Genomic DNA, 57,671 nt, shown 5'->3' with positions numbered 1-57,671 from the left:
AAAGGCGCTAAAGCGTTCAAGAGTTTTTGTTTTTAATTGAGTTTCTTGAGATGTTTTTGTTAGCTTATGATTTCCTTGAGCATCAATTTTTATTTGATTAAGTTCTTCAATATGATGTTCCATATTAATATCATATTGAGTATCTCCATTAATTTGAATTTCTATTTGTTTTGTGTCACATGCTAAATGTGACACTTCAAGAATTAAAAGTCCTTTACAGAGATTATCAATACTATAGTTACCGTCAATATCAGTTGTTGTATATCTGTCGAGCGTTTTAATATATATAACAGCACCAGTTATTGCAGATCCATCATGGAAATCATGTACATTACCAGAAAGCTTGTAATTGCAGTTTTGACCATAAACTATGCTAAACAAACAGCATGCTAAAATCATTATATAGTGTTTCATTACTAAATTTTAGTTTAAAAAATAAATGTTTTTTTATTTAAACTAAGGTAGGTGGACCACGTAAAGAAAAAGATAAAGGTCGATGATTATTAAAAAAATTATATGTTAAATTATAAGTACGAGTATGGGATAAGGTTTGAAATAATTCAACAAACTTTTCTGATAATTGAAAGTGATGTGCTATACTAAATTTATGAAAATCACAATCTAAATCCACTTGATGAATATGCACTTTATCCCCTACGATACACACTTTGTGATGTTGGTGCGCAAATATATGAGCTATTTTTACACCGGCAGGTACAAATAGCATAAGCACTAACAGGACGGTTAGCGATTTAAAAAGGATATGTTTTTTTATATGATCCAATTAATCCAAAAAGCGTTTAAATCCTATTCTACGTAACATTTTCTTTTCGAAATCCCAGAAAAATTTATATTGTCCAAATAGCCATCCAATACACACTAGGAGTATTTGGTAAAAAATAAATCCAATTAAAATATATAGAATCCAATAGGCAAATAGAGGTAGATTATCTCTGTTAATACCCATAAGTTTTATTAATGGACGACTTACAAAAACAGATGAAGAGCCTGTAGTTGCAAATACTAAAAAAACACTTATTAATTCCCAACGGTAAGTTAGTTCCCATCTTTTTTCAACTTTTTCGAAGATTTTTAGGGTTAATTTGAGGAGTAAAAAGAATATGATAGCGGCTAAAATTAAGGCTATAGCTAAGTTTTTGGTGCTAACAAATAAACCAGCAAGTTTAAAAGCGCAGTAACCTAAAGCAATCATACCTATTAAAGGAATAACCAGTTGCCAGTTTTTAGTGATTTGCCAGTTTGATTTAAATTTTTGCACAGTATTGGTTTAGTGGAGCAAAAGTAAGTAAAGTGATTTAAATACGGGGGGTGTAAGGGCCTAATCTTTGTTTATATCTTTGCTGAAAGAAAATAAAGTAGTTGTATAATTTGTAGTTTACTTCGTAGCCATAATCTATATTGTTTTGATAATCAATTTGCAACTCATATAAATTAGGATTAAATCGTGAGGGTTGGTTAACCCGTTGATTCCATTCTATTACATATTGATAATTTCTATTTTCTAAGTATTGTTGCGAATAGTAGCCTTCTGGTTTCGCTTGGCTTACCAACCAAGAATTAAAACCAGGTTCGATAATAATGATTTCGTATTCTAAATCATCGTTAGCAATGGTAACCGTATCGTTTAGCTTTTGGTTAGCCATTTTTTCGTCGTCTATTTTTTTTGATGCTGTTGTTTTATTTGTATTACAACTGGCAATAAAACCAAAGATTAATAAAAAATATATAAAATGTTTCATGAGTATAATTTATTTAATTAAATATATGATATGCTTATCTTTTCAATCAGTAATGCGTAAACTTTAATTTTAATTAAGTGAAACGCCATATATATAGCTTAAAATTACAAAAACCATTCCTTAAAGTCACGAAACCATAGATTTTTTAACAAAAAAAAGAGCCAAGTATAAACTTGGCCCTCTTTAATATATAATTATGGAATTTATTTACCAAATAGCACGCCTAAAAGACCTCCAATACCGCCAGATTTGTTAGAACCACCGAGCACCATTCCAGCCACATCATCAACAACACTACCGTCGCCATCAGCATCTAAAATAGATTCTAAGAAATTTTGTTCTTTACCCGCAGAACTACCACCTAGCAGTCCGCCTAGTAAATCGCCAACACCGTTGGAGGCACTTACGTTTTGTTGTTTTGCTTGATTACCTAAAACACCCATTAAAATAGGGGCAGCCACTTTTAAAATACTAGCTACCGAACCAGCATCGAGACCCGATTTTTGACCAATAATTTGTTCTACACCACTTTGTTTAGCGCCTAAAACGTGACCCAATATTTTTTCACCGTCGGTTTTAACTGCATCATCAACACCACCATTAAACAAGTCTCCTAAATTATCTAAAATATTATTATCTTGTTTGCTTTGTATGGCTCCCATAAGTCCTGCGGCACCTTCGGGAGTTGCGGCATTCCGTTGCATTGCTTTCATTAAAACAGGTAAAGCCATGGTTAATGCACTTGCTGTTTTGTTGGTGTCATTTCCTGTAGAACCAGCTACACCACTAATAATTGATTTTCCTAAGTCACTACTTAATAAGTCTAAAATTCCTGACATCTTTGTTTTTTTTAGTTAATACCCCTTAGAAAAAAAGGTATATTGGGTTTATAAATTGAAATCAAGGTACAAAAAAAAGTCCTTACTTCTAAAAGTAAGACACTAAATTAATTACGGAGTCACATAAAATAAGTAACCCTCAAAACAAAAAGAGATGAGGGTTTTATAAAAACTATGTAATAAATAATTATCCTAAAATAGAAATAATTTGTGTTGCTAATTCTTCACCAATTCTATCTTGAGCTTGATTTGTTGCTGCTCCAATATGAGGTGTAAGTGATAAGGCTGAATTCATTAATAATTGCATTTCTGGTTTTGGTTCTTTTTCAAAAACGTCTAAGGCAGCACCTGCTACTTTTCCACTTTCGATAGCTTTAACCAAAGCCACTTCATTAAGTACGCCACCACGTGCGGCATTAGCGATAATTACACCTTCTTTCATGATCTTAAATTCAGCTTCATCAATAACATACTCCTTTTGAGCAGGAACGTGAAGCGTAAGAAAATCGGCTTGTTTTAAAACGTCTTCTTTAGAAACTGTTTTAATATCGAAGTTTACTTTTTGACCGTCAAAAAACTCTAATTCTAAGTTAGCTTGTTCTAAAAACGGATCGAAAGCAACTACTTTCATACCAGCACCTAATGCCACTTTAGCCGTCGCTTGACCAATTCGTCCAAAGCCTAAAACCCCTAAGGTTTTTCCTTTAAGCTCCGTTCCTTTAGCATAAGCTTTCTTTAAACCTTTAAAGTTGCTGTCACCTTCTAAAGGCATGTCTCGGTTCGAGTTATGTAAAAAACGAGCTAAGCCATAAAAGTGGCCAAATACTAATTCTGCTACCGAATGTGAAGATGCGGCAGGCGTATTAATAACGGAAAGCCCCTTTTCACGAGCATATTCTACATCAATATTATCCATACCAACGCCACCACGACCAATAATTTTAAGGCCAGGACAAGCATCAATTAAGTCTTGACGTACAGTAGTTGCACTACGCACCAATAAAACAGCAATATCTTTTTCGTTGATATAATTAATTAATTGTTCTTGAGCCACAGTAGTTGTAATAACTTCGTAACCGGCTTTTTCTAAGGCATCAATTCCACTTTGAGAAATGCCATCGTTTGCTAATACTTTCATTGAAATTCTCTTTTTTATATTCCCAGAAAAGCGGGAATCTATTTTATTTAATTTAGTTGGCTTTATGATATTTCCAATTTCATGGAAACGAAAATATTATTTTTATGCTTTAGTTTCTAATTCGCTCATGACTTCTACTAGAGCTTTTACACTATCTAGAGGTAGCGCGTTATACATTGAAGCACGGTAACCGCCAACGCTACGGTGTCCATTTACGGCACTAATTCCAGCTTCTTTTAACATGGTATCAAACGTTTCTTTTAAGTTTTCGTTTGTTAAGTTGAAGGTTGCATTCATCATAGATCGGTCTTCTTTTGCGGCAAAACCTTTAAATAAAGGGTTTAAATCAATTTCCGAATACATTAAAGTGGCTTTCTTTTCGTTTTCTTTTTCAATTCCAGCAATACCACCATGTTCTTTTAACCATTCTAAAGTTAACATAGACGTATAAACAGCAAAAACAGGAGGCGTATTAAACATACTTCCGGCTTTAATATGTAGTTTATAATCCATTATTGATGGAATATCTCTAGATACTTTTCCTAAAATATCTTCTTTAACAATCACTAAAGTGGTTCCTGCAGGTCCCATGTTTTTTTGAGCACCGGCATAAATAAGATCGAATTGAGAAAAATCTAAAGTACGAGAAAAAATATCACTACTCATATCACATATTGTAGGAACAGTTGTTTTTGGAAACTGTTTCATTTGTGTACCAACAATCGTGTTGTTGGAGGTGCAGTGAAAGTAATCATAATCTGAAGGAATATCGAAACCTTTAGGGATATAGTTGTAATTTGCATCGGCCGACGAAGCTACTTCATAGATATCGTCTAATTTTTTAGCTTCTTTAATGGCTTTAGCACTCCACGCTCCTGTGTTTAAATAGCCAGCTCTTTTTTCTAGTAGATTCATGGCTACCATTAAAAACTGTGTACTAGCGCCTCCTTGTAAAAATAATGCCTTGTATCCTTTTCCTTCTAATCCTAAAAGTTCTATAGCTAGATTTCTAGCATTCTCCATGATATCAACAAATTCTTTACTTCTGTGTGATATTTCTATTAAAGATAACCCCGTATTGTTGTAATCAACTATAGCCTCGGAAGCTTTTAATAATACACTTTGAGGTAAAATACTTGGTCCTGCACTAAAGTTATGTTTTTTCATTTTTATTTTTAAAGAAATTAAGACACAAAGTTGATAATTTATTGTTTAAATGATGTTAAAAATTCAATAATTTTTTCGTCAAATTGCTAACAAAAATTCAACAGAATCGACACTATCCGCATAATCCCAAAGTTCTGGTTTTTGTGTGTTGCCAAAAGGGATTTCATTTTCAGTTTTTCCCTTAGAAACTATACACTGAATTTTATAAGCATCGGTTTTTAGTTTTTTATTTAAGCTCTTAATAGAGTCATAATGCTCATAAAACAGAGTTGCAATGGGTGATGCGTAGCTTTTATCTTCTTTAATCATAAAAAAACCATTTTCTAGCATATCAAATTCACTCATTAAATAAACAGCTTTGTTATAATCGTAATTATTAGCGTATTTTGCTTTGTTCATAATAGGGTGCCAGTGGTAAATGGCTTCAAAAAAGGCATCAAATTTATAGTCTTTAGGCACAAATAGTTTCGATACATTGCGGCAACCTAAACCGTAATATCTAAAAATATCTTCCGATAAGTTTTTTAAATCCTCTTTTGTTTCATTTCCAGTTAGCACGGCTACCGAGTTTCTATTATTTCTTATAATTGAGGGTTTCCCTTTAAAATAGTATTCAAAATAACGGGCCGTATTATCGCTACCTGTGGCAATTACGGCATCGAAGGCAGTAAGTTTTTCTTCAGTAAAAATAATAGTCCCTTTAAATTTGGGCTCTACAAATTCTAAATATTTTGCCAAATAGGGTAGAAGGTGTTTATCGTTGCTCGATTGTTTTACAAGCACTTTATGACCAGTAATTAATACGGTAAGAAAATCATGAAAACCAACTAAAGGAATATTACCAGCCATAATTACGGCAACATTTTTAGGGGTTAAATCTTTAAATTCATATTGGTTAAGCCACTTAGTTAAGTTTTCTTGGGTTAAGCACTCTACCCAACCGTTAATAGCGAAAGCCATATTCTCTGCGGTAAACCAACCATTATGTTCTTCGGCAAGTTTTAATTGGTGTTTAAAGCCTTCAAAAAATAAATTGTTATGTTCAATATTATCTTTCTTTTGTATCGCTTCGTTAGAAAATTGACTTAAAAATTCTCCTAATTTTACAAAAGCGTTAATTCTTTCTTGTAAATTCATTCTTAATTTGGTTATGAATAGTTTTGGCTTTATTTTTGCGATTGCAAATTTAAGGAAACTGAGATAGAGTTCTTAAATTTATTAAAAATAAAAATTACTATGGCAATTATAATTACAGACGAGTGTATAAATTGTGGGGCTTGCGAACCAGAGTGCCCAAATACAGCAATATATGAAGGTGCCGATGATTGGCGCTATAAAGATGGAACCAGTTTAGATGGTAAAGTTGTTTTAACGAACGGACATGAGGTTGATGCAGATGAAGCGCAAGAACCTATTAGCGATGAGCTTTACTATATTGTACCGGATAAATGTACAGAATGTAAAGGATTTCACGATGAGCCACAATGTGCTGCAGTTTGCCCTGTAGATTGTTGTGTGCCAGATGAAGATGTGGTTGAAACAGAAGAAGAACTTTTGGCTAAACAACGTTTTATGCATCCAGAAGGCTAGAAGTAAATTATCTTATTAATAGATATAAATCCTGAGTTTGAAGCTTAGGATTTTTTTTTGTACTAAACTGAAACATAATTATTTATATACTATCGTTTTAGGTATTATTAAAATATACGGTTTCTTTTTGTGGTTAAATCTTAAGGAATTCGATTGAGGTAAAATTTACTTGAATTGTTACAAAAATTAATCTGTTAGAGACAAGCTTTGGCAAGGAATGCGCGTATTTTTGAAAAGAAGTATTTATTGAATGCGTAAAAAACCTTTTTTAATATGAAATTTAGTGTAAAAAGTTCGTTGTCTTATAATGTAAATGGTCCAACAACATTTATTTTTAATATTCACGCGTTGAATACCGCTAGTCAAACGGTTTTAGAAGAAAATTTATTGATTGATCCAGTGATTAATCACGAGATTTTTACCGCTCACGATGGCAGATCTAAATTTATGAGACTTAAAATACAAGAACCCTGTAATTTTTCTTTGTCATATTCTGCCGTTGTAGATATGACCTATAAAATTATAGATGAAAGCTATTCTGAAAATCTGGTGTCTGTCGTAGAACTCGATAGTTATATTGCGTCCTTTCTTTACCCAAGTCGTTACTGTCAGTCTGATAAATTAATGAAATTCTCTTTTAATAAATTTGGACATTACACATCGGTTTATGATAAAGTTATGGCCATAACAGAATGGATTTATAACAATATAGAATATACTAGCGGGAGTACAGATTCTCAAACTTCGGCCATAGATACTATTACAGAGCGTGTTGGTGTTTGTCGCGATTTTGCACACTTGGGCATTGCGCTTTGTAGAGCCTTGTCTATTCCTGCAAGATATTACACAGGTTATGCATATCAATTAAATCCACCAGATTTTCATGCCTGTTTTGAAGCTTATATAGATGGCGATTGGATTATATTCGACTCGACCAAATTAGTTGCTTTAAACGGTCTAGTAAAAATAGCAAATGGAAGAAATGCTGCCGATTCTGCCGTTGCAAGTATTTTTGGGAATGCCGTTGGAACTTCAGTAAATGTAGATTGCCAGGTGCTGGACGATTCTTTTGAACCTTTCAAATATAATGGTAACAAAAAAGGGATTTCTTTTCAATAAAGAAATTTATATTTGCCAAAAAATTAATAAAATGTTTGAAATTATATTTTGAGCATTTTTTTTATGAATAGGATTAAACCTTTATAAAGGAGTTAAGTCCAACACATTAAAATTATATTTTTATGACCAATAAATGGATGCGGCTTATACACCGCTACTTAGGATTTTTCTTAATAGGAATAATGATTGTTTACTCATTAAGTGGCATAGTTTTAATATTTAGAAATACCGATTTTTTAAAGAAAGAAACCAATGTTGAGAAAACTTTAAAACCTAATTTAAAAGGCCAGGAATTAGGAAGAGCTTTGCATCTTAAAAGGTTTCAAGTAGATAAAACAGAAGGCGATATCGTATTCTTTAAAAATGGAGAATACAATAAGGCTACAGGTTTTGCTAAGTATACCAACAAAGAGTTACCTTTTGTATTAACACGGATGACGCATTTACATAAGGCTACATCGGCAGAGCCATTGTTTTGGTTAAACGTATTTTTTGGTGTATCACTTTTCTTTTTCGCTATTTCATCGTTTTGGATGTTTATGCCTAAAACTAAAATATTTAAAAAAGGTATGTATTTTACCATTGGAGGAGTGGTGCTTACTATCATCATGCTATTTGTTTAAATTTAAATAGCATTTGGTTTTAAATTAAATAGTATGTTAAGTTTACTATTTTTGTTTTTATGAATAAAGAAAAAGTATGTTTGTTTTTAAATGGAGAGCAACCAAAAGAGCTTCCTAATTTAGCCGAATATAAGTTGGTTTGCGCTACAGATGGAGCTTACCAATATTTGAAGAGTCACGATATTGTACCCGATTTTATTAGCGGAGATTTTGATTCCCTTGAAGAAATACCACAGACTATAAATGTTATTCACACCCCAAATCAAGATTTTACAGATTTCGATAAAATACTTCAAATTCTATTTGATAAAAAGTTAAACATAATTCATGTTTTTGGGGCGAGCGGAAAAGAGCAAGATCACTTTTTAGGAAATTTGCACACTGCTATACAATGGCGGGAACAATTAAATTTAACCTTTTTCGATAATTTCGGCTATTATTTTTTAGCCGATAATATTACCAAAATTTCTAATTGTAACAAAAAAACAGTGTCTTTAGTGCCGTTTCCTGAAGCTATTGGAATTGTTACTAAAGGTTTGCAGTACTCTTTAAATAATGAAACGCTTTCCTTCGGAAAGCGCATTGGCACACGTAATAAAGCGATTCAAAATACTATAGAAATTTCTTTTAAAAGTGGCAACTTATTTGTTTTTATTAACGACTGAGATGCTTTTTTTATAAATTATGAATGAAGAGAAAGACTTGTCGGAATTAATTAAAAACATGACACCAAAACTTAATGATGGTGTTTACGTTTTTGTTACCCTTAAAGATAATAATTTGGTGGATAGAAAAGATACTATTGCAGAATTTAAAGAAGCTGAGGGTTTAACGGTTATTATTGAAAAGGTAAAAGCTGATGCCTTAAGTTTAAATTATCATTATGAAGCCAGTTGGATTACATTACAAGTGCATTCATCTCTAGAAGCTATTGGGTTAACAGCTACATTTTCTACTGAATTGGCTAAATATAAAATAAGTTGTAATGTGGTTTCGGGATATTATCACGATCATATTTTTGTAGATAAAAAAGAAGCAAAAAAAGCTATCGATGTTTTGGTTAATCTATCTAAAACATGTTAAACGTTAAATATAAGACATAGAAAAGCCGAGCTTTTATGCTCGGCTCTTTCATTCAAAACATTTAGAATACTTTATAATTTAAAGTTTAACCTAGCAAAAGCATAGGTACCGTCCGATCCCATTTGAACAGAATCTGCTAAACCACCTTGATCTGTCCACCCATCAAATTGTGGTGTAGGATAGGTGTTAAACAAGTTATTAGCCCCAACACTCAATTTTAAATTTTCTGATATTTGGTAGCCTAAACTTAAATCCACAATTAGTGCAGCTTTATACACATCGGTAGCAACAGGGTATAGTGCATCGGCTTCTGCTTGCGTTGTTGGTGGTGAATCTACCCATTGAAAATCTTGAATTGTAACGTCGCTAAATTGCGTTAGGGCTACAGAGGCATTAAATTTTTTGTTGGTATATCCAAGATTTAAACCAAATTTATAATCTGGAGCAGCCGCTTTTAAATAAGCTTGAGAGAATGGTCCGAAGAATGTAAATTCATTTAAATCTCCATTATGGATTTCTTTTATGGTTAAATCGTTCAGGTTACCAATTAAATCGACTTGAATTTTCGAATTATTACCTAAACTTGTTCCGTAACCTAAAACAATATCTAAACCATTGGTTTTGGTATCTACACCGTTGGCGAAAAACTGAGCAGCATCTACATTTAAAGGTCCTAAAACGGTTTGGTCTGTAAAATTATCTGTTAAAATAATCCGGTCGTCAACCGAAATAGAGTATGCATCAATAGTTGCTGTAAAACCACCTTTCTTATAAGTAAACCCAATACTTGCGTTAAAAGCTTTTTCTTCATTTAATTGCCCAATGCCAAAAGCTTTGGTTACTGTACTATTATTAGCTGAAAGTAAAGATGGTACTGAAGTTCCTGCAACAATGTTGGTGAATTTTAAGTTATAATATAATTGCGCTAAAGATGGTGCTCTAAAACCTGTAGAAATAGAACCTCTTAAAGTGAAGTTATCAGTTACTTTTAATCTACTCGCTAATTTTCCGTTGAATGTACTTCCGAAGTCACTGTATTGTTCAAAACGTAAAGCACCAGCAAACATAAGTTGTTCAGAAACATTAAGTTCTGTATCAAAATAAATACCATAATTAGTTCTACTTCGGTCTACTTCATTATCTGGGCTATAACCGGGAAAACCTTGTGAACTTCCAGGTAAAACATTATCGTTAGAATCTGTTGCAACGGTTTGTAAAGCAGGATTTGTAATTATTACACCATTTTCATCATAAAGCCCATGAGATGCTTCTTCACCTGCAAAAATCCCAAAATTTTCAGTTCTATATTCAAAACCAAAAGCTAAGCTTAATCCAGAAGCTATATCATCTAAATATTTATTAAAGTCCAAGCCTGTTGTGTTTTGAGATAAATAATGTCCACCCGCATCAAAATCTGTAGGCGATAAATCTTGCATAGAGGCATTGTTACTGTCCTTTATATAATAGTGAAAAAAGTTTCTTCCGTAGGTGTTATTAAAATCTACATTCCAACCATTTTCCATTTCATGTCTTACACCAACCGAAACAGAAACATCTGTTATATTAGAAGTAATTCTAGGTGTAAATCCGTTGGGGTATAGACTGGGTACAGCTCTATTATCGCCATTTTCAAAACTATCTCTAGAAAAAGCATAAGCATCGGTGTCTCTATAATTTCTACCACCAAAGGCATAAATTTCGGTGTTATCGTTAATTGGTAAAGCCGAGTTTATCATGAAATTAAAACCATCAACACCAGCACTTCCGTAGCCTTGTCTCCAAGAAAAACCAGGTCTCAATGTGTTTTGTCTAGATAAAAATTCTGTTGTAAAATTCATGAAACCACCGGCATCATTTAAAGACACACCATAATTAGCATCTATTTTTACAGTTTCTCCGTCCCAACTTTTACTTTTACCATCTAAACGATTTTCACCTTCAACATTACTTAAGGTTTCGCCAGTAGCATCTTCCCAACCATCACCAATGGCTGTGCTGTATGCACCGTAAGTGATTCCGCCGGTAAAACCATCGGTATTATCTTTTAATACAATATTGATCACACCAGCAATCGCATCCGATCCGTATTGTGCCGAAGCGCCATCTCTTAAAACTTCAATACGTTTAATGGCATTTGCAGGAATAGCGTTTAAATCTGTTCCAGAATTCCCACGTCCACGTGTTCCAAAAATATTTACTAAACTGGATTGGTGTCGGCGTTTTCCATTGATTAAAACTAAAGTTTGATCGGGACCCAAACCACGTAAAGATGCAGGAACAATATGATCTGCACCATCGGAACCCGATTGTTTGGTTGCATTGAAAGAGGGAGCGGCATATTGTAAAATTTCGTTTACTTCCACCTTTCCTGTGTTAGCAGCAATACCAGAAACATTAATGACGTCTACAGGAACGGCGGTATCTGTAGATGTCCGTTTTGGACTTCGAGATCCAACCAGCATAACTTCTTCTAGGCTTACACCATCTTCTAAAACGACCTTAATATTGGTTCGGTTGTTTACATTTAATTCTTTAGTATTGTAGCCCACATAGCTAAAAATCAATGTGGTATTGCCTTTAACAGAGATACTAAAGTTACCATCAAAATCGGAAATAGCACCATTTTTTGTGCCTTTTTCAACAACGTTTACTCCTGCTATTGGTGTTCCCGATGTATCGGAAATTTGACCGTTTACGACCTGTTGAGCATAAGATAACATAAAGCATCCTAAGCTCAATATTAATGTGTAAAGTTTTTTCATAGTTTAAAAAAAATTATTTCGCGTTTTAAAGAGCTAATATATGTTAAAAATTTATTAAATATTAACGATTTTAGGGTAAAAACATAATAATTGTTTTAAAATTATTCCATTTTGTTAAATTTAAATTAGTGTTTTATTAAAGAAATTAAATATAGAAAGACTCTAAATATACCCTATATTTGCACTCGGAAAATAGAGATTCTCCAAGGTGCGAGGATCATAAAATACATAGTTTAATGAAAGCAGGAATCGTAGGATTACCAAATGTAGGGAAATCGACTTTATTTAATTGTTTATCTAATGCAAAAGCACAAAGCGCAAACTTTCCGTTTTGTACCATTGAGCCAAATATAGGAGTGGTTAATGTACCAGATCCGCGTTTAGAAAAGTTAGAAGAATTAATAAATCCAATACGTGTTCAGCCAGCAACTGTAGAAATTGTAGATATTGCAGGCTTAGTAAAAGGAGCAAGTAAAGGGGAAGGTTTAGGAAATCAATTTTTAGCTAATATCCGTGAAACCGACGCTATTCTTCATGTATTGCGTTGTTTTGATAACGATAATATTGTGCATGTTGATGGTAGTGTAGATCCAATTCGTGATAAGGAAACTATTGATATGGAGCTGCAACTGAAAGATTTAGAAACTGTTGATAAAAAGCTTGATAAAGTTAAACGTGCCGCAAAAACAGGAAACAAAGAGGCTCAAAAAGAGGAAGCTGTTTTATTAAAAATTAAAGAAGCTTTGGAATCAGGTGTGTCGGTTCGTGCTTTAGAGTTTTCTGAAGAAGACGATATTGAATTTGTAAAACCGTCACAATTTATAACAGATAAACCTGTTATGTATGTTTGTAATGTCGATGAGGGTGCCGCTGTTTCTGGTAACGTTTATGTGGAGCAAGTACGTGAAGCTGTGAAAGATGAAAATGCCGAAGTTTTAGTATTGGCTGTTGGAACCGAAGCAGATATTAATGAATTGGACGATTATGAAGAACGCCAAATGTTTCTTCAAGATATAGGTTTAGAGGAAGCTGGCTCGGCAAAATTAATTCGTTCGGCTTATAAATTATTAAATCAACAAACTTACTTTACGGCAGGGGTAAAAGAAGTGCGGGCATGGACTATAGATATAGGAGCAACAGCACCACAGGCGGCAGGAGTTATTCATACCGATTTTGAAAAAGGATTTATTCGTGCAGAAGTTATTGCTTATGAGGATTTTGCAAGTTTTGGGAGTGAAGCTAAAGTAAAAGAAGCAGGGAAAATGCGTGTTGAAGGTAAAAACTACATTGTTAAAGATGGTGATGTCATGCATTTCTTGTTCAACGTATAAAATATAATATATTTCAGATTAAAAACTTCATTTCTATTTAATTAGGAATGAAGTTTTTTTGTACAGCAATTTTAAAGGTTTAAAAGGTTTTTCAAAAAGGAATGATTTTTAATTAAATAGAGATGATAATTTCGTATTAAAATTGAATTAAAAAGATGTGTTTTTGATTGTTTAGATTAAGAATATTATGAAAAATTAATTTTGAACATCGTAATTCTATGTTTTTTTAAATTATTATCAATTTAGGAATTCTAATTTAGCGGCATGGAAACAACTAAAAAATTTTGGTCGGGTATTGCAATAGGTGTGTTAGGAATTGTCTTGTTTTCCTCGAAAGCCGTTATGGTAAAGTTGGCTTATCAATATCAAGTAGATTCTATAAGTATTTTATTCTTACGTATGTTGTTTTCATTTCCATTTTATGTGGTTATCGCCTATGTTTATAGAAATAAAACAAGTGGCATAGAAATTAAAAACACCGATTATATTTGGGTAATCTGCTTTGGATTGGTAGGGTATTATTTGGCAAGTTATTTCGATTTTGTAGGGCTAAAATATATAAAAGCTAGCTTAGAACGTATTATCCTGTTTATATATCCAACCATAGTAATTCTATTAAATCGTGTGTTTTTAAAACAAACCATCTCTAAGATACAAGCTGTGGCAATTGGGTTAACATATATTGGTATTATCATCGCTTTTTCCGATGAAGTGAGTATCTCTGGACATGAAGCCTATTTAGGAGGTTTTTTTATTCTATTAAGCGCCATAACTTATGCTTCGTATTTGGTGGGTAGCGGTTGGTTAATCCCCAAATTTGGAGTCGTGAAATTTACCGCTTATGCCATGCTAGTCTCTTGTTTTTGTGTGTTTATTCATTATGGTGTTAATGGAGCAAACGATATATTTAGTTTATCTTGGCAAGTATACGGTTTAGGGTTTTTAATTGCTGTTTTTGCTACGGTAATCCCTTCTTTTTTAGTGTCTTTGTCAATAAAAATGATAAGCTCCTCAAATTTTGCAATCGTTGCCGGAATAGGACCTATTTCAACAATATTATTAGCTTCAATTTTTTTAAATGAAAGGTTAACCTTTTTACAAATATTTGGAGCTTTAATCGTTATTGCTGGAATTGTATTTATGTCTATTAGAAACCAACAAAAGACTTAAAAAGTAGTTTAAACAATAAAAAATCTTTATTGTTAATTACTTTGTTTGCATGCTATTCTATTTTTTATTTACTTGTGCTATATTAGCTTTTTATATACTTAAATTACGAAACCTTAATGGCAGAAGAAACTAACTATACCGAAGATAATATACGCTCACTCGATTGGAAGGAACATATACGTATGCGTCCGGGTATGTATATTGGAAAACTCGGAGATGGTAGTTCTCCAGACGATGGGGTTTATATTCTGTTAAAAGAAGTTTTAGATAACTCGATTGATGAGTTTGTTATGGGAGCGGGTAGAACCATAGAGATTTCTATTCAAGGTTTTAAAATTACAGTGCGCGATTACGGTCGTGGTATTCCTTTAGGAAAGGTGGTCGATGTAGTGTCTAAAATGAATACAGGTGGAAAATACGACTCTAAAGCTTTTAAAAAATCTGTAGGTTTAAATGGTGTTGGTACCAAAGCTGTTAATGCTTTGTCGTCCTTTTTTAGAGTAGAATCTACGCGTGATGGTAAAAGCGCTTCCGCGGAATTTTCACAAGGAAACCTTGAAAATCAGGAGTTTTTAGAAGAAACATCGCGCCGAAAAGGAACCAAAGTATCTTTTATTCCAGACGAAATTATCTTTAAGAAATATAAGTATAGAAACGAGTATATCGTTAAAATGCTTAAAAACTATGTGTACCTAAATCCAGGGTTAACCATTGTTTTTAATGGCGAAAAATATTTCAGTGAAAACGGTTTAAAAGATTTATTATCCGAAAAAATTAACGAATCCGATTTGTTATACCCAATCATTCATCTTCGTGGTGATGATATTGAAGTGGCATTAACACACAGTAAAACACAGTATAGCGAAGAATATAATAGTTTTGTAAACGGACAAAACACAACCCAGGGAGGGACGCATTTAAACGCTTTTCGAGAAGCTTTAGTAAAAACCATACGTGAGTTTTATGGTAAAACTTACGATGCTTCAGATATTAGGAAATCTGTAGTTTCAGCTATCGCTATAAAAGTTATGGAACCCGTTTTTGAAAGTCAAACTAAAACCAAATTAGGTTCTACAGATATGGGAGGCGATTTGCCAACCGTTCGTACTTATATAAACGATTTTTTAAAAAAATATTTAGATAATTATTTACATAAAAATCCCGATACTGCCGAAAAAATTCAGCGTAAAATTCTCCAAGCTGAACGTGAACGTAAAGAATTATCGGGTATCCGTAAATTAGCCAAAGATCGCGCTAAAAAAGCCAGTCTGCATAATAAAAAATTGCGCGATTGTCGCGTGCATTTTGGAGATGCAAAAAATCCTCGAAATTTAGAAACCACCCTATTTATTACAGAGGGAGATTCGGCTTCGGGAAGTATTACAAAATCTCGAGATGTAAATACGCAGGCAGTATTTAGCTTAAAGGGAAAACCTTTAAATTGTTACGGGTTAACAAAAAAAATTGTTTACGAAAACGAAGAGTTTAATCTGTTGCAAGCAGCATTGAATATAGAAGAATCTTTAGAGGATTTACGTTATAATAATGTGGTAATAGCAACCGATGCCGATGTTGATGGAATGCACATTCGCTTATTACTAATCACTTTTTTTCTGCAATTTTTTCCAGAAGTAATTAAAGAAGGCCACCTTTATATATTGCAAACGCCCTTATTTCGTGTTCGTAATAAAAAAGAAACCGTGTATTGTTATTCCGAAGAAGAACGACGTAATGCTATAGAAAAATTAAAACCTAAACCAGAAATTACAAGGTTTAAAGGGTTGGGTGAAATTTCGCCAGATGAGTTTAAACATTTTATTGGTGACGATATTCGTTTAGACCCGATAATGTTGGATGATAATATGTCTATAGAAGATTTGTTGTCTTTTTATATGGGAAAAAATACACCAACAAGGCAGGAGTTTATAATCGATAATTTAAAAGTTGAATTGGATTTAATAAAGGAAGAATAATTTTGTGTTATCATATTGATAATTTTAGTGTTTAAATTTAAATATTTCGTAATTTTGTATTACAAAAAATGAATATAATTATAAACACCTTATTTTCAGATTGTTTTTAAGTTTAGTCTGAAATTAAGAACTAAAAAAAAGATCATGATGTTATACAAAAAAGAAAAAACAGAAAGACCAAGACGTTCCTATGATTATTTACACATTCACGAAGTAGCTGAAAAAGCTAAAAAACGTAGAAAAGTTGGACGTGTTACCTTAAGTGGTAAACCAAAAGAGTAATAATTTTTAATGACAGAAGACCAAAACGACGATTTAATAAATAACCAAGAAGAAGAACCTAAAGAAACCATTACTCGTGTTACGGGTATGTACAAGGATTGGTTTTTAGACTATGCATCTTATGTAATTCTAGAACGCGCAGTACCTGCGATAGAGGATGGGTTTAAACCCGTACAACGCCGTATTATGCATTCTATGAAAGATTTAGACGATGGGCGTTACAATAAAGTAGCAAATATTGTTGGGCATACCATGCAGTATCACCCACACGGTGATGCTAGTATTGCCGATGCCATGGTGCAAATAGGTCAGAAAGATTTGTTAATTGATACCCAAGGAAACTGGGGAAATATTTTAACTGGCGACCGTGCAGCAGCTTCGCGTTATATTGAAGCTCGCATTTCAAAATTTGGTTTAGATGTCGTTTTTAATCCAAAAATTACACAATGGCAGGCAAGTTATGATGGGAGACGAAAGGAACCTGTTAACTTGCCTGTTATGTTTCCATTGCTTTTAGCACAAGGAGGCGAAGGTATTGCGGTGGGTTTATCTACAAAAATATTACCACATAATTTTATTGAGCTTATCGATGCCTCCATTAAACATTTACAAGGTAAGCGTTTTACACTTTTACCAGATTTTCCTACCGCAGGAATTGCCGATTTTTCTAATTATAATGATGGCCTTCGTGGAGGAAAAGTTCGTGTACGATCAAAAATTTCACAGCTAGATAAAAATACCTTAGTTATTACCGAGTTACCTTTTGGAACAACAACTTCATCTTTAATAGATTCTATATTAAAAGCCAACGAAAAAGGAAAAATAAAAGTAAAAAAAATAGAAGATAATACGGCGGCCGAAGTTGAAATTCTGGTACATTTACCTTCAGGATTATCTCCAGATAAAACAATTGATGCACTTTATGCTTTTACAAGTTGCGAATCTTCAATATCTCCATTAGGATGTGTTATTGAAGATAATAAACCGCTTTTTATTGGTGTAACAGAAATGCTTAGAAGAAGTACCGATAACACCGTAGATCTTTTAAAGCAAGAATTAGAAATTCGTTTAGGTGAATTTGAGGAACAATGGCATTTTGCTTCTTTAGAACGTATTTTTATTGAAAATAGAATTTATAGAGACATTGAAGAAGAAGAAACTTGGCCTGGAGTTATTAATGCCATAGATAATGGGCTTAAACCACATATACAACACTTAAAACGTTCAGTTACCGAAGAGGATATTGTACGCTTAACCGAGATTCGTATTAAACGTATTTCAAAATTTGATATTGATAAAGCTCAACAAAAAATTGAAGCTTTAGAAGAGCAAATTGCAGAAATAAAACATCATTTAATACATTTAATAGAATATGCCATTGCTTATTTTAGACGTCTTAAAAAAGAATATGGTGAAGGGCGTGAGCGCAAAACAGAAATTAGAACCTTTGATGATGTGGATGCTACAAAGGTTGTTATTCGAAATACGAAGCTTTACGTTAATAGGGAAGAAGGTTTTGTAGGAACCTCTTTAAGACGTGATGAATATGTTGGAGATTGCTCTGATATAGATGATATTATTGTGTTTACCAAAACAGGGGTTATGATGGTGACTAAAGTAGACACAAAAACCTTTATAGGTAAAGGTATTATTCATGTTGCTATCTTTAAAAAGAAAGATAAACGTACGATTTATAATATGATCTATCGTGATGGTAGAAGTGGACCATCATACATTAAACGCTTTGCTGTAACAGCGGTAACCCGAGATAGAGAGTACGATTTAACCAATGGAAATAAAGGTTCTATTGTGTCCTATTTTTCAGCTAACCCAAACGGTGAAGCTGAGGTGGTCTCCATCTTATTACGCCAAGCTGGGAGTATTAAAAAATTAAAATGGGATATAGATTTTAGCGATATACTAATAAAAGGGCGAGCTTCGAAAGGGAATTTAGTAACTAAATACCCAGTAAAACGTGTTGAGTTAAAGGAAAAAGGAGTTTCTACTTTAAAACCACGAAAAATTTGGTTCGATGAAACCGTACAACGCTTAAACGTAGATGGTCGAGGCGAGTTGATTGGCGAATTTAAAGGGGAGGACAAGTTGTTGATTATTAACCAATCGGGACTTGTAAAAACGGTGACCCCAGAGGTGACTATGCATTTTGATGACGACATGATTGTTATGGAAAAATGGGTGCCAAACAAACCTATTTCTGCTGTTTATTTTAATGGTGAAAAAGAATTGTATTATGTAAAGCGGTTTTTAATTGAACAGGAGGGGAAAGAGGAATCTTTTATTTCAGATCATCCAAATTCATTATTAGAAATTGTATCCACAGATTGGAAACCTAGGGCTGAGATTGTTTTTGCGAAAGAGCGTGGTAAAGATCGTAAAGAAAATTTAGAAATTAATTTAGAAGAATTTATTGCTATTAAAGGAATTACAGCTTTAGGAAATCAGCTCACTAGAGAAAAAGTAAATCAGGTAAATTTGTTAGACCCATTGCCCTATGAAGAACTAACACCTGCTGATATTAAAAATTTAGAGGTAACCGATGAGCAGATTATCGATGGAGAATTAGGAGATTTCGATGGAGAAGGTCAAGCGACTTTATTTTAAAGGCTCTAAATATTATAATTTAGAGCATATTTTCCTTTAGCTTATCAATAATAGTATTTAAATTCGTTTGGTAGTCAAACCAAAGGGTGTTTTCATTTCTTTTAAACCAAGTAAGTTGGCGTTTAGCAAAGCGGCGGGTATTTTTTTTAATTTCAGAAATGGCGAAATCTAAAGTCCAATCTCCATTTAAATATTGAAATAACTCCTTATATCCTACTGTATTTAAGGCATTTAAATTTTTATATTGTTGTAGTGTTTTTACTTCCTCCAATAAGCCTTCTTCCATCATAATATCTACGCGTTTATTTATGCGATTATAAATAAGTGCTCTATCGGCTGTTAATCCAATAGTAATGGTTGTAAATAGGCGTTTATTTTTTTCTTTATTCAAGAAAGAAGAATAAGGTTTTCCGCTACCAATACAAACCTCTAAAGCTCGAATTACCCGATGCGGATTGTCTATACTAATCGTACTGTAAGAGGTAGGGTCTAACGTTTTTAATTGGTTTTGTAAAAACTCTAATCCATTTGTTTCTAAAGATTTATTTAGGTCTTCTCGAATAGAAACTTTAACATCTGGAAAGTAGTCTAAACCTTTGGTTACGGCATCGTTATACAGGCCAGAACCACCAACCATAATTACGACGTCTCTATTTTTAAATAGATGGTTTAAGCATTGTATGGCATCTTTTTCAAAAGCACCAACATTATAATTTTCTTCTATGGATTTATGGTGAATAAAATGATGTTTTGCGCCAGCCAGTTCTTCTACTGAAGGCGCAGCTGTACCAATTTGCATGTCTTTAAAAAACTGACGAGAATCTGCCGAAATAATTTCGGTATTAAAATGCTGTGCTAGTTTTATGCTTAAAGCTGTTTTGCCAATAGCGGTCGGTCCTACAATGGAAATTAGATATTTTGTTGTTGTATTGATGGTTTTAATTTTTTAGGTTTCAATAAGAAATAAAAGCATTAAATTTTTATTGAAAAATATGATGTATTTTTTTTAATTGGGTTAATGCAGTTTATGTCCACAATTGTAGCAAAAATCAGCATGATCCTTGTGTCCTTCAGCAGAACAATTTGCGCAGGATGTTGTGTTTACTGTTGGGGTGTTATCCGATACTTTAGCAATCTCTGCGGTTACTATACCTGTTGGTACCGCAATAATACCATAACCTAAAACCATAACAATTGAGGCTATAAATTGGCCAATTGGTGTTTGTGGAGCGATGTCCCCATACCCTACAGTAGTAAGTGTTACAATGCACCAATAGACACTTTTAGGGATGTTGGTAAACCCGTGCTCTTCGCCTTCCACAATATACATTATAGTGCCTAAAATGATGGATATAATAACGACAGCAAAAAGAAATACAGATATTTTTACCCGACTTGCTTTTATAGCTCTAAGTAAATTATTTGATGCGCCAAGATAGCGTCCTAATTTTAATATCCTAAATACACGCAGTAGGCGTAAGGCTCGTATGGCAACTAGTGCATGGGTTCCTGCAAAGAACAATGATATATATTTTGGTATTGTAGAAAGTAAATCGATAATGCCGTAAAAGCTAGTAATATAGTGTAGCGGTTTTTTTACGGTAACAATGCGTGCTATATATTCTATAGTGAAAAGGATAGTAACAATCCATTCGCTAATGTTAATTATGGTGTGGTATTTTCTATCGATGCTTTCAACGCTTTCAAGCATAACCAATAGAATGCTGGCTATGATAATAATAAGTAGTATAACATCAAAAAGCTTACCTTCTGGCGTATCGGCTTCGTAAATAATTTCATGAAGTCGTGTTTTCCAATGTTTTTTCTTTGAATAACTCATTTAGTAAAAATATTAAATATATTACTCGTTTGCTTTGTTTTTATTGAGATCTATAATTTTCAAACGTTTATTTTTTCGAACGTAATTTTTAATAATATGTTGGGCGTCTCGATTGTTTTCCATGGGGGTAATTATAGATTCTAGCACGCTAATTGTGTTAATTTGATAGTTTAGATTGACAAATCCAAGTCCTTTAAAAACACCGTTTTCTATTAAAACAACACTACGTTCATCTATTGCTCTGCCGCGATCTACAATAACCATGTTTTTGTTAGTATAGTTGTGTTTTGAAATTAATTCATTGACACGTTTATTATAAGATTCTGATGTTTCTTTTTGTATGCAGGCACCACGGCATTCTTTTAAATCATAGCTAAAACAGTTTGTTTTTGTTTTGTAAAGTCCGGTTAGTTTTTGACAAAGATTATATTCTTCCACCATATGGGTTAAAAAGCTTTTGGCACTTTGTCGGTTAGTGAAGGTTGTAATGTTTTTTTTGCGACCATCGGCCACATCAATTTTTAAATTTATATAATTGTTTTCATCAATAAAACTATATAAAGCTTGAGTGAAAATGGATCGACGTAAAGCTCTGTTTAATAAAGGTTTATTTTGCTTTATTTCTTCGTTTTCTTTAAGAAGAGCTACGAGCTCACTTCCTGTAGATTCGTAGGTTACATCACTTACTAATTTCCGAATTTTTTTCGATTTAGAGTTCGTTCCTAAAAAGTGTTGATTAATTCTTTTTTTTATGTTATTACTTTTTCCAATATAAATGATATCGCCATCATCATTATGAATATAATATACGCCCGTGGTTGTTGGAAGCTTATCGAGAATATTTAAAAGTTTAGAATCGAGAGTCTTTTTTTGATGAAGTTTTATAGATTGTTGAATAATATTTTTATGCGTGTCCTTTGCTAATAGTAATTTGAAAAGTTTTACGGTGGCCAAAGCATCTCCAGACGCCCGATGTCTGTCGGTTACAGGAATGCCAAGCGATCTTACCAATTTTCCTAAACTATATGAAGCTTGTCCTGGTATTAAATCTTTAGCCAGTTCTACTGTGCAAAGTGTTTTACGTTTGTAATTATATCCTAAGCGTCTAAATTCTGTACCCAAAATACGATAATCAAATTGAGCATTGTGCGCTACTAAAATACAATCTTCCGTAATTTCAATAATACGTTTAGCAATTTCGTAAAACTTTGGAGCATTTTTAAGCATGTTGCTATTTATTCCAGTAAGTTGAACAACGAAGGGTTGTATGTCGCGTTCTGGATTAACAAGACTAATAAACTGATCGACTACCTCATGACCGTCGAACTTATAAATAGCAATTTCGGTGATGCCTTCTTCATTAAATTTTCCACCAGTGGTTTCTATATCTACTATTGCGTACAAATGCTTTTATTTTAATATTCAGTCGTCAGTATGTATTGTCGGTATTTATTATCCGCCTTTCTACTTCGGGCAATTTCCGTTAATAATTTCTTAAACCAAATATACTACTTCCAACGCGAACCATAGTGCTTCCACATTGAATTGCTAATTTATAATCACCACTCATTCCCATGGAAATGGTTGTAAACGCAGTATTATCGGTATGTATGTCTTTTAAATTATCGAAAGTCGATTTTAATAATTTAAATTCAGTTTCTATTTGTGTTTCGTTATCGGTAAAGGTTGCCATACCCATAACCCCAGTAATTCTAATGTTTTTTAATGCTGAAAAAGCTTCGGATTGAAGAATTTCAGAAGCTTCAATTGGAGATAAGCCAAATTTTGAATCTTCCGAAGCTATTTTTATTTGAAGTAGACAATCGATAACTCTATCGTGTTTTTGGGCTTGTTTGTTTATTTCTTCAAGTAATTTAAAATTATCCACCCCATGGATTAAATCAACAAACGGCGCCATGTATTTCACTTTATTACGCTGTACATGGCCAATCATGTGCCATGCAATATCTTTTGGCATAGTGTCGTACTTGTCGGCCATTTCTTGAATTTTATTTTCACCAAAAATACGTTGTCCGGCATTATAGGCTTCCATTAAATCGTTAACAGGTTTGGTTTTAGAAACCGCAACAAGTGTTACATGTTCTGGTAAAATTGACTTTATTTGAATAAGATTTTTACTGATACTCATTTGGAGGTGTTATTTTGTTTTTGAAATCGATAAATTCAGTTATAAGTCTGCGAACTGTTTTGATACTTTTTCTGCTTTTTTATGTTCAGAATAGTCATAAAAACCTTCACCAGATTTTACGCCTAATTTTCCTGCATTAACCATGTTGACTAACAAAGGGCATGGGGCGTATTTCGGGTTTTTAAATCCGTTATACATCACATTTAAAATAGATAGGCAAACATCCAAACCAATAAAATCGGCTAATTGAAGCGGTCCCATGGGGTGTGCCATCCCAAGTTTCATTACGGTGTCAATTTCTTCTACGCCAGCAACACCATTATAAAGTGTTTCTATAGATTCATTAAGCATGGGTATTAAAATTCTATTCGCTACAAAACCGGGATAATCGTTAACTTCCACAGGTTGTTTATCTAATTTAATAGATAAATCCATGATGGTTTTTGTAACGGTATCGCTGGTGTTGTAACCCCGAATAATTTCAACCAATGGCATTATAGGCACCGGATTCATAAAATGCATACCAATAACATGATCTGGTTTTTCTGTAACCGCAGCAATTTGGGTAATAGAAATGGAGGAGGTGTTGGTTGCTAAAATGCAGTTCTCTTCACAAACTTCACTAAGTTGTTTAAAAACTTTTAATTTTAAATCTAGGTTTTCTGTTGCAGCTTCAATAACTAAATCGGTTTTTATAACGCCATCAGCTATTGAAGTATATGTTGAAATATTGTCTAGTGTCTTCTTTTTATCAGTTTCCGTAATTTTTTCCTTAGCCACCATGCGATCTAAATTTCTTACAATGGTTTGCAGTCCTGTTTCTAAAGCCAATGCGTTAATATCGATTAGCTTAACTTTAAAACCGCTTTGTGCAAAGGTGTGCGCAATACCATTTCCCATGGTTCCTGCGCCAATGACTGCTATGTTTTTCATGCTGATAAAATTTTTATTTCTGCGAAAGCAGAACATGTTTTATGTTAATTATTGCTCATTTTAGAGACTAAAAGCAGGCAATAATTTGGGTAGCCACACGCAATGCTTCCGTGCCATCATGTAAGGTTACAATTGGCGTTGTATTGGTGTTGATAGCGTGTGCAAAGGTTTCCAATTCGTCTAAAATAGAATTGTTATCGGCTACTTTAGGGTTGTCAAAATAGATTTGTTTTTTAACACCTTCTGCGTTTTGTAAAACCATATCGAAATCCCCAGGAGTTTCTGGAGCATCTTTCATTTTTACAACTTCACATTTCTTTTCTAAAAAATCTACAGAAATGTAAGCGTCCTTTTGAAAGAAGCGTGCCTTTCTCATTTTTTTAAGTGAAATTCTACTCGCTGTAAGATTGGCAACGCAACCGTTTTCAAATTCTATACGGGCATTTGCAATATCTGGGGTGTCGCTAATAACCGAAACACCACTGGCTGAAATATGCTTTACTTTAGATTTTACAACGCTTAAAACGATGTCGATATCGTGAATCATTAAATCGAGAACCACAGGAACGTCTGTGCCGCGAGGGTTAAACTCGGCTAAGCGGTGTGTTTCAATAAACATAGGTGATTTTATATCGTCTTTTATTGCTAAATAAGCCGGGTTAAAACGTTCTACGTGACCGACTTGGCCTCGTAAATTATGTTCGGATAAAAGTTGTCTAATATGTTCGGCTTCTTCAACCGTATTGGTTATTGGTTTTTCAATAAAAACATGTTTTCCTTTAGCTATAGCTTGTTTAGCACAATTGTAATGTGATAGCGTTGGGGTTACAATATCAATCATATCAACGGCATCGATGAGTTCGTCAATAGAATTAAAAAATTTGAATCCAAACTCCGCTTCTACACGTTTTCCGTTAGCTTCATCGGCATCATAAAATCCGACAAGATTATATTTTTCTGATTGATTAAGTAGTCTCAAATGAATTTTTCCAAGATGACCAGCACCAAGTACTCCAGCGTTTAGCATAATTTATAGGTTTTTAACAAAAATAAGATAATTAAGATATCCATTTGCTTAAATAGACTTAAAATTTTACCTGATTCTTGTTAAAAATAAATTCAATAAAAAATGTTTTCCGCTTAAAAATGTTTAACTAATTTTGGACGGTAAAACTTCGGAAACATTGAAAGACACTTTTAAACATCACGGATTAAGGCAACAATTAGTTAATGTATTAAAAAACAAAGGCATAACTGACACGGCTGTATTAGCGGCTATTGGTAAAATTCCACGTCATCTTTTTATGGATTCTAGTTTTTTAGATCATGCATACCAAGATAAAGCTTTTCCTATTGCTGCAGATCAAACTATTTCGCAACCGTATACTGTGGCTTTTCAAAGTGAATTGATGAAAGTTAAACCCGGAGACACCGTTCTAGAAATAGGGACAGGTAGTGGTTATCAAACCGCTGTTTTATGCGAATTAGGAGCAAAGGTCTATAGTATTGAGCGTCAACACAAACTTTTTAAAAAGACTGAAAAGTTTTTACCCAAATTAGGATATCGTCCTAAAAAACTCATATTTGGAGATGGTTATATTGGTTTGAAAACTGAGGCGCCTTTTGATAGTATTATTGTTACTGCTGGTGCACCTTTTGTGCCGCGCCCGCTGTTAAGTCAGTTAAAAATAGGAGGAAGGCTTGTTATTCCTGTTGGAGACGATGTGCAAATTATGACGCTTTTTATTAGAAAAGGTCCAAAGGAGTTTGAACAAGAAGAATTTGGAGAGTTTAGGTTTGTACCGTTATTGGAAGATAAGAATTAATAGTTTTTTTGTTTGTAATGAATTTATTTTTAGGTAAATACATTTAATCATATCAACTACCTATTTAATGTTATTAGATAGGTAGTTGATGTTAAAGTTTATTTAGATAAAACGCCAACTTCTATCATGCAGTTTTTCATAATTTCAAAACTGCGTTCAATGTCGCTATCTAGACCTATGGAAAAACGAATTAAACCATCTGTTAACCCCATTTCTTTTTGTTCGTCTTCTGGAATTTCAGACGATGTAGAACTGCTTGGAGCACTAAATAAAGTTTTGTAAAATCCAAGACTAACAGCTAAATATCCTAAGTTTTTATTCTGCATAAGCTCCATAAGTGCATTAGCTTTCTCTTTGGAACCTGTGTCTAAAGTAAACAAACCTCCAAAGCCATATAAAGGATTCATCATGTTTTTATATAATTCGTGTGATGGATGAGAATTTAGTCCTGGGTATACTGTTTTTAAACCAATGCTTTTAAATTTTTCAGATAAATAAAGAGCGTTTTCACTATGTTTCTGCATTCTGATGTGTAAAGTTCTTAGGTTTTTTAATATTGTAGACGCTTTTATACTATCCATTGTGGCTCCTAAAAGCATTGCTGCACCAGTATTAACATTTCTTAAGCTATCAATAAATTCTTTTGTTCCGCAAATAACACCACCAACTGTATCACTTGAGCCGTTTATAAATTTAGTTAAACTGTGTATTACAACATCAGCGCCTAGTAGTGCGGGGGTTATGGATAAAGGAGAAAAGGTGTTATCTACTACTAATTTTAATTGGTGCTTTTTAGCAATTAGAGATAAAGCTTTTATATTGGCTACTTCTAATAGTGGATTGCTAACCGATTCGCAATAAATTACTTTGGTGTTTTTAGTTATTGCAGCTTCTACGTCATCTAATTTAGTAATGTCTACAAAGCTTGTTTTAATATTAAAACGCGGTGCAAAATTCTTTAAAAAAGCATAAGTTCCTCCGTAAATAGTTCTGCTAGATACAACATGGTCGTTGTTGCCGCATAATTGAAGAAGTGTTGCTGTAATAGCACCCATTCCGGAAGCGGTTATGTTTGCTGTTTCAGTGCCTTCCATAGCAGCTAAAGCAGCTCCTAAGTATAAGTTAGAAGGTGAGGAGTGTCGTGAATATAAATAGCAACCATCCGCATTACCTTCAAAAGTATCAAACATTGTTTTTGCAGATAGAAATGTGTAAGTTGATGAGTCGGAAATAGAAGGGTTTACACCTCCAAATTCGCCAAAGTATTGTAAGTCTTGAATATTATTTGCGGGTTTAAATTTCATATATTATGTTTTATTTTGAGCAAAGTTTTAAATTTTTAGTATAAATAACAATAGTTGGTTTTATTTATAGAAAATAAAACTAATTTTATATATTAAATTAGTTTTATTGTTGGTTTATAGTGTTTTTGGTTTAGTTTTACTGAAAAATTTTCGACTATGATTTTTGATTCAGTAGATAAAAAGTTATTGGAGTTTTTGCAAACAGATAGCAAGCAAACAAATAAAGAGCTTTCCAATAAGTTGAAACTATCGGTTACAGCTGTTTATGAGCGGATAAAAAAACTGGAAAAAGCAGGGTTTATAGAAGGGTATATTGCCTTAGTAAATAAAACAAAAATTGAACGCGATTTTGTAGTGTTCTGCCATGTGAAATTAGTAAAACACACTCAAAATTATGTAATAAGGTTTGAGGAAGAGATTGCTAAGCTTGATGAAATTTTGGAGTGTTATCATGTTAGCGGCGAATATGATTATTTGTTAAAAGTTTTAGTTAAAGATATGGCGGTATTTAGAGATTTTATGGTAAAAAAGTTAACTAGTATTAACCATATTGGTAGTACGCAAAGTATGTTTGTTATAAACGAAGTAAAATATACCACAACTATAAAATTATGATTTTGTTAAGCAAGCATCCCAAACCGGATCTTTAGGTAAAGGAGCGATAATGTTTATAGGTTCTTTTTTTACAGGGTGAATAAAGCTTAATTGCCTTGCGTGTAAGTGAATGCTGGCGTCTTTATTACTGCGATCAAAACCATATTTTAAATCGCCTTTTATTTGGCATCCAATAGTTGATAATTGCGAGCGTATTTGATGGTGTCGTCCCGTTTCTAAATTTATTTCGAGTAAAATATAACGATCTAATTTTTTTAATATTTTATAATGAAGAATGGCTTTTTTGCTATTGCTAACTTCTTTGATATACGCATAAGATTTGTTGTTCTTAGAATTCTTTTTTAGCCAATGAATTAAAGTGTCGGTACGTTTTGGAGGGGCGTTTTTTACAACAGCCCAATACGTTTTTTTTGCGTCTTTTTCGACAAAAAGTTTGTTGAGTCTTGGGAGGGCTTTACTGGTTTTAGAAAACACGACAATACCAGTTGTAGGACGATCTAGTCTATGAACAACTCCTAAATAAACATTTCCTGGTTTGTTGTATTTTTGAGCAATATATTCTTTTACAACCTCACTTAATGGTTTATCTCCTGTTTTGTCTCCTTGTACAATATCTCCGGCACGTTTGTTTACTATAATAATATGATTATCTTCATAAAGAACCTGTAAGTTATCTTTATTAGAAATTATTTTTTTTTGCATATTTTATAAGTTAACTAAATGTTTGGAGGGGTATATTGCTTTTAATATTGCTCGCTATGGTTAGGGAAATCTATCGATTTTACATCGTTAACATATTGAGAAATTGCTTCAGTCATGTCTTTATATAGGTTTAAATACCGTCTTAAAAATCTCGGATGAAATTCGTGAGTCATTCCAATCATGTCATGCAATACTAAAACTTGGCCATCAACATCATGTCCTGCACCAATTCCTATAATTGGGATGCTAACACTTTCTGCTACTTTTTTTGCTAAAGCCGCTGGAACTTTTTCTAAAACAATAGCAAAACAGCCAATTTTTTCGAGCATTTTGGCGTCTTTTATTAAATCGATTGCTTCTTTTTCTTCTTTAGCTCGAACCGTGTAAGTCCCGAATTTATAGATAGATTGCGGTGTTAAGCCTAAATGCCCCATAACCGGAATTCCAGCATTTAAAATACGCTTAATAGACTCTTTAATTTCTCGCCCACCTTCTAGTTTTACCGAGTGTGCACCACTTTCTTTCATAATTCTAATAGCAGAGCGTAAAGCTTCTTTAGGGTCACTTTGGTAGCTTCCAAACGGTAAATCGACTACAACAAGAGCACGGTTAACGGCGCGAATTACAGACGAAGCATGATAAATCATTTGATCTAAAGTGATTGGTAAAGTGGTTTCGTGACCAGCCATAACGTTACTTGCGGAGTCTCCAACAAGAATAACATCAACACCTGAGCCATCAACAATTTTAGCCATGGTATAGTCGTAAGCGGTTAGCATGGATATTTTTTCACCATGGTTTTTCATTTCAACCAATGTTTTTACGGTAACGCGTTTGTATTCTTTTTTTGCGGTAGACATTATGTTTGTGTTTTATATGAAAGATTTACTTTTTTTTTAATTTGAAAAAAAGACATCTTCTTATTATTTTAAATTTATTTTAATTGGTTTGTAAAAATACTAAATAAAGAAGATAGTATTTTGTTTTATTTGAAAGGCTTTGTTGCGATTTGTATTATTATTTTTTGTTTTTATAATACTCCTGAATAACTGATTGTCTGCCAATGGTTTTGGTGATAATATCTTTTTCTAAATCCCAACCTCTAGCGGGCGAATATTGACGGCCATACCAAATAATTTGTAAATGTAAATCGTTCCATAATTCTTCAGGGAATAGGCGTTTCGCATCTTTTTCGGTTTGAACTACGTTTTTTCCGTTCGTTAAATTCCAGCGATACATTAATCTATGAATATGTGTATCTACAGGAAAAGCTGGAATTCCAAAGGCTTGAGACAGTACAACAGCGGCTGTTTTATGTCCTACAGCGGGTAGCGCTTCTAGTGCTTCGTAGGTTTTTGGAACCTCGCCATTATATTTTTCAATTAGTATTTTGGATAAACCATGAATCCCCTTGCTTTTCATAGGGGATAGACCAACAGGTTTAATAATTTCTCGAATATCTTCTACGGTAAGTTTTACCATATCATAAGGATTATCGGCTTGTTCAAATAAAAGCGGAGTGATTTTGTTGACCCGAACATCGGTGCTTTGAGCCGACATAAGTACGGCAATTAATAAAGTATAAGGGTCTTTATGATCTAAAGGGATAGGGATTTCGGGATATAGTTTGTAAAGTGTATTAATAACAAAGTTTACCTTTTCTTGTTTAGTCATAAATTGTACTTTTGTTTGAGAAATCAAAGTTAATACTATGAACACACTAAAACAAGGTGATGCCGTTCCTAATTTTACGGCGCAAGATGAACAAGGCAACACAGTAAGTTTAAGCGATTACAAAGGGCGTAAGTTGATTGTGTTTTTTTATCCAAAGGCCAGTACGCCAGGGTGTACAGTTGAAGCATGTAATTTGAGAGATCATTATGAGGTTTTAAAAGAAAAAGGTTATGCTTTATTAGGAGTTAGTGCAGATTCTGCAAAGCGTCAATCTAATTTTAAAAATAAGCATGAATTTCCATTTCCATTATTGGCAGATGAAGATAAAACCGTGATTAATACTTTTGGTGTTTGGGGACCGAAGAAATTTATGGGTAGAGTTTATGATGGCATTCATAGAATGACATTTATTATTGATGAAAATGGCATTGTAGAACGGGTTATTGAAAAAGTAAAAACCAAAGATCACGCTGCTCAAATTTTAGAGTAAGTTTTTAGAAATACAAGAATAAAAAAAGGCTATATTATTGAAATATAGCCTTTTTTGTGTTTTATATAAAGTATTACTTTCGTTTTCTGCTTAAGGTTAAAGGTCTTCTAGTGTAACCAAATAATCGGTATTCTTTAATTAAATCGTCTGTGCCTTCTGGAACCATAGATTCCCATCCTAATTCTCCATTGGCAATTTTATTTAAAATTTCTCTAGAAAAGATATTCATTATTTTTTCATCATAATCTTCAATATCAATTACCTTTCCGTTGTATTTAAAGAATTTGTAAAGTTCCTTCATACGTGGATAAACTTTTAGGTTTTCACTTGTAATAAGTTCACCTGTTTTAGGGTCTTTCATAGGGTATAAGTAAACTTTTAAATCTTTAAAGAATAGTTTACCAAAGGCTTCTAAAATCCCACCGCTTATATGACGGTAGTATTTTTCATCAAAAATATCAACAAGATTACTCACACCCATAGCAAGTCCCATTCTTGCTTTTGTGTAGTTAGAGAAGTATTCAACTACCTTAAAGTATTCTTGGAAGTTAGATATCATAACAGATTGTCCTAGAGAACATAATAAATCTGCTCTATCAATAAAATCTTGCTCGTCTATTTCGCCTTCCGCTCTTAAATTAGAAAGTGTGATTTCAAAAACAACCACTGTGTTTTTTTCATCAACCTTATTTTCCTTGATAAACATTTCGTATGATTTCTCATACATAGCCATGTTTACTTTGGTTACAGGTCTAAAGCTTCCGCGAAGGGCTAAAATATTTTTCTTATAAAAAATACGGGCAGGAAGCACATTCGTACCATCAGGACCAAACATTACGGCGTCGGTCATTCCGTTTTTTACAAGTTGTAAACTCATTAATCGGTTATCTACATTATTAAATACAGGTCCCGAAAAATTAATAGTGTCAATTTCTATTTGATCTTTATCCAGATGATCATATAAATACCGTAGTAATTTTTTAGGTTCATTATATTTATAAAAAGCCCCGTAAATTAAGTTTGTTCCAAGCACTCCAAGGGTTTCTTGTTGTAATCGCGCATCGGTTTCTTTAAAACGCAAGTGAAGAATAATTTCGTTATAATCACCAGTAGCCTCAACTTGATATTTAATACCTACCCAGCCGTGTCCTTTAAATTGCTTAGCAAAATCGATAGTAGCAACCGTGTTTGCGTAGGTAAAAAATATTTTATTCGGATTTTTTTCACGCGTAAGCCTAGTCTCCATGAGGTTCATTTCGTGAGAAAGCATTTTACGCAATCTAGCTTCGGTTACATAACGGCCATCATCTTCCACACCGTAAATGGAATCACTAAAATCTTTATCATAAGCAGACATGGCTTTAGCAATTGTTCCAGAAGCTCCGCCGGCCCTAAAAAAATGGCGACAGGTTTCTTGTCCCGCGCCAATTTCAGCAAATGTTCCGTAAATATTTTCGTTTAAATTAATGCGAAGCGCTTTAGATTTTAACGAAGGAATATCGTTAAACTCTTTATCGCCTTTAATGGTAATATCCATATAGTATATAGGTTAGGTCTGTACAGACAAAGATATTAAATTAGTGTGCTAAACAAAAAAATAAAGTTTATTTTTGTTTAAAAATTCACATATTTGAAAGTTACATTTTTAGGCACTGGCACATCGCAGGGCGTTCCTGTTATTGGAAGTAAACACCCTGTATGTTTAAGTAAAAATAAAAAAGATAAACGGTTACGAGTTTCTGTTTTAATAGAATGGAATGGATTTTCGTGTGTTGTAGATTGCGGACCTGATTTTCGATATCAAATGTTACGATCTGGTTGTGAACGCATTGATGCTATTGTGTTTACCCATGAGCATTCTGATCATGTTTTAGGTTTTGATGATATTCGGCCGTTTTATTTTAGACAAGGAGATATTCCTATTTACGGACATCCACGCGTTTTAAATGAATTAAAAAAACGTTTTGACTACGTATTTAAAACAAAAGATCGTTATCCGGGAGCACCAGCAGTTACTGTTAATGAAATTGAAAACAAACCGTTTGAATTAGGTGGTTTGTCTGTTGTGCCTATAAATGGTTTGCATGGTGGTTTACAGGTTTTTGGTTTTAAATTTAACGATTTTGCTTATTTAACCGATATGAAACAGGTTGAAGATGTGGAGATTGAAAAAATAAAAAATGTAAAGATTTTAGTTGTTAATGCTTTGCGAATAGAGTGGCATCACTCACATTTTAATTTAGAAGAAGCGTTAGAGTTTATAAAAAAGGTGAATCCAGAAAAAGCGTATTTAACGCACATAAGTCATTTGTTAGGTTTTCATGAAGATGTTGAAAAAACACTTCCTGATAATGTGTTTTTGGCTTATGATGAATTAGAATTAAATTTATAAAATTACCCCATGGCAAAAAGAATTTTCATGTATTTGTTTATGTTTTCAATGTTACTTGTACTGTTTCAGTATGTAAATTCTAAACATGTTTTCGAGGAAATGAATACTAAACTTGGTAAACAGAAAGCGCAAGTAGATAAATATAAAGATTCGGTTTTAGTTTTAAATGCTAAAATATCCAACTTATCATATTTCAATTTAGAAAAAAATGAAGATGCGCTTAGTTATTTTGAGCGCGACGGTTTTGATACAGAAGAATTAATTCCGTATATAAAAGATGAACTCTATGCTTTAAACGAAGTGAAAGGAGAGCATCCGTTAATTCCTTATGCGTCTAGTGAAGGACACAAAATGCTGATTAATAAAGTGAAACTCTTAAATCATAAATGGATTATTGCCGATTTTTCAGATGGCGAATTTTGGGGTGAGCTATTTTTAACCTATCAGGTTACTGATAAAAAAAAGGTTACGTTTAATTTAGTAGAATCTTTTTTATATCCATTGCAATAAATAGGTTTTATTTAGCCTTATAAGCAATTCCTTTTTGTTTTTTTGTTTCTCCTACATACGAGTATTCATAGGTGTATGATGAATCGGTGGTGGTTAGTATTTTTAAATGAATATCTTTTTGTTCCGCCATATTCTTAGGATTTATGGTTTTAAACACCACTTCGCAATCGTTTATCCATCTTAATTGAGACGAGTCTATTTTGTTGTCGTAAATCTCCACTTGTATGGTTTCGTTTCTTTCAAACTTCGATTTATATAATTCACCATCAATAGTCACTTCACTGTAAAAGGTACCTGTTTTAAAGTCTTTGCAGTTGCGGGTGGTTTCGTAGCAGTTAAAAAGAAAAAGTAGTGGTAAAAGGTATAGGAATTTCATATAAATATATTGAATCGCAAAATTACTCTAATTCTCATAATTTTTAAAGCTTCCGTCGGAATAAAAAACAACTATGCGCTCAATAGTTTTGTTGGCGTCTGTTTTTAGGTTTAAGCTTGTTTGAATGTTTTCTGTTTTTAAAGGTGTTTCAGTATTACTTTTAGTTGGTGTAATAGGGGTTTTTATTTCTTCCTTAATAATGTTCTGTTTAGGAAAATGTCCTTTACCATTCATTAACCAATACAATTCTACTTCGGGAAAGGCGGTAAGCGTTTTTAAAACAAACTCTAAACTTGGTTTGTTTCTCCCTGATAATATGTGTGAGATACTCGAGCGTTGCACATCAATTTTTTCGGCAAAAGAAGAAGCAGATTCACCGTAATATTCCATCACTTTTTTAAGTCGTTTAACGAATGCTTCGCTGTTTATCATTGTAAATTATTTTTTTAGTAAACCGATGTTACAAATGTAACAAATATATGCGTATTGGTAATGTGTTTGTTTGTTAAATTATATTTTATGTATAACTATTACTTTAATTAATTGTTGGTAATAGTCTGAAAAACTGTTATTTATAATGTTTTTGTCTAATAAGGGAGTTTTAAGGTGTAATACTTGTTATTAATTGTATACTTATGTAAACAAAAATAAGAGTTTAATCTGTTTACAAATGTAAATTAGTAATTGTTTACATTTGTATCATAAAAAAATACCATGAAATTAGACATTATTAAACAACTGTTTTTAAAACATAAAGCATCGCCTTTATCTCATAGATATATTACCAATAATCATATTAAACCGCTTTTAAAAAACTTAGAAAAACATATTATCGTCGAAGTCATTGGCGAGTCTGTTTTAAAAGAATCTATTTATGGTTTAAAAATTGGGCAGGGTGAAAAACGGATATTAATGTGGTCTCAAATGCACGGCAACGAGTCGACGACTACAAAAGCTATTTTCGATTTATTAAACACCCTTTTAGATAAAGAAGCGGGTTTAAATACTATATTAGAAAACTGTACTTTATATATTATACCTATTTTAAATCCCGATGGCGCAAATGCCTATACACGTATAAATGCCAACAAAGTAGATTTAAACAGAGATGCACAAAACCTTACGCAACCAGAAAGTCGCATTTTAAGGGCTACATTTAAACGTTTTAATCCTCATTTTTGCTATAATTTACATGGGCAACGTACTATTTTTAGTGCAGGAACCACCAATAAACTAGCTACCGTGTCGTTTTTAGCACCGGCTCAAGATAAAGATTGCACGGTAACAGCCAATAGAAAACGTGCTATGGAAGTTATTGCCGTTATGAATGAAGCCTTGCAGCAACTTATTCCTAATGGCGTTGGGGTTTATGATGATGCTTTTAACTTAAATTGTGTTGGCGACACCTTTCAAAGTGAAAATGTACCAACTATTTTATTTGAAGCAGGACATTATAAAGACGACTATGGGCGTGACGTAACCCGAGAGCTTATTTACACATCGTATATTACCTCTTTATTGTATATATCTAAAAATGAAGTAACAGGCGATGCCTATAAGCCTTATTTTGAAATTCCTGAAAATGATAAATGCTTTTATGATATCATTATTAGAAATGTAAAGTTCGGAAAGTCGTCAGATGACAAAATATTAGATATCGGCATTTTGTATCAAGAAAAATTAGTGGATAATAAAATTGAATTTTTTCCTAAAGTGGATAAAATTGAAAATTTAGAAGCTTTTTTCGGACATAAAGAATTTGATGCTAAAGGTTTACAGGTCTTAGATGGTGAAGGAATGGATCTACAAGTAGGTAGCGAAAACGTTTTCGTAATAATAAATCATGAAAAATTTTCATTATTATTGAAATAAAGCGCATTTATTATGTGTAATTATTAGTAAAAATGTATTATTTTTGGTTTTTATTTAAGAATAGTTAATTATGGGGAAAATAAAGTTAGACGAAATAGATCACCAAATTCTTGATATGTTAATTGATAACACAAGAATTCCGTTTACAGATATAGCAAAAAAACTACTAATATCTGCTGGTACAGTACACGTGCGTGTTAAAAAGATGGAAGAAGCGGGCATTATTCGTGGTTCATCTTTAACATTAGATTATAAAAAATTAGGATATTCGTTTATTGCTTATGTTGGTGTTTATTTAAATAACACATCGCAAACTAAGTTTGTATTAGAACGTATAAACGAAATTGCTTACGTTACTGTAGCGCACATTACAACAGGAAAATTCAATATTTTCTGTAAAATTAGAGCGAGAAGTACAGAGCATGCTAAAGAGGTTATTTTTATGTTAGATGATATCGAAGGTGTTTATAGAACAGAAACTATGATTTCTTTAGAAGAAAGTATAAACGATAAAAAACGTTTAATGCATTCTATTTTTAATGATATGTAATTAAAGTTAACAAGACTTTTAAATATTAAAAAAATCCTGAACATCTAAAATTGTTCAGGATTTTTAGTTTGCACGCATTTGGGGAAGTTAATTTAATTCGTTTTCTTATAGCTCCTAACCGCTAGACCGTTCATAATAAAGGCGTAAAGGGTTGTTTTTATTAGCATTGGCGTAATATCGGATAAATTAGCCCCTTTAAGCATGACCATACGCATCACTTCAACAAAGTATTTTATAGGGTTGAATTCTGTTATGGTTTGCGCCCATTTAGGCATACTTTCTATTGGAGTGAACAAGCCGCTCATTAAGATAAAAATCACCGTAAAAAACCAAGCAATAAACATGGCTTGTTGTTGGGTATCGGTAAAATTTGAAATGAATAAACCAATTCCTAAAATCACTAAAATATAAATAGAGGTGTATAAATAGAGGAGTGGTAAGCTCCCAATCATCGGGACGTTAAATATGAGTTTTGCTAATGTTAATCCCACAGTTAATAAGCCCATCCCTATAACCCAAAACGGAAAGAGTTTCCCAATAATAAACTGACTTTTTTTAATGGGGGTGACGTTTATTTGCTCTAAGGTACCAATTTCTTTTTCTCGAACAATATTCATTCCGGAAAGGAATAAAGTAATCATAGTAACCAATAAAACCAATATACCGGGCACCATAAAAGTTTTGTAGTTTAGCGTTTTATTATACCAAAATAAAGGAATGGTTTCTATTGAAATTGGCTGAATTTGTTTGTCTGAAACTTGAAATACATCAATCTTTATATTTTGATTGAAACGTTGGATAATTTGTGTAACATAAACGTTTTCTACACCTGCAGCAGCACCGTCAATCGCGTTAATGGTAACACCTAAATTACTATGTTTTTCTTTTTGAAAATCCCGTTCAAAATACTGTGGAATTTCTAAAATAACATCTACATGTCCTTTTAACATTTCGGAACTAGCTAATCTTTCCGAAGAAAAATCGGTTAAAACATTAAAATACGTCGATGCATTAAATTTTTCAATTAAGGCTCTCGATGTCGATGTGTGATCGTTATCAATATAACCAAATTTTATGTTCTTCACTTCAAAAGTAGCTGCGTTTGATAATATAACGAGTTGTACTATCGGCAAAACAAAAATAATAGGAAGCATGCCTTTATTTCTAAAGATTTGTTTGAATTCCTTTTGTATGATGTATAGAATTGTTTTCATGTTTTTTAAAGAATAAAGAGAATAGAACGGTTAGTAAAGACACTTTAAATATTGTTTGGTCTTTTTAATTCGTTCTATTATCTATTTTTACTCCAATCTAATTTTATATTTTTTCACACTTAACCCTATGAAAAAAATAGTCATCCCCAATAAAATCAAGGTTTCTTTCCATATAAATTGCATACCAACACCTTTAAGCATGATCCCTTTAATAATGATAATAAACCATTTTGCTGGAATGATATTACTGATCATTTGCAAGGGTAATGGCATACTTGAAATAGGAAAAATAAAACCAGATAATAAAATAACAGGAAGCATGAGTCCTATTAAGGAAATCATCATAGCGGTTTGTTGTGTTGCCGAAATGGTTGAAATTAATATACCCAAAGCCAATGCGGTTATGATGAATAATACGCTTTCCATGCCTAAGAGAAATAAGCTGCCTTGAACCGGCATTTTAAATATGAAAATGCTCAGTAAAACAATCACAATTGCGTTAATAATAGATAAGAAAATATACGGAAATACCTTGCCTACAATAACTTGAATGGGTTTTATTGGAGACACTAAAAGAATTTCCATAGTGCCTAATTCCTTTTCTCGGGTGATGGAAATGGAGGTCATCATGGCTGAAACAAGCATTAAAATAATCGTCATAACCCCCGGAACAAACATGTATACACTTTTTAATTCCGGATTGTAAACCATACGGGTTCTTGGTACTATTTGATAGGAAATTGTGATGTTTTTATTCAGTTCTTTTTGGTATTGAATAAGAATGGCGTTTACGTAGTTACTTATCGTATTTGCAGTATTCGGATCTGTAGCATCGGTAACGATTTGTATTTTGGCGTTGTGATCTTTTATTAGATTTTTACTGAAATCTTTTTCGAAATTTAGTACGGCTTTTACCTTTCCTTTCTTAAAAATAGTTTCAATATCCGATTCTTTATCAATAAATTGATTGATACTAAAATATTTTGAAGCCGAAATTTTGTTGATAATCTCTTTTGTAGTCGCATCTTTAGAATGATCTAAAACCGCAATATCAACATTATTGATTTCGTTTGTAATAGCAAAACCGAATAACATAATTTGGGCAATAGGCATACCAAATAGGATAAACAAAGAGCGTCTGTCTCTAAATATGTGGTAGAATTCCTTTTTTATAAAACCTATGAATCTTTTCATTTATCTATAATGTATTACACTGATACTCCTAGAAATCCAATGCGTTCTTTATTACTGAATACAGCCACTGCGACTGTGACTGCGACTGAAAACTTATTTTCATCCTCGCGCTAATTTTAAAAACACATCATTCATATGATCAACTTTAAATTTTTCTTTAAGACGTTTCGGTGTATCTAAAGCTTCAATTTTTCCGTTTACCATAATGGAAACTCTATCGCAATATTCGGCTTCATCCATATAATGTGTGGTGACAAAAACGGTGGTTCCTTCGCTAGCGGCTTTGTAAATCATTTCCCAAAATTGTCGTCTCGTAATAGGGTCTACACCTCCTGTGGGTTCATCTAAAAATACAATTTTAGGCTCGTGAAGTAAGGCAACCGAAAAGGATAATTTTTGTTTCCATCCAAGTGGTAGCGCTCCAACAAGCTTATTGGCTACTTTTTCTAGACCTAATTCTTCTATTAAGACGGCCGATTTCTCTTTTATTCTTTTTCTTGATAAACCGTAGATACCTCCAAAAAATGTAATATTTTCTTTAACCGTTAAATCGTCATACAAAGCAAATTTCTGACTCATATAACCAATATTTTTTTTAATGTCTTCGGCGTGTTTATGCACATCAAACCCTGCAACATTAGCTTTGCCGGAAGTTGGTGTGGAAATACCAATCAGCATTTTCATAGCTGTAGTTTTACCAGCACCGTTGGCGCCAAGAAACCCAAAAATTTCACCTTTATTAACCTCGAAAGTTATGGCGTTTACAGCGGCAAAATCTCCGAATATTTTGGTTAATCCTTCTACCTGTATGACTTTGTTGTTTTTCATTTTTATTTAAACTTTACAGTTTATTTAGCAAGTTCCATAAAGGTGTCTTCAATGGTGGGGTTTGTTTTTTCAATTTCAATATTTGATAGCTTTTTTGATTCTAAATACCGTACTAAATCATCAGGATTAAAATTTAATCGACTATCGGTATAATGTACAAACTCACCAAAAGGGTAGGTGCTATGGTTGTGTTTATAAGTGTTTAAGGCCTTTATAAGTTGATAAGTGTTATTTGCTCTCACATTATAAATTTGTTTAGGGTAATGTTTTACAATGGCTTGAGGCGTGTCTATTTCTAGAATTTTCCCATCTTGAATTAGCGCAATTCTATCGCACAAAGCAGCTTCGTCCATATAAGGTGTAGAGACTAAAATAGTGATGCCTTTTTGTTGTAATCGTTTTAGCATATCCCAAAATTCTTTTCTCGATACAGGATCTACGCCTGTGGTTGGTTCATCTAAAAACAACACTTTAGGTTTGTGTATTAAAGCACAGCATAAAGCGAGTTTTTGTTTCATTCCTCCAGATAATTTTCCTGCTCTACGATCTTTAAAAGGTGCTATTTGCACGTAAATGTCTTTTATTAAATCGTAATTTTCTTCTATGGTTGTTCCGAATATTGTGGCGAAAAAATCGAGATTTTCTTCAACTGTTAAGTCTTGATAGAGTGAAAATTTTCCTGGCATATAGCCAACACTTTTTCTAATATTTTTATAATCTGAAATCACATCAAAATTAGCAACCGTTGCGGTACCTTCATTAGCAATTAAAAGGGTGGTTAAAATGCGGAATAAGGTTGTTTTTCCTGCACCGTCGGGGCCTATAAGTCCAAAAAGTTCACCTGCTTTAACTTCAAAAGAAATATCTTTTAAAGCTTTTACGGCTTTGTACGATTTGCTAATATGACTGACAGATATACCCACTTCGTTTTAATTTTGAATAGTAATTTTTGTTTCCATTGTAATTTGCGAAGTAATAGAATTCGAAATTAAACAGGCTTTTTCCGATTTTTCTAAAATACGGGCAGCGCGTTCTTTTTTAGATTCATTGGTAATTACAACTTCAGGAAAAAGCAGCACTTCGCTAATTACAAATTTGCCATCTACTTTTTCAAGAATGCCTTTAGAGTCGCATTTAAAACTCACGAATTCTAATTTTGAAAATTCAGCTATGGCTAAAAAGGTCGTCATTAAACAACTACTTACCGCTGCTGTAAATAAATGTTCGGGGGTCCAAATATTAGGCATGCCTTTAGGGAATTCTGGCGGTGTGGCCACTTCTAGGCAATTTGATTCATTGGTTGTCTTATTCTTTAATTCAGGAGAACACATGGTTCCTTTTCGGTCTTGTGTCCAATTTACATTAACATTGTAAGTGTGTTTGTCCATGATACTATAGTTTTTAATTATTTTCAGAGTAATTAACCCACATTTCCGCAGGCATGCCAATTTTTAGGCCACCATCATTTTTTACATCTACTTTTACGGCGTACACTAAAGCCACGCGTTCTTCTTTAGTTTGAATGATTTTCGGTGTAAATTCAGCCTCCGAAGCGATCCAGCTAATGCTACCTTTATAGGATTTCATAGCATCTCCATTATCTATTTTTACTGAAACTATTTGTCCTATTTTAATATTAGCTAATTGCGTTTCACTTATATAAACACGCAACTGCATAGTTTTTAAATCGGCTATTTTATACAATGGTTTTCCAAAGGATGTAATTTCATTGGGTTCCGCATATTTAGTTAAAACGGTGCCGTTTATCGGATTTATAATTTTACTTTTCTGAATTTGATCGTCAATTTGTTTTAATTGCACATCGATAGATTTAAGCTCGTTCACCACCGGAGCATTTTGTATTTCTATACTTCGAATTTGATTTTTAATAACATCAATTTCTCCAGATACATCATCTAATTGTTTTTGGGTTCCGGCGTTATCTTTTATTAAGTTTTCTGCTCGTTTTTTATTGATATTTGCTGTTTTTAATCTAGAATTTAGCACCGTTATTTGCGATAAAACGCCTTTAGATTTTGAACTAATTACAGCCTTAGAAACTTCTAATTGTTCCCGTTTTAGTGCTAACGGAATGGTGTCGATATAACCAATAAACTGCTCTTTTTTAAGCAGATCGCCTTCGTTAACGTTAAATTGCATAAGTTTTCCCTTGTTTTCGGCTGAAATCGTTATTTCCGTAGCTTCAAAATTTCCGTAGCCATCTGCTTTTTCGTTGTTGTTTCCGCAGGAAAATAAGCTTGTTGCTAATATGCTTAATCCTAATATATAGTTGTAGTTTTTCATCTGTATATTTTTATTGCCCTTTAATAATATTGTAATTCGCTTTGGCGAGTTGTAACTGAATTTTATGTTTTACTAGCGTATTTTCATCTTCATATAAATTGGTGAGTTCTGTAATATAAGCCGAAGAGGTAATCACGCCGTTTTTGAGTTGCGATTCTGCCGATTTGAGTACTTCTTTTCTAAGGTTTATAATCTCCAAATCTGAAGTGATAAAGGCTTTGTTTTTATCAATTTCTTGTTGTTGTTTATTTAATGCGATGCTAGTATTCAGTTTAAAAACGTCACGTTCATTATCTACAATATCTTTATTGATGAGTAGAGATCCGCGTTGTTTTTTGTTTGAATTCCAATCAAAAATCTTCCAATTTAATTTAACACCCACAGTGTAAAAGGTTTGAAATGAATTATCGAGCATGTTAAGCCCAGGGTTTCCATAACCTCCCGTAGCAAAACCAAGTAATTTTGGAGCATTTTGTTTTGATAGCATATTTTCCGACTGTTCTATTTCTTCTTTTTTAAGTTGAAATAATTCCAATTCCGGACGGTTTAAATCCGTTTCTAAAGGTGTTTCAATAAGTGGATTTTGAAGTCGGGTGGACGCGTTGAGCTCTTGGTTTATTAATGAAGATAGCGATTGTAAAAGTGTTAATTTACTGCTTTCTAATTCTTGAAATTGCTGACGTATTTTTAATAATTCAGTTTCTAAAATTTTATCTGAAGCAGGTAAAACAGCACCATATTTAATGCCCGCTTGTACTTCTTTTAGTTTGGCTTGTAATTGCTTTTGTTTGGCTTCTAGTAATAATTTAGATTCTTGTGCTAATAAAATAGAAAAGTAAAGTTGATTAATTTGTTGTTTTAATTGGTATAAACTCACTTCAACTTGTTTCTGTTTGGTTTTTAGCTGCGCCGATTTTAAGCTTAATGCCGTATGTGTTGCACCGCTATTATAAATTAACTGATTTACAGAAACTGTGGCGCGATATTGATCTTTATTTAGCGGTTCTATGCCAGACATGGCTAGTGGAAATTCGATGACATCGGATTGATAAGTGGCTTGTGCATCTAAGCTAATTTGCGGCAATTTGGAGGTTGAAATAACTTCCGTATCCAATTTATTTTGTTTATCTAATAAAAGCGTCTGTTTTGCTAGTGGATAATTGGTTGTTACCAATTGATAACAATTTTCTAAAGTTAAGCTTTGTTGAGCGCCACTTGTTAACGCTGTAAAAAGGATTAAAATGATTAGTAATGGTTTCATTTTATACGTGCTTTATAGAATTAATAATAAAGTTGGCGACTTCGGTTTTTCGATCTTCAATGAGCGTTTTGTAAGCGTCATCATCTGCTTTTGTAAAAGCCATGATTAAAGGTTTTGCTACAAATGGAAAAATGTTTAAAGCCAAAATATTTATAAATAATTGCTCTGCGCTAATAGGTTTTATAATGCCGTTTTCGACTTCATAGTTCACTTGTATTTTAAATTTTTCAAGATTTGGGAAACTAGGATTGTCTTTAAGTTTTAAAATAAAATCAGGGTTTCTATTCAACTCTTGGATGATGAAATTTGGTAAATAAGGATGCTTTACTATAAAGGAAATATAATTTGAAGTGAAATTTTTTACCTTGTCTTCAATAGAAGAATCATCATTTAAAACCGCACTTAATTGTGGTGCTAATAGAGAGAAGGCATTTTTAAAAACGGCTTCAAATAGCTGCTGTTTACTTCTGTAATAATAATGAAGCATGGCTTTATTAATGCCTGCTTTGTCGGCAATTTCTTGCATACGCGCACCATCCATACCTTTAGACTGAAATACGTTTTTTGCAGCCTCTAATATTTGTTCTTCGGTGTTTTCGTCTTTTGTTTTTTTCATTTCAACTGAATGGTTTAACCAAATGGTTAATAAATTTACAAAAAATAATCAAACAGCGTCTTGTTTGATTATTTTAATGTCTTATTCTTTATGTTTCTCGGTATTTAATTTCTTTTCTATCCATTTTACAGCAAGTAATCCAAGAATACCGCCTAAAGCAGAAACCGTACAATTTATTATGAAAAGCGTGCTGTGAAATGTACCATTTTCAACAATAGACCAAGGATCGAAACCTAATCTTCCAAAGGATTTAATGAAAAATATGCTTCCAAAAACTCCTATTAAAGTGTTTCCTGTAAAACCAAAAGAACACCTTTTTTTTATACCTGCAAATACATTTGCTGCAATGATTCCTATAAAAACACTAATTAATGAAATTAAAGTACCTGTCATGATTTAGGCTAATTGATATTATTTTGCTTCATCGAGATGGTAAAAGTACAGTCTCTGTAATATATTGTGCGTAACTTTAGTTACCTAAATAAACTTAATTTAAAAGACTATTTATTTGTAAATATATATGAATAAAAAGAGCCTCAGTGTTGGAGACTCTCTTCTTATTTTAAAATGCTTTTACTTTTTAAGAATACGGTCTAAAACTAAATCTTTATCTAATTTTTTAGTACAGAAAAACCAGTCTTTACAGTCTAATTCTTCAGTAGAGGTCATTCTTTCTTCTGCAACACCACAAGATCCAGCAGGCGATACTATAACATCGTCACCAGGGTTCCAATCGGCAGGTGTTGCTACATTAAATTTGTCTGAAGTTTGCATAGCAATTAATGCACGATATAATTCATCAAAATTACGACCTAAACTTAATGGGTAATAAATAATGGCACGAACAATTTCATTTGGATCAACAAAAAATACTGCTCTTACGGCTTGTGTTTTACTTTCACCAGGTTGAATCATACCGTATTTTTTGGCGACATTCATAGAAATATCTTCTATCAAAGGAAATTTAACTTCTATGTTTTCCATACCGTTAAATTTAATTTTATCCTTAATAGTTCTTAACCATGCAATGTGGCTGTATAGTCCATCTATTGATAAACCAATAAGGCTACAATTGGCTTTATTAAATTTTTCTTCTAAATGCGCAAAAGTCATAAATTCTGAAGTACATACCGGTGTGAAATCTGCGGGATGACTAAATAAAATTGACCATTTTCCTTTATAATCGGAAGGGTAATTAATTTCTCCTTGCGTCGTGGTTGCAGTAAATTCTGGTGCTTTATCACCAATTCTTGGCATGGTGAAAACCTCTTGTTTTTCTAAATTTGATTCCATAATTATCTTTTTATAATATTGATTTGTTTTATGATACAAATATAAAGTTATAGTTTATGTCTATATATAACTTAGGTTACATAACAGATAAAATTTTAAAACAGAACAATTATGTAGATAATTATCTGGTTTAAAAATGTTAGGCGTTTTAAAAAAAAGAGGGGAAGGTTGTATTTAGATGACGAATAGTTTATTAAGTCAATGTATTCTAAAAAACGAATTTGATATTTATAACGTGATTTTTATAAAAAATATCTCCAACAAAAATTACTTTTTTAACTAATAGAATAAACTTTTATAAGTTGGAGATATTTATCGTAATATTTAAGTTGTACTTTCTTTTGAAATGTTCCATAAAATAGGGAACAAATTTGTTAATAGGACGAAGTAATTACATTTATTAATTCTTCTTTTTTTAGCATTCCAGATTGTCTCCAAACTTGTTTTCCGCTTTTAAATAAAAGCATGGTGGGAACGCCTCTAACCTGGTATTTAGCGGCAATGCCTTGGTTCTTGTCGACATCAATTTTAATTATAGACACACGGTCTTTTAAAACAGATTTAACATCTTTTAAAATGGGGTTCATCATTTTGCATGGTCCACACCATTCTGCGTAGAAATCTACTAATACGAGATTGTCTTGATTTATTAATTCTGAAAATTTACTCATATCTAATTTAGTTTATTTATCAAAAGTAATACTCCAAATACCTCTAACTTCATTAACCGAATAACCTATAGCTTTATCTTGAGGATATAAGCTTGCTAATTTCAGTAATGTTGGGTTTTGAATATCTTGATTTGGTTTTCCATGACATTGCAAACACATGCTATTTGTAGTAATAGGGTAGTACACGTGCACTTTATTGTCTATTTGATCTACGATAGGTTTTGGTTCAGTATTGTTTTTAATATCGTTTTTGAAAGCATTAATATACGATAATTCTTTTTTATTTGCTTGATTATTTTGGTTTCTTGGCTTATCGGATACGCGCTTAATAGTTGCATTATTTACAACAGACATACTATCGGTTAGGGGGTAAGCTTTTTCATTACAAAAGGCTAAAGCTTCTAAGGTGCCTTTTTTTTGAATGGTTCCCATTAAGTTTTTGCCTAATACGGCTTTTGTTGCTAAAGCATATTTTAAACCACGCTCACCATAGGGTAATTGTTCTGTAGTTGTATTGGTTTGTTGATTTTTCATGCCTTGTCCATTTTTTGGTCCATTACCCATTCCGTTTCTCATTCCATTTCCTTTTCCCATGCCATTTCCGTGTTGTTCATTGTAATGGGCTTCAAACCAATCAGGCTTATCGATATCAAAATCGTACATAAAATCGGCTATTTGGGCAATTGTTTTTTCAGGAAATGGTTGTTTTGGCATCACTCCAAATTGTTGTACCGCTCCAGGCATTTTAGAATGTTCTTTATTAGGATCTTTAATCCAGGCCTGCATATCTGCTATAAATTCTTCTTTTGTAGTGTTGTTATTTATATAGCGTTTTTTAATAGCAATCATAGGTGGGCCAATTCTATCTGTTTCGCTTGCCGATGGGCTATGGCAAGTATAACAATTGGTTTCCATTAATTTTTTACCCGGATGATTATTGGCTTTCATTTGGTTATCAAAAGCCGAATATTCTTTTTTCTTAGAATTATTACAGCTAAAAATAAATATTGAAAGGATGACCAATATTATTGCATTTTTCATCTTAATGAATTTTATTTTGAAAACTTTCCTGTGGCACAACTCACAAAAGATTTTGCTTTTGATACTAAATTATTATCATCGTCAATAGATGGGTAGCCTATATCTTTTAACTTGGTTTTTACAGCCAGAGCATCGGCTTCATTAATGTGTTTAAAGGTTACTTCGCTATCGTCTACATGTACTTGTACGTCTGAAATATTTTTTATTTCTGATAGTTTTGTTGAAATTGTGTTTGCGCAACCACCACATTTTAAATTTTGTACTATTATTGAAGTTTTCATATATTATTTTATATTTAAGTAAAGTGTTTTTTATTTTTTAATAAACTTTTTTTTAGTTTAAAATACCGCCTTTTAAATCATAGATTTCTGTAAACGCCATAGTAGCTAATTTGCTGTAAAACTGTTTGCTACGTGTGCCGATTCGACAATATAATTATATGATTTTGTTTTTATCTAATTTACAAAATTCTGAATTAAAAACCTCTGAAAAGTAACTTATCTATATAGTTTCTTTATAGTATTCTCTTGGCGTTCTTAGGTCTATAAATTGCACGTTTTTGTTATTGTTTTTTTTCTTTAATTTATAACAATCTAAAACAGTGACGCTCTTATTTATTGGTAAAAACATTTTTAAAAGCAGACTAGGTTATTACAATAATAAACTTTAAAAGTAATAAATTGTATTAGCCTACACGGTAACTTTGGTTACATAATACTACTAATTGTTCTAACTCGCATCAAACCATTTTAGTTGTTTATTAATAGTAAAAAGCTGAGGTAATTATTATAATTTTATAAGTTTTAAATAATTTCGATGAAGTTCTATTTTACCAAGTTGTTCTAGCTTTTTTAATAGCCTCGATATTACAACACGAGAGGTGTGAAGGTCGTATGCTATTTCTTGGTGGGTGTATTTAATAATATTATCGTTATTTATTTCGGCTTTTTTCTTTAAGTACTGCACTAATCTTTCATCTAGTTGAAAAAAAGCAATACCGTCTAAAGTGGTTAATAGTTCATTTATTCTATTGTGATAACTTTCTAAAACAAAATTTCTCCAAGATTCATATTTTGAAGTCCAGTCTTCCATTTTACCTACAGGCACCATGATTAGTTTGGTGTCAGTTTCAGCAACAGCTCTTATTTCACTTTGTTTATGTCCCAAACAGCAAGTCATGGTCATGGAGCAGGTTTCACCTCTTTCTAAATAATAAAGTAAGAGTTCGTCGCCATCATGATCTTCACGTAATATTTTAATGGCTCCAGACATTAATAAAGGCATAGATTTTATGTAATCGCCAATTTCTAAGAGTTTAAAACCTTCGGGAATTTCTTTATACACGCCTATTTTTGAAATTTCTTCAAGTAATTTTTCTTCAAATACATGACCATAACTATCACGTAATTCTGTTATCATTTTTAACTCGGGTTTTGTTATTTTTCAAAATTACGTTAACATAATTTGAGTAACGTAATTTTTGTTACATATTAAAAATGCTTAAAAAAAACTAATAAAAGAAAGCGAAGTGTGCGTAATAGAAATACTAGATGATAGGGTGTGATATAAACGTATTCATTGGTATTTATAAATTATTTAAAACGCGCAAGATATTAGATTTACTAATTAATAATTGGTATTCTACATCTATTGCTTTTAGTTGACTTTCGATAAATTTTACCTCTCTATAGTTTACCAAAAACAAAGACCCTTCTCCAAGGCTAAATTTGCGTTCTTCGCTATTTACAAATTGTTTATAATCGACAACAATATCTTGTAAAATATCGTATTGTGTTTTATAAGATGCTATTTCTTGAAGCGAAGCATTTACTTTGTTTTTTAAATTGACTTTAGTTGCCGAGATATCAAAATTTAAATCTTGTAATTTTAGTTTAGCCAATCTTAAATCGGCGCGTTCTTTTCTTAGAAATAATGGAAAACTAATATTTAATCCTGTTTTATAATTTGCGGTATTAAAGCTGTTTGTGTTTTCGTAATCACTAGATAAAAAGTTGTACTGCAAATTAATCTTTGGTAGTAAGTTGTTGGTTTTTAAACGTTTGTCAACAGTTAGGATATCTTTTTTTATTTGAAGCCCTTTCAGTTTAGGGTGGTTTTCAATTAAAGTTTCGGTGGTATTTAAAATGGAACTATTTAAAACCACATCAATATTATTAATAGTGGTTATGTCGGGAACTACATTGGTTTCCAATTCTAAAGGTATATTATTTTCAATCCATAAATAATTAGAAAGCTCTAAGGCCGATTTGATATAACCAATTTTAGCTTTTTCAAAATCTAACATTCTACTTTTATAATTAATATTAGCTTCTAGTGTATCAATAGCGGGCTTATCGCCAGCATAAAAGTTTTGTTTTACGCTGTTTAAACGTACTTTGGCATTTGTTAAATACTCCTGATAGACTATTTTGGCTTTGTAGTTTTTAAGCCAATTAAAATAAGTAGCAATAGCATTGTACAAAACATCATTGGTTACTAATTTTTGTTCTGCTTGTGCGTATTGCAAATATAATTTAGCTTGTTTTAAGGTCGCCATGCGGTCGTTGGTTAGCAGTCCTTTAGCAAGGGAAACTGAAACACCTGCGCTGTATAAGCCACCTTCGGGCGTTTTATATTCGGGGTTTATATAAGTACCATCATTATTTTCATAACTTGCTTTTAATTCGACACCATACCAGGTTGGAATTTTAAATGCCGTATTCAACTTATCATAATAGGTGGTAGATTTAAATTTTTTACGGTTATAATCTACTTCTAATTTAGGGTCGAAAGCGCCTCTAGATTTTAATAATTTGGCTTCACTTTCAGTGGTTATTAGTTGTGCTTGTTTTACTATGGGGTGGTATTTTTTTACATATCCTAAATATTCTTCTAAAGATAATATGGTGTCGTTTTCTTGAGAAAAACCTAAAGAAGCTGTTAAAAACAAGATTGTAATTACAAGTTTGTGCATGTGTTTTACTTTTTATCTTTAGAGTATCCTGAATTATTTGTTGGTTTGTAATAGTCCGGAGGGAAACTGTTTATTTGTCTCCAAAACTCGAACCAAATAGGCACATCGTTAAGTAGAGCTAAAGTTCTGGCTCCAGAACCTATACGAATGGCTTCTGGCCAGGCAACATCATCTGGATCTGGTTTTAGTAGTACCCGATACATACCGTTAGAACTAATAAAATTCTCTATGGCCACAATCTTTGCTCCGTAAGTACCATAAGATACGTTGGGCCAACCGCTAAATACTATCGCAGGCCACCCATCGAACTGGACACGCACATTTTCGCCTTTATGAATTAGTGGTAAATCTATAGGACGTACATACATTTCTACTGCCAATTCAAAATTAGAAGGCATAATGTTAACTAATTGTTCGCCGGCTTTAAAGGTTTCTCCAATGCCCGCTTTAATGGCTTTGTTTATATAACCGTCTTGTGGTGCTGTAACATAAAGTAAACGACTACGTTTTGTATAATTAGCCAAACTAGTTTCCAATTTAGATACTTGTGCTTCGGTATCAAAACCGCTAGATTGTGCGGTATATAAGTCACTATGGGCTTTTGCAAGCTTATCTGCATAGGTTGCGTTTATTGTAGAAATAGCTAGTTCTGCATTGATAACTTCATTTTTAGAACTTAACAGTTTATTTTGTTGCGCTATTAATTTGGCATTGGCTTCTTGCAACTTTCCAAGCTTTTCTTCAACATCTTTAACGGCTTTTAAACCTTCCTTTTGTAACTCAATAGTACGTTGATATTGAATTTTGTTGATATCAGCTTTAATTTTAATAGCTTCTAAATCCATACTATCGGTAGTAACCTTTAAATGCGACTGTAATAGTTTATTTTTTCCTTGCTCTAGCTTGAGTTTACGTTCTTGTTTAAGGGCTGCTATTTGATTTTTTAAGGCCTGAGCTTTATTTTTATAAGCTTTAACAGATGACGATTTAGCTGTAAGTTGATTATCTGTTCGTTCGGCTAATTGGTCATCAAAATACTCACTCTTAATTTCGGATATTCTAATAATTGTATCTCCTTTTTTTACAAAATCGCCCTCTACAACAAACCATTCTTCAATACGCCCTGGAATTTGCGACTGTATCGTTTGCGGGCGTTGGTTTGGTTTTAATGTAGTTACTAATCCGGTACTCGATATATTTTGTGTCCATGGAAGAAATATAATAACTAATATGAGCAAAGAAAATACTAACAAGAATTTTTTAAAACGCTTATGGTATTCTTTATTAAAAATATCTTTTCCAGACTTAAAGGTTTTTAAGTCTATGTATTCTGAAACTTTATTATTGGTTATATTTAACATCGCTTACCGTTTATTTATGATAACGCCTTTTTTAAGGGCAATTTGCTTATTGCATTTAGTTTCCCACTGGTCATTATTGCTAACTACAACCAAACTCCATGGTTGCTCTGGGGATACCAACATGTTCATTATTTTAGTAGCTTCGTCTTTATCAAAATGTTCTAGTGGGTTTTCTAGAATTAAAAGCTTGGGTTGTTTAACAAGTGCTCTTGCTAGTATTATTTTTTTTGAAGTAGTGTAAGCTATTTGTTTTCCTTCGGGTTTTAAAATCGAGCTTAAGCCTTTAACTTGCTTATGTAAAAAACTGGTTAAATTTAAATTTTCAATGACTTGATAAATAGCCTCATCGCTAATGTTTTTATTGCCAAAAGTTATATTATCTCTAATGCTGCCTTCAAAAGGCGTTTCTTCGGAAAGCGAGACGCCTAAATTGGAGCGGTATTCATTTTTATAGAGACTTTGAATTGATAAGTTATTTACATATATATATCCTGATGTTGGTGAAACTAATCCAGAAATAAGTTGTAGTAAACTCGATTTTCCAGAGCCACTTTCGCCTTTAATTAAAACTTTATCTTTTGGTGCTATACAGAAAGAAATATTACTTAAAATAGGTTGGTAGCGTTGTTCAACAAGATAAGACACGTTTTGAAATTCTATTGTTAAACTACCATTATCTTGTATTTTTTCGCCTTGTTGTGTCTCTATTGGCATATCAACAACTTGTCCTAATTTTTCAATAGAGGTTAAAACATCATAAAAAGATTCTAAGCCACTAATTAGTTTTTCAACCGAAGCAATAATTAAAAGTATAATAATTTCTGCAGCAACAAATTGTCCAATATTCATCCTTTGATCTAAAACCAATAGGCCTCCTATAACCAATAAGCCTATAGTTACTAGAACTTTAAAACCTATAAGTTGCATAAATTGCATGACTAAAATTTTAAAGTGATTTTCTCTAGATTCTAAATACTCTGATACTAAATGATCACTTTTTTCCATTGCTAAACCTGTTTTTCCCGAAAGCTTAAAACTAATAATAGTACGCGCAATTTCTTGTAGCCAATGTGCCACTTTATATTTGTGTTTAGATTCTTTTAAACTGGTTTCTAAACCGCGTTTAGCTGTATATTTAAATACTACATAAATGAGCATTAATAATAATATCCCGAATATGATAAAGAATGGGTGGTAAAATGATAAGAGAATTAAAGCAAATATAATTTGTAATAATGCCGATGGCATATCGATTAATATTTTAGATAATCCTTTTTGAATGACTATAGTATCAAAAAAACGGTTTGCCAATTCTGGAAGATAAAAATTATGCAGTTTACTCATTTTTATTTTTGGAAAACGATAACTTAAATCTAAGGAAGCTCTAGTAAAAATACGTTGCTGTATGGTTTCAATAATACGCATTTGCATTAATTTTAACAGCCCAGAAAATGCTACGCCACCGGTAACCAGTAAAACTAAAACAATCCAAGAAGTAGATATTTGAGCGCCTTGTAATAAGTTAATTATAGCTTGAATTCCAATTGGAAGGGATAGGCTTACCAAACCATCAAAAATAGCGTAGTAAGCAATTTGATATATATCTTTGCGCTCTAATTCTACTAAACCTATGAAGCGTTTCCAAGGTGATAAAGTATTGTTATCCATGTATTTTAATGGTGTTTAAAACTAAATTTGTAAAAAAATGTGTAGGAGTGTTTTTTGTATTGCAATTGGTAATTGTTTTAAAATGAGATTTTATAAAATGTTGATGTAGCGCCCCATCTACAATAGAACTAGCCAAACTTAAACTATACTGGTAAGTGCTATTGCATTGTGAAATAATTTCTGAAATACGATAAACTACCCGTTTATAAGACATAAAAAAACCTTCTTTATTTTCTGTATCTACGCTTTTTGTAAGATAAGATTTAGAATTTTCATAAATAACAATTTTATTTAATAATACTTCGTTAATATGACTGTACTTGGAGTCTTGTTTTGTGGTTCTAGTTACTATTTCTATGGCTTTTTTTAATTTTTCTTCAGCGTTAGTTATGCTAAATATTTCTAAAACCAACTGATATTCTATCCAACTCCAATACCAAGACGTGAGGTAAATAAGTAATTTGTGTTTGCTTTCAAAATAACGATATATAGAACTCTCGTTAGAACCTATAACGCCACCTAGTTTTTTAAAATTAAAATCTTCAAATCCTATGTCTTGGATAAGTATAATACTATGTTCAATAATTTTTTTACCTAATTCTGAGGTTTCAGGATCCTTTAAATAGATGCCTGGGGGAATGTTTATTTTAATATTTGATAATAAAGAATCCATAAATTACTATTTTTTACAAAGTTAATAGTAATACTATCAATTTTGCAAGTTAAATAATTGTTAGCATTGGTGTAAATGCAATTTTTATTTATTTAAAATAATATTTGTATGTAAATTCTTTTTAATTAAAAAATCGTTTAAAATTTTTATAATTATTTAATAAGCCCTAATTTTTTTTCTAAATTTTAAACAAACAGTAAATAAAATATATGTGTTTTAAAGGATTTTATGTGAAAACAATAATTTGTTTATTTCTTAAAATCATTCTTCATAAAAAACTTTTATAATTCAAATAGAATAATGATTTTTACAACTTTGAAAAAAGTAAAAACTAAATTATGGCTAAAGAGATTGTTTTATTAAATATTTCAGGACCAGATAAACCAGGGTTAACCTCTAGTTTAACGGGGGTTTTGGCAGAATATGGTGCAAAGGTTTTAGATATTGGTCAAGCTAATATTCACGATACATTATCGTTAGGTATTTTGTTTGAAATAAAATCTAAAAAGAAATCGGCTGCCGTTTTAAAAGATTTACTTTTTAAGGCTTATGAACTTGGTATTTCGGCAAAGTTTACACCTATTTCTATTGATAAATATGAAGATTGGGTAACGAATCAAGGAAAAGACAGGTATATTATAACGCTTCTAGGAGAGAAACTAGCAGCCGAACAAATATCAGAAGTTACGAAAGTAATTTCGGAAAAAAATTTAAATATAGATTCTATAACCAGATTAACAGGGCGTTTGTCGCTTAAAAAAGAAGCCGAATATCCTCGCGCTTCAATTCAACTTTCTGTACGTGGTAAAATTGATAGTAAAGAAGAATTAACGGCGAAGTTTATGCAAATTTCGAATGACCTTGATATTGATATTGCGTTTCAAGAAGATAATATTTTTAGAAGAAATCGGCGTTTGGTATGTTTCGATATGGATTCTACACTAATTCAGGCAGAAGTTATTGATAAATTGGCAGAACTTGCAGGAGTAGGTGACGAGGTAAAAGCGATTACCGAATCGGCCATGCAGGGCGAGATTGATTTCAACGAAAGTTTTGAACGACGTATGAAACTTTTAGAAGGATTAAGTGAACAGGTTTTACAGGATGTTGCTGTAAACTTACCTATAACTAAAGGGGCCAGACGTTTAATTGATACGTTAAAAAGTTACGGATTTAAAACTGCTATTCTTTCTGGTGGTTTTACTTATTTTGGTGAGTATTTAAAGAAAGAATTAGGTATGGATTATGTATATGCCAACCAACTAGAAATTGTTGATGGAAAATTAACAGGTGGGTATTTAGGCGATATTGTTGATGGCAACAAAAAAGCAGAATATTTAAAAGAAATTGCAAAAAAAGAAGGTATTGATATTAGCCAAACTATTGCTGTGGGCGATGGTGCAAACGATTTGCCCATGCTTAATCTTGCAGGTTTAGGTATTGCCTTTCATGCCAAACCAAAGGTAAAAGATAATGCGCAAAGTTCTATTTCTAGTATTGGCTTAGATGGTGTATTATACCTATTAGGGTATCATGACCGCCATATTGATTTGGTGGACTAAAAAGGTTTTACTTATTTGTTTTAATAAAAAAAGCTCTAAATATTAGAGCTTTTTATGTGTATTGGGTTTTTTATTATTATTCGCGATAAATAGCCATAATAGGAATATCTAGATTATTTAATAAATCTTCAGTTAAGCTGAAAGAGAATAAGCGTTGATAGAAATTTCGTTTATGGTTAATTAAGCAAACCATATCTATTTTATTATTTACACAGTATTCGGTTAAGGATTTTTTTAAATCTATAGAATCTATAGAAATAAATTCTACATTATTTAGGTGAGCCGAGTTGATAGATTCTTTAAAAGTTTCTAATAAAGGTGAAATAGATTCTACGTGAGCCAAATCGAAATGAATAACGTGTAATTTTGAATTAAACTCTTGAGATTTTTCAATAACATCGGCCAAAGGTACAATTTCATCTTCTTTATAATCAACAAGAAAAACAATATTATCAAATGAACCATCGAAAACCGCTCTTTCTGGAATAGCAAATACTGGCTTGCTTATTTCTTCTAATATCTTGATGGTATTGGTTTCCATAAAAATATTAAACAAACTATTTTGGTTACTTTGTGTCCCCATAATAATTAAGTCTATTTTATCTTCTTTCTTTAGAATGTATTTTTTTAAAGACTCTACAAACGTACCTTCATCCACAACATATTTTACATTAAGTTTTCCAACTTTACTGTTTTTAATAATGTTTTCAAATGGTGGAAATTTGTCTTTTTTACTTCTAAAATTCTGAATGTCTATCTTGTTATATACTGCTTGAGCATTTTCATTTATAGGTTCGGCTTCTGTATATGTGTGATATACAATTAACTTTGAGTTGGATTTTTGGGCATACTCCATAGCGTATGTAAAAGCATTTAAGGATAATTCGGTAAAATTTGTAGGAAATAATATGCTTTTCATTTTTTTAAAGTTTAGAGTTTTTTTTATGTTTTTTAGAAAGCAACCTCAAGGTTAACTTCATAAATATCGTCTTTAGTGTTTATTTTATTAGAATGTTCTACATTGAAAACCATTCTTAAGTAATTATTAATTTTATAGGTTAATCCACCTATATAACGTTTTGTATTGTTGTCTGTTATGTCTTTTACAGTAAAATTATCATATCTTCCCCAAATAGCAAACGGACTTTTCTTAAATTTATATTCTCCAAAAAAACTATAGCCATAGTTTTTTAAAGCTATTTTCGGGTTGTTTTCATCTGTATATGTTGCTCTAAAATCACCAGTTCCTTCATGAGTTTGGGCTGTTAACGTAAGTTGTTGTCCTGTATAGGCCAGAAAACCGAGAACTTGATTAAAATCTGGGCGCTCTGCGCTATTTCCTTTTCCTGTATTAAAATAACCACTTATTTGTAGTTCCGGAATTTTTGAAGGAAAGGGCCGGTAGGATAAACGGCCGGCAATAAGTTTATTATTGTTGTTTTCTGCTCCAGAATAACCGCCACCATTATATAAACCAAAGGCATAGCTTAAATATTTTCCTGTTAAAGGGCTTTTTACCTTTTTTAAAAAAGCTTCATCCATTTTTGGACCAATATTACCATTAACGGTAATTCCAAAATCGGCAGAGTTAAATATTTTATTTCGCTCTATAAACATATTGTCTTGCACCCGATAGGTGTTTATTTTTTGTTCATAGTCTAGCCATGGAGTATGTACCATACCTACTTGAATCCATAAACCTGTAAATACCTTACTATTTATTCTAGGTTTTGTTTTTACGTAAAGATATTTAAGCCGAGTTTCAATATTACCAGCATCTTCACCATCTCTATCAATGGTTAAGTCCATGGTGTATCTTACAGAGAATACATCGTCTAAATCTTTTTTTAAGGTAATATAACTTCTTTTAAGTACAAAAGCACTTTCATGATTGTTTGTAGCTAAAACATCTTGATCTGCTTGGGTTTGCGCAATTCCATCTCTATATGCCATAAACCAATTTCCAGACATTTTAACAATATTAGCAATGTTAATCCCTTTTTTATCGGGATTATTGGTTTCTTCTTGTGCCCAAATAAACGATGGGTAAAAGAAAAAATACGCAGCGACAACCATTTTTAGTACAATGTTTTTCATTAAAAATTACATGGAGGCTAAATATTTAACAACATAAACTAAAGCCACACTTACAACCAAACCAATAAAGACTTTAAATAAGTCCATCCCGAGATTACTAAACATAGAGCGTCTGGCTTCATTTTTTCTAAGCATAAAGTTTAGTGCTATTTCTCTACCCGCTAGAATACCTATAAATACCCATGTGGTACTCATAGGTACATTGTTTAATTCTTTAAAATA

Annotated in this window: 61 protein-coding genes (2 of these 61 cut by a window edge); 18 read left to right on the top strand and 43 right to left on the bottom strand. The window is 32.4% G+C overall.

What is annotated here, in order from left to right; translation table 11 throughout:
• The 8 genes from FQU21_RS14800 to FQU21_RS14770 form a co-directional block, all read right to left on the bottom strand.
• Positions 1 to 414: the 5' end (the start) of a TonB-dependent receptor gene (locus tag FQU21_RS14800; RefSeq protein ID WP_147678786.1), read on the bottom strand. 1,986 nt of this gene lie to the left of the window's left edge; only the first 414 of its 2,400 coding nucleotides appear in the window; its start codon is at positions 412 to 414; its stop codon lies beyond the left edge, outside the window.
• A 37-nt stretch (positions 415 to 451) separates the two neighbouring features.
• Positions 452 to 784, bottom strand: coding sequence for a hypothetical protein (locus FQU21_RS17480; protein ID WP_187269393.1), 333 nt, complete (start codon positions 782 to 784; stop codon positions 452 to 454).
• Positions 785 to 1,279: a DUF6787 family protein gene (locus FQU21_RS14795; RefSeq protein ID WP_147678785.1), complete on the bottom strand. Its 495-nt coding sequence runs from the start codon at positions 1,277 to 1,279 to the stop codon at positions 785 to 787.
• A gap of 37 nt (positions 1,280 to 1,316) precedes the next feature.
• Positions 1,317 to 1,760 carry a DUF6146 family protein gene (locus tag FQU21_RS14790; RefSeq protein WP_147678784.1) on the bottom strand — a complete coding sequence of 148 codons (444 nt, stop codon included), beginning with the start codon at positions 1,758 to 1,760 and terminating at the stop codon, positions 1,317 to 1,319.
• Between the two features lie 203 nt (positions 1,761 to 1,963).
• Positions 1,964 to 2,599 (bottom strand): DUF937 domain-containing protein, encoded by a 636-nt coding sequence (locus FQU21_RS14785; RefSeq protein ID WP_147678783.1) that lies wholly within the window; start codon positions 2,597 to 2,599, stop codon positions 1,964 to 1,966.
• A 187-nt stretch (positions 2,600 to 2,786) separates the two neighbouring features.
• Positions 2,787 to 3,737 (bottom strand): D-2-hydroxyacid dehydrogenase, encoded by a 951-nt coding sequence (locus FQU21_RS14780; protein WP_147678782.1) that lies wholly within the window; start codon positions 3,735 to 3,737, stop codon positions 2,787 to 2,789.
• Positions 3,738 to 3,839: 102 nt separating this feature from the next.
• Positions 3,840 to 4,904, bottom strand: coding sequence for a 3-phosphoserine/phosphohydroxythreonine transaminase (gene serC, locus FQU21_RS14775; protein WP_147678781.1), 1,065 nt, complete (start codon positions 4,902 to 4,904; stop codon positions 3,840 to 3,842).
• 78 nt (positions 4,905 to 4,982) lie between these two features.
• Positions 4,983 to 6,041: an acyl-CoA reductase gene (locus FQU21_RS14770; protein WP_147678780.1), complete on the bottom strand. Its 1,059-nt coding sequence runs from the start codon at positions 6,039 to 6,041 to the stop codon at positions 4,983 to 4,985.
• A 99-nt stretch (positions 6,042 to 6,140) separates the two neighbouring features.
• On the opposite strand from FQU21_RS14770, the gene FQU21_RS14765 reads away from it, so the two are divergent.
• From FQU21_RS14765 to FQU21_RS14745, 5 genes are all read left to right on the top strand, one after another.
• A complete protein-coding gene (locus FQU21_RS14765) occupies positions 6,141 to 6,494 on the top strand; it encodes a 4Fe-4S dicluster domain-containing protein (protein ID WP_147678779.1) in 354 nt (117 codons plus the stop codon).
• Between the two features lie 273 nt (positions 6,495 to 6,767).
• Positions 6,768 to 7,613, top strand: a complete 846-nt coding sequence (locus tag FQU21_RS14760) for a transglutaminase-like domain-containing protein (protein WP_147678778.1) — start codon at positions 6,768 to 6,770, stop codon at positions 7,611 to 7,613.
• Positions 7,614 to 7,735: 122 nt separating this feature from the next.
• A complete protein-coding gene (locus FQU21_RS14755; protein ID WP_147678777.1) occupies positions 7,736 to 8,236 on the top strand; it encodes a PepSY domain-containing protein in 501 nt (166 codons plus the stop codon).
• 59 nt (positions 8,237 to 8,295) lie between these two features.
• Positions 8,296 to 8,901 (top strand): thiamine diphosphokinase, encoded by a 606-nt coding sequence (locus tag FQU21_RS14750; protein WP_147678776.1) that lies wholly within the window; start codon positions 8,296 to 8,298, stop codon positions 8,899 to 8,901.
• A 19-nt stretch (positions 8,902 to 8,920) separates the two neighbouring features.
• Positions 8,921 to 9,319 carry an ACT domain-containing protein gene (locus FQU21_RS14745; RefSeq protein WP_147678775.1) on the top strand — a complete coding sequence of 133 codons (399 nt, stop codon included), beginning with the start codon at positions 8,921 to 8,923 and terminating at the stop codon, positions 9,317 to 9,319.
• 71 nt (positions 9,320 to 9,390) lie between these two features.
• On the opposite strand, the gene FQU21_RS14740 is transcribed toward FQU21_RS14745, so the two are convergent.
• On the bottom strand, positions 9,391 to 12,081 hold the full coding sequence (locus FQU21_RS14740) for a TonB-dependent receptor (protein WP_147678774.1): 2,691 nt from the start codon (positions 12,079 to 12,081) through the stop codon (positions 9,391 to 9,393).
• A 236-nt stretch (positions 12,082 to 12,317) separates the two neighbouring features.
• Here FQU21_RS14740 and ychF point away from each other — a divergent pair, with 236 nt between their 5' ends.
• The 5 genes from ychF (at position 12,318) to FQU21_RS14720 (ending at position 19,459) form a co-directional block, all read left to right on the top strand.
• Positions 12,318 to 13,412 (top strand): redox-regulated ATPase YchF, encoded by a 1,095-nt coding sequence (gene ychF, locus FQU21_RS14735; RefSeq protein WP_147678773.1) that lies wholly within the window; start codon positions 12,318 to 12,320, stop codon positions 13,410 to 13,412.
• Positions 13,413 to 13,676: 264 nt separating this feature from the next.
• On the top strand, positions 13,677 to 14,582 hold the full coding sequence (locus tag FQU21_RS14730) for a DMT family transporter (RefSeq protein ID WP_147678772.1): 906 nt from the start codon (positions 13,677 to 13,679) through the stop codon (positions 14,580 to 14,582).
• A 116-nt stretch (positions 14,583 to 14,698) separates the two neighbouring features.
• Positions 14,699 to 16,555 carry a DNA topoisomerase IV subunit B gene (locus FQU21_RS14725; protein WP_147678771.1) on the top strand — a complete coding sequence of 619 codons (1,857 nt, stop codon included), beginning with the start codon at positions 14,699 to 14,701 and terminating at the stop codon, positions 16,553 to 16,555.
• A gap of 144 nt (positions 16,556 to 16,699) precedes the next feature.
• Positions 16,700 to 16,837 carry a hypothetical protein gene (locus tag FQU21_RS17475; RefSeq protein ID WP_187269392.1) on the top strand — a complete coding sequence of 46 codons (138 nt, stop codon included), beginning with the start codon at positions 16,700 to 16,702 and terminating at the stop codon, positions 16,835 to 16,837.
• A 9-nt stretch (positions 16,838 to 16,846) separates the two neighbouring features.
• Positions 16,847 to 19,459 carry a DNA gyrase/topoisomerase IV subunit A gene (locus FQU21_RS14720; RefSeq protein ID WP_147678770.1) on the top strand — a complete coding sequence of 871 codons (2,613 nt, stop codon included), beginning with the start codon at positions 16,847 to 16,849 and terminating at the stop codon, positions 19,457 to 19,459.
• Positions 19,460 to 19,478: 19 nt separating this feature from the next.
• Here FQU21_RS14720 and miaA read toward each other — a convergent pair whose 3' ends face one another.
• From miaA to FQU21_RS14690, 6 genes are all read right to left on the bottom strand, one after another.
• A complete protein-coding gene (gene miaA / locus FQU21_RS14715; protein ID WP_394348409.1) occupies positions 19,479 to 20,393 on the bottom strand; it encodes a tRNA (adenosine(37)-N6)-dimethylallyltransferase MiaA in 915 nt (304 codons plus the stop codon).
• Positions 20,394 to 20,474: 81 nt separating this feature from the next.
• Entirely contained in the window at positions 20,475 to 21,299 is an 825-nt protein-coding gene (locus tag FQU21_RS14710; RefSeq protein ID WP_147678768.1) for an ion transporter, read from the bottom strand.
• Between the two features lie 21 nt (positions 21,300 to 21,320).
• The gene (locus FQU21_RS14705; RefSeq protein ID WP_147678767.1) at positions 21,321 to 22,703 is read right to left on the bottom strand and encodes an exonuclease domain-containing protein; all 1,383 of its coding nucleotides are present in this window, start codon (positions 22,701 to 22,703) and stop codon (positions 21,321 to 21,323) included.
• A 79-nt stretch (positions 22,704 to 22,782) separates the two neighbouring features.
• Positions 22,783 to 23,448, bottom strand: a complete 666-nt coding sequence (locus FQU21_RS14700; RefSeq protein WP_147678766.1) for a YggS family pyridoxal phosphate-dependent enzyme — start codon at positions 23,446 to 23,448, stop codon at positions 22,783 to 22,785.
• Positions 23,449 to 23,487: 39 nt separating this feature from the next.
• Positions 23,488 to 24,381, bottom strand: coding sequence for a 3-hydroxyacyl-CoA dehydrogenase family protein (locus tag FQU21_RS14695; RefSeq protein WP_147678765.1), 894 nt, complete (start codon positions 24,379 to 24,381; stop codon positions 23,488 to 23,490).
• A gap of 67 nt (positions 24,382 to 24,448) precedes the next feature.
• The gene (locus FQU21_RS14690; protein ID WP_147678764.1) at positions 24,449 to 25,408 is read right to left on the bottom strand and encodes a Gfo/Idh/MocA family protein; all 960 of its coding nucleotides are present in this window, start codon (positions 25,406 to 25,408) and stop codon (positions 24,449 to 24,451) included.
• A 157-nt stretch (positions 25,409 to 25,565) separates the two neighbouring features.
• Here FQU21_RS14690 and FQU21_RS14685 point away from each other — a divergent pair, with 157 nt between their 5' ends.
• A complete protein-coding gene (locus FQU21_RS14685) occupies positions 25,566 to 26,207 on the top strand; it encodes a protein-L-isoaspartate(D-aspartate) O-methyltransferase (RefSeq protein WP_147678763.1) in 642 nt (213 codons plus the stop codon).
• Between the two features lie 98 nt (positions 26,208 to 26,305).
• Here the strand turns inward: FQU21_RS14685 and FQU21_RS14680 are convergent, their stop codons facing one another.
• Positions 26,306 to 27,511 carry an aminotransferase class I/II-fold pyridoxal phosphate-dependent enzyme gene (locus FQU21_RS14680; protein ID WP_147678762.1) on the bottom strand — a complete coding sequence of 402 codons (1,206 nt, stop codon included), beginning with the start codon at positions 27,509 to 27,511 and terminating at the stop codon, positions 26,306 to 26,308.
• Positions 27,512 to 27,667: 156 nt separating this feature from the next.
• Between FQU21_RS14680 and FQU21_RS14675 the strand changes: the two genes are divergently transcribed.
• On the top strand, positions 27,668 to 28,126 hold the full coding sequence (locus FQU21_RS14675) for an Lrp/AsnC family transcriptional regulator (RefSeq protein ID WP_147678761.1): 459 nt from the start codon (positions 27,668 to 27,670) through the stop codon (positions 28,124 to 28,126).
• On the opposite strand, the gene FQU21_RS14670 is transcribed toward FQU21_RS14675, so the two are convergent.
• The 3 genes from FQU21_RS14670 to FQU21_RS14660 all read right to left on the bottom strand — a co-directional run bounded on the left by FQU21_RS14670 (position 28,121) and on the right by FQU21_RS14660 (position 30,502).
• The gene (locus tag FQU21_RS14670; protein ID WP_147678760.1) at positions 28,121 to 28,828 is read right to left on the bottom strand and encodes an RluA family pseudouridine synthase; all 708 of its coding nucleotides are present in this window, start codon (positions 28,826 to 28,828) and stop codon (positions 28,121 to 28,123) included. The two genes, FQU21_RS14675 and FQU21_RS14670, sit on opposite strands and share 6 nt — an antisense overlap.
• Before the next feature lie 41 nt (positions 28,829 to 28,869).
• Positions 28,870 to 29,688, bottom strand: coding sequence for a 3-methyl-2-oxobutanoate hydroxymethyltransferase (gene panB / locus FQU21_RS14665; protein ID WP_147678759.1), 819 nt, complete (start codon positions 29,686 to 29,688; stop codon positions 28,870 to 28,872).
• Between the two features lie 157 nt (positions 29,689 to 29,845).
• Positions 29,846 to 30,502, bottom strand: a complete 657-nt coding sequence (locus FQU21_RS14660; protein WP_147678758.1) for an endonuclease III domain-containing protein — start codon at positions 30,500 to 30,502, stop codon at positions 29,846 to 29,848.
• 37 nt (positions 30,503 to 30,539) lie between these two features.
• On the opposite strand from FQU21_RS14660, the gene bcp reads away from it, so the two are divergent.
• Positions 30,540 to 30,992, top strand: a complete 453-nt coding sequence (bcp, locus tag FQU21_RS14655) for a thioredoxin-dependent thiol peroxidase (protein WP_147678757.1) — start codon at positions 30,540 to 30,542, stop codon at positions 30,990 to 30,992.
• Between the two features lie 73 nt (positions 30,993 to 31,065).
• On the opposite strand, the gene FQU21_RS14650 is transcribed toward bcp, so the two are convergent.
• On the bottom strand, positions 31,066 to 32,529 hold the full coding sequence (locus FQU21_RS14650) for a TonB-dependent receptor (RefSeq protein WP_147678756.1): 1,464 nt from the start codon (positions 32,527 to 32,529) through the stop codon (positions 31,066 to 31,068).
• A 93-nt stretch (positions 32,530 to 32,622) separates the two neighbouring features.
• Here FQU21_RS14650 and FQU21_RS14645 point away from each other — a divergent pair, with 93 nt between their 5' ends.
• Positions 32,623 to 33,384: an MBL fold metallo-hydrolase gene (locus tag FQU21_RS14645; RefSeq protein ID WP_147678755.1), complete on the top strand. Its 762-nt coding sequence runs from the start codon at positions 32,623 to 32,625 to the stop codon at positions 33,382 to 33,384.
• A 9-nt stretch (positions 33,385 to 33,393) separates the two neighbouring features.
• A complete protein-coding gene (locus FQU21_RS14640; protein ID WP_147678754.1) occupies positions 33,394 to 33,894 on the top strand; it encodes a hydrolase in 501 nt (166 codons plus the stop codon).
• A gap of 7 nt (positions 33,895 to 33,901) precedes the next feature.
• Here FQU21_RS14640 and FQU21_RS14635 read toward each other — a convergent pair whose 3' ends face one another.
• The gene (locus FQU21_RS14635; RefSeq protein WP_147678753.1) at positions 33,902 to 34,270 is read right to left on the bottom strand and encodes a DNA topoisomerase IV; all 369 of its coding nucleotides are present in this window, start codon (positions 34,268 to 34,270) and stop codon (positions 33,902 to 33,904) included.
• Positions 34,271 to 34,297: 27 nt separating this feature from the next.
• Positions 34,298 to 34,702 (bottom strand): helix-turn-helix domain-containing protein, encoded by a 405-nt coding sequence (locus tag FQU21_RS14630; protein WP_147678752.1) that lies wholly within the window; start codon positions 34,700 to 34,702, stop codon positions 34,298 to 34,300.
• A gap of 282 nt (positions 34,703 to 34,984) precedes the next feature.
• Between FQU21_RS14630 and FQU21_RS14625 the strand changes: the two genes are divergently transcribed.
• Together FQU21_RS14625 and FQU21_RS14620 are read left to right on the top strand one after the other, a co-directional pair.
• Positions 34,985 to 36,142: a M14 family zinc carboxypeptidase gene (locus tag FQU21_RS14625; RefSeq protein WP_147678751.1), complete on the top strand. Its 1,158-nt coding sequence runs from the start codon at positions 34,985 to 34,987 to the stop codon at positions 36,140 to 36,142.
• Positions 36,143 to 36,212: 70 nt separating this feature from the next.
• A complete protein-coding gene (locus tag FQU21_RS14620; RefSeq protein ID WP_147678750.1) occupies positions 36,213 to 36,692 on the top strand; it encodes an Lrp/AsnC family transcriptional regulator in 480 nt (159 codons plus the stop codon).
• A 92-nt stretch (positions 36,693 to 36,784) separates the two neighbouring features.
• Here FQU21_RS14620 and FQU21_RS14615 read toward each other — a convergent pair whose 3' ends face one another.
• The 18 genes from FQU21_RS14615 to FQU21_RS14530 all read right to left on the bottom strand — a co-directional run bounded on the left by FQU21_RS14615 (position 36,785) and on the right by FQU21_RS14530 (position 53,790).
• Complete coding sequence (locus tag FQU21_RS14615) at positions 36,785 to 37,906, bottom strand: ABC transporter permease (protein ID WP_147678749.1); 1,122 nt, start codon at positions 37,904 to 37,906, stop codon at positions 36,785 to 36,787.
• 87 nt (positions 37,907 to 37,993) lie between these two features.
• A complete protein-coding gene (locus tag FQU21_RS14610; protein ID WP_147678748.1) occupies positions 37,994 to 39,100 on the bottom strand; it encodes an ABC transporter permease in 1,107 nt (368 codons plus the stop codon).
• A gap of 99 nt (positions 39,101 to 39,199) precedes the next feature.
• Entirely contained in the window at positions 39,200 to 39,928 is a 729-nt protein-coding gene (locus tag FQU21_RS14605; protein WP_147678747.1) for an ABC transporter ATP-binding protein, read from the bottom strand.
• A gap of 20 nt (positions 39,929 to 39,948) precedes the next feature.
• Complete coding sequence (locus FQU21_RS14600) at positions 39,949 to 40,851, bottom strand: ABC transporter ATP-binding protein (RefSeq protein ID WP_147678746.1); 903 nt, start codon at positions 40,849 to 40,851, stop codon at positions 39,949 to 39,951.
• Positions 40,852 to 40,857: 6 nt separating this feature from the next.
• A complete protein-coding gene (locus tag FQU21_RS14595) occupies positions 40,858 to 41,316 on the bottom strand; it encodes an OsmC family protein (protein WP_147678745.1) in 459 nt (152 codons plus the stop codon).
• 13 nt (positions 41,317 to 41,329) lie between these two features.
• Positions 41,330 to 42,232, bottom strand: coding sequence for an HlyD family secretion protein (locus tag FQU21_RS14590; protein ID WP_147678744.1), 903 nt, complete (start codon positions 42,230 to 42,232; stop codon positions 41,330 to 41,332).
• A gap of 10 nt (positions 42,233 to 42,242) precedes the next feature.
• Positions 42,243 to 43,493: a TolC family protein gene (locus tag FQU21_RS14585; RefSeq protein ID WP_147678743.1), complete on the bottom strand. Its 1,251-nt coding sequence runs from the start codon at positions 43,491 to 43,493 to the stop codon at positions 42,243 to 42,245.
• A gap of 1 nt (position 43,494) precedes the next feature.
• Positions 43,495 to 44,109, bottom strand: a complete 615-nt coding sequence (locus FQU21_RS14580) for a TetR/AcrR family transcriptional regulator (RefSeq protein ID WP_147678742.1) — start codon at positions 44,107 to 44,109, stop codon at positions 43,495 to 43,497.
• A gap of 81 nt (positions 44,110 to 44,190) precedes the next feature.
• Positions 44,191 to 44,502, bottom strand: a complete 312-nt coding sequence (locus FQU21_RS14575) for a hypothetical protein (RefSeq protein ID WP_147678741.1) — start codon at positions 44,500 to 44,502, stop codon at positions 44,191 to 44,193.
• Between the two features lie 180 nt (positions 44,503 to 44,682).
• Complete coding sequence (locus tag FQU21_RS14570; RefSeq protein WP_147678740.1) at positions 44,683 to 45,402, bottom strand: peroxiredoxin; 720 nt, start codon at positions 45,400 to 45,402, stop codon at positions 44,683 to 44,685.
• 374 nt (positions 45,403 to 45,776) lie between these two features.
• A complete protein-coding gene (trxA, locus tag FQU21_RS14565) occupies positions 45,777 to 46,073 on the bottom strand; it encodes a thioredoxin (RefSeq protein WP_147678739.1) in 297 nt (98 codons plus the stop codon).
• A 12-nt stretch (positions 46,074 to 46,085) separates the two neighbouring features.
• Entirely contained in the window at positions 46,086 to 47,114 is a 1,029-nt protein-coding gene (locus tag FQU21_RS14560) for a c-type heme family protein (protein WP_147678738.1), read from the bottom strand.
• An 11-nt stretch (positions 47,115 to 47,125) separates the two neighbouring features.
• Positions 47,126 to 47,395, bottom strand: a complete 270-nt coding sequence (locus FQU21_RS14555) for a heavy-metal-associated domain-containing protein (RefSeq protein ID WP_147678737.1) — start codon at positions 47,393 to 47,395, stop codon at positions 47,126 to 47,128.
• 505 nt (positions 47,396 to 47,900) lie between these two features.
• On the bottom strand, positions 47,901 to 48,533 hold the full coding sequence (locus tag FQU21_RS14550) for a Crp/Fnr family transcriptional regulator (protein WP_147678736.1): 633 nt from the start codon (positions 48,531 to 48,533) through the stop codon (positions 47,901 to 47,903).
• 166 nt (positions 48,534 to 48,699) lie between these two features.
• Positions 48,700 to 50,088, bottom strand: coding sequence for a TolC family protein (locus FQU21_RS14545; RefSeq protein WP_147678735.1), 1,389 nt, complete (start codon positions 50,086 to 50,088; stop codon positions 48,700 to 48,702).
• Between the two features lie 5 nt (positions 50,089 to 50,093).
• A complete protein-coding gene (locus FQU21_RS14540) occupies positions 50,094 to 51,449 on the bottom strand; it encodes an HlyD family secretion protein (protein WP_147678734.1) in 1,356 nt (451 codons plus the stop codon).
• A 3-nt stretch (positions 51,450 to 51,452) separates the two neighbouring features.
• On the bottom strand, positions 51,453 to 53,117 hold the full coding sequence (locus FQU21_RS14535) for a peptidase domain-containing ABC transporter (RefSeq protein ID WP_147678733.1): 1,665 nt from the start codon (positions 53,115 to 53,117) through the stop codon (positions 51,453 to 51,455).
• Positions 53,110 to 53,790 (bottom strand): TetR/AcrR family transcriptional regulator, encoded by a 681-nt coding sequence (locus tag FQU21_RS14530; RefSeq protein ID WP_147678732.1) that lies wholly within the window; start codon positions 53,788 to 53,790, stop codon positions 53,110 to 53,112. The genes FQU21_RS14535 and FQU21_RS14530 overlap by 8 nt, the downstream gene beginning before the upstream one ends.
• 338 nt (positions 53,791 to 54,128) lie before the next feature.
• Between FQU21_RS14530 and serB the strand changes: the two genes are divergently transcribed.
• Complete coding sequence (gene serB, locus FQU21_RS14525) at positions 54,129 to 55,352, top strand: phosphoserine phosphatase SerB (RefSeq protein WP_147678731.1); 1,224 nt, start codon at positions 54,129 to 54,131, stop codon at positions 55,350 to 55,352.
• Between the two features lie 76 nt (positions 55,353 to 55,428).
• On the opposite strand, the gene FQU21_RS14520 is transcribed toward serB, so the two are convergent.
• The 3 genes in view from FQU21_RS14520 to FQU21_RS14510 are tightly spaced (at most 32 nt apart) and all read right to left on the bottom strand, a layout consistent with a single transcriptional unit that may run on beyond the window.
• A complete protein-coding gene (locus tag FQU21_RS14520) occupies positions 55,429 to 56,271 on the bottom strand; it encodes a universal stress protein (protein ID WP_147678730.1) in 843 nt (280 codons plus the stop codon).
• A 32-nt stretch (positions 56,272 to 56,303) separates the two neighbouring features.
• On the bottom strand, positions 56,304 to 57,449 hold the full coding sequence (locus FQU21_RS14515) for a hypothetical protein (RefSeq protein ID WP_147678729.1): 1,146 nt from the start codon (positions 57,447 to 57,449) through the stop codon (positions 56,304 to 56,306).
• 6 nt (positions 57,450 to 57,455) lie between these two features.
• Positions 57,456 to 57,671: the 3' end of a hypothetical protein gene (locus FQU21_RS14510; RefSeq protein ID WP_147678728.1), read on the bottom strand. 744 nt of this gene lie beyond the right edge of the window; 216 of the gene's 960 nt are visible here — the last part of the coding sequence; its start codon lies off the right edge, out of view; the stop codon is at positions 57,456 to 57,458.

Source organism: Algibacter pacificus (genome assembly GCF_008033385.1).
Taxonomy (GTDB): Bacteria; Bacteroidota; Bacteroidia; order Flavobacteriales; family Flavobacteriaceae; genus Algibacter; species Algibacter pacificus.
This window is presented reverse-complemented; position numbering and strand designations above follow the sequence as displayed.

What these genes read in the sequence shown, in the direction of transcription:
- FQU21_RS14515 (WP_147678729.1), bottom strand. Translation starts at nt 57,449, where the DNA reads ATGAAAAACATTGTACTAAAAATGGTTGTCGCTGCGTATTTTTTCTTT.
- FQU21_RS14530 (WP_147678732.1), bottom strand. Translation starts at nt 53,790, where the DNA reads ATGGATTCTTTATTATCAAATATTAAAATAAACATTCCCCCAGGCATC.
- FQU21_RS14520 (WP_147678730.1), bottom strand. Translation starts at nt 56,271, where the DNA reads ATGAAAAGCATATTATTTCCTACAAATTTTACCGAATTATCCTTAAAT.
- FQU21_RS14540 (WP_147678734.1), bottom strand. Translation starts at nt 51,449, where the DNA reads ATGTTAAATATAACCAATAATAAAGTTTCAGAATACATAGACTTAAAA.
- FQU21_RS14740 (WP_147678774.1), bottom strand. Translation starts at nt 12,081, where the DNA reads ATGAAAAAACTTTACACATTAATATTGAGCTTAGGATGCTTTATGTTA.
- FQU21_RS14660 (WP_147678758.1), bottom strand. Translation starts at nt 30,502, where the DNA reads ATGACTAAACAAGAAAAGGTAAACTTTGTTATTAATACACTTTACAAA.
- FQU21_RS14700 (WP_147678766.1), bottom strand. Translation starts at nt 23,448, where the DNA reads ATGAGTATCAGTAAAAATCTTATTCAAATAAAGTCAATTTTACCAGAA.
- FQU21_RS14690 (WP_147678764.1), bottom strand. Translation starts at nt 25,408, where the DNA reads ATGCTAAACGCTGGAGTACTTGGTGCTGGTCATCTTGGAAAAATTCAT.
- FQU21_RS14650 (WP_147678756.1), bottom strand. Translation starts at nt 32,529, where the DNA reads ATGGATATTACCATTAAAGGCGATAAAGAGTTTAACGATATTCCTTCG.
- bcp (WP_147678757.1), top strand. Translation starts at nt 30,540, where the DNA reads ATGAACACACTAAAACAAGGTGATGCCGTTCCTAATTTTACGGCGCAA.
- FQU21_RS14630 (WP_147678752.1), bottom strand. Translation starts at nt 34,702, where the DNA reads ATGATAAACAGCGAAGCATTCGTTAAACGACTTAAAAAAGTGATGGAA.
- FQU21_RS14765 (WP_147678779.1), top strand. Translation starts at nt 6,141, where the DNA reads ATGGCAATTATAATTACAGACGAGTGTATAAATTGTGGGGCTTGCGAA.
- serB (WP_147678731.1), top strand. Translation starts at nt 54,129, where the DNA reads ATGGCTAAAGAGATTGTTTTATTAAATATTTCAGGACCAGATAAACCA.
- FQU21_RS14760 (WP_147678778.1), top strand. Translation starts at nt 6,768, where the DNA reads ATGAAATTTAGTGTAAAAAGTTCGTTGTCTTATAATGTAAATGGTCCA.
- FQU21_RS14605 (WP_147678747.1), bottom strand. Translation starts at nt 39,928, where the DNA reads ATGAAAAACAACAAAGTCATACAGGTAGAAGGATTAACCAAAATATTC.
- FQU21_RS14570 (WP_147678740.1), bottom strand. Translation starts at nt 45,402, where the DNA reads ATGGAATCAAATTTAGAAAAACAAGAGGTTTTCACCATGCCAAGAATT.
- FQU21_RS14755 (WP_147678777.1), top strand. Translation starts at nt 7,736, where the DNA reads ATGACCAATAAATGGATGCGGCTTATACACCGCTACTTAGGATTTTTC.
- FQU21_RS17475 (WP_187269392.1), top strand. Translation starts at nt 16,700, where the DNA reads ATGATGTTATACAAAAAAGAAAAAACAGAAAGACCAAGACGTTCCTAT.
- FQU21_RS14595 (WP_147678745.1), bottom strand. Translation starts at nt 41,316, where the DNA reads ATGGACAAACACACTTACAATGTTAATGTAAATTGGACACAAGACCGA.
- FQU21_RS14790 (WP_147678784.1), bottom strand. Translation starts at nt 1,760, where the DNA reads ATGAAACATTTTATATATTTTTTATTAATCTTTGGTTTTATTGCCAGT.
- FQU21_RS14670 (WP_147678760.1), bottom strand. Translation starts at nt 28,828, where the DNA reads ATGCAAAAAAAAATAATTTCTAATAAAGATAACTTACAGGTTCTTTAT.
- FQU21_RS14610 (WP_147678748.1), bottom strand. Translation starts at nt 39,100, where the DNA reads ATGAAAAGATTCATAGGTTTTATAAAAAAGGAATTCTACCACATATTT.
- FQU21_RS14620 (WP_147678750.1), top strand. Translation starts at nt 36,213, where the DNA reads ATGGGGAAAATAAAGTTAGACGAAATAGATCACCAAATTCTTGATATG.
- trxA (WP_147678739.1), bottom strand. Translation starts at nt 46,073, where the DNA reads ATGAGTAAATTTTCAGAATTAATAAATCAAGACAATCTCGTATTAGTA.
- FQU21_RS14780 (WP_147678782.1), bottom strand. Translation starts at nt 3,737, where the DNA reads ATGAAAGTATTAGCAAACGATGGCATTTCTCAAAGTGGAATTGATGCC.
- FQU21_RS14680 (WP_147678762.1), bottom strand. Translation starts at nt 27,511, where the DNA reads ATGAAATTTAAACCCGCAAATAATATTCAAGACTTACAATACTTTGGC.
- FQU21_RS14710 (WP_147678768.1), bottom strand. Translation starts at nt 21,299, where the DNA reads ATGAGTTATTCAAAGAAAAAACATTGGAAAACACGACTTCATGAAATT.
- FQU21_RS14615 (WP_147678749.1), bottom strand. Translation starts at nt 37,906, where the DNA reads ATGAAAACAATTCTATACATCATACAAAAGGAATTCAAACAAATCTTT.
- FQU21_RS14590 (WP_147678744.1), bottom strand. Translation starts at nt 42,232, where the DNA reads ATGAAAAACTACAACTATATATTAGGATTAAGCATATTAGCAACAAGC.
- FQU21_RS14545 (WP_147678735.1), bottom strand. Translation starts at nt 50,088, where the DNA reads ATGCACAAACTTGTAATTACAATCTTGTTTTTAACAGCTTCTTTAGGT.
- FQU21_RS14550 (WP_147678736.1), bottom strand. Translation starts at nt 48,533, where the DNA reads ATGATAACAGAATTACGTGATAGTTATGGTCATGTATTTGAAGAAAAA.
- FQU21_RS14560 (WP_147678738.1), bottom strand. Translation starts at nt 47,114, where the DNA reads ATGAAAAATGCAATAATATTGGTCATCCTTTCAATATTTATTTTTAGC.
- serC (WP_147678781.1), bottom strand. Translation starts at nt 4,904, where the DNA reads ATGAAAAAACATAACTTTAGTGCAGGACCAAGTATTTTACCTCAAAGT.
- FQU21_RS14575 (WP_147678741.1), bottom strand. Translation starts at nt 44,502, where the DNA reads ATGACAGGTACTTTAATTTCATTAATTAGTGTTTTTATAGGAATCATT.
- FQU21_RS14720 (WP_147678770.1), top strand. Translation starts at nt 16,847, where the DNA reads ATGACAGAAGACCAAAACGACGATTTAATAAATAACCAAGAAGAAGAA.
- FQU21_RS14770 (WP_147678780.1), bottom strand. Translation starts at nt 6,041, where the DNA reads ATGAATTTACAAGAAAGAATTAACGCTTTTGTAAAATTAGGAGAATTT.
- FQU21_RS14730 (WP_147678772.1), top strand. Translation starts at nt 13,677, where the DNA reads ATGGAAACAACTAAAAAATTTTGGTCGGGTATTGCAATAGGTGTGTTA.
- FQU21_RS14625 (WP_147678751.1), top strand. Translation starts at nt 34,985, where the DNA reads ATGAAATTAGACATTATTAAACAACTGTTTTTAAAACATAAAGCATCG.
- FQU21_RS14555 (WP_147678737.1), bottom strand. Translation starts at nt 47,395, where the DNA reads ATGAAAACTTCAATAATAGTACAAAATTTAAAATGTGGTGGTTGCGCA.
- FQU21_RS14785 (WP_147678783.1), bottom strand. Translation starts at nt 2,599, where the DNA reads ATGTCAGGAATTTTAGACTTATTAAGTAGTGACTTAGGAAAATCAATT.
- FQU21_RS14750 (WP_147678776.1), top strand. Translation starts at nt 8,296, where the DNA reads ATGAATAAAGAAAAAGTATGTTTGTTTTTAAATGGAGAGCAACCAAAA.
- FQU21_RS14695 (WP_147678765.1), bottom strand. Translation starts at nt 24,381, where the DNA reads ATGAAAAACATAGCAGTCATTGGCGCAGGAACCATGGGAAATGGTATT.
- FQU21_RS14535 (WP_147678733.1), bottom strand. Translation starts at nt 53,117, where the DNA reads ATGGATAACAATACTTTATCACCTTGGAAACGCTTCATAGGTTTAGTA.
- FQU21_RS14745 (WP_147678775.1), top strand. Translation starts at nt 8,921, where the DNA reads ATGAATGAAGAGAAAGACTTGTCGGAATTAATTAAAAACATGACACCA.
- FQU21_RS14580 (WP_147678742.1), bottom strand. Translation starts at nt 44,109, where the DNA reads ATGAAAAAAACAAAAGACGAAAACACCGAAGAACAAATATTAGAGGCT.
- FQU21_RS14585 (WP_147678743.1), bottom strand. Translation starts at nt 43,493, where the DNA reads ATGAAACCATTACTAATCATTTTAATCCTTTTTACAGCGTTAACAAGT.
- ychF (WP_147678773.1), top strand. Translation starts at nt 12,318, where the DNA reads ATGAAAGCAGGAATCGTAGGATTACCAAATGTAGGGAAATCGACTTTA.
- FQU21_RS14675 (WP_147678761.1), top strand. Translation starts at nt 27,668, where the DNA reads ATGATTTTTGATTCAGTAGATAAAAAGTTATTGGAGTTTTTGCAAACA.
- panB (WP_147678759.1), bottom strand. Translation starts at nt 29,688, where the DNA reads ATGTCTACCGCAAAAAAAGAATACAAACGCGTTACCGTAAAAACATTG.
- FQU21_RS14640 (WP_147678754.1), top strand. Translation starts at nt 33,394, where the DNA reads ATGGCAAAAAGAATTTTCATGTATTTGTTTATGTTTTCAATGTTACTT.
- FQU21_RS14725 (WP_147678771.1), top strand. Translation starts at nt 14,699, where the DNA reads ATGGCAGAAGAAACTAACTATACCGAAGATAATATACGCTCACTCGAT.
- FQU21_RS14635 (WP_147678753.1), bottom strand. Translation starts at nt 34,270, where the DNA reads ATGAAATTCCTATACCTTTTACCACTACTTTTTCTTTTTAACTGCTAC.